General features: G+C 71.1%; 54 protein-coding genes and 1 riboswitch (1 of these 55 only partly in view). Of the genes, 20 read left to right on the top strand and 34 right to left on the bottom strand.

Going from position 1 to position 57,117, the window contains the following annotated elements:
• Together ACTWQI_RS09860 and ACTWQI_RS09855 are read left to right on the top strand one after the other, a co-directional pair.
• Positions 1-686, top strand: the final stretch of a protein-coding gene (locus tag ACTWQI_RS09860; protein WP_443269399.1) for an alkaline phosphatase D family protein. The gene continues 961 nt to the left of window position 1, outside the view; 686 of the gene's 1,647 nt are visible here — the last part of the coding sequence; the start codon falls outside the window, past its left edge; its stop codon occupies positions 684-686.
• A 97-nt stretch (positions 687-783) separates the two neighbouring features.
• Positions 784-2,376, top strand: coding sequence for a serine/threonine-protein kinase (locus tag ACTWQI_RS09855; RefSeq protein WP_443269398.1), 1,593 nt, complete (start codon positions 784-786; stop codon positions 2,374-2,376).
• A gap of 38 nt (positions 2,377-2,414) precedes the next feature.
• Here ACTWQI_RS09855 and ACTWQI_RS09850 read toward each other — a convergent pair whose 3' ends face one another.
• Positions 2,415-3,035 carry a dienelactone hydrolase family protein gene (locus ACTWQI_RS09850; protein ID WP_443269397.1) on the bottom strand — a complete coding sequence of 207 codons (621 nt, stop codon included), beginning with the start codon at positions 3,033-3,035 and terminating at the stop codon, positions 2,415-2,417.
• A gap of 62 nt (positions 3,036-3,097) precedes the next feature.
• On the opposite strand from ACTWQI_RS09850, the gene ACTWQI_RS09845 reads away from it, so the two are divergent.
• A complete protein-coding gene (locus ACTWQI_RS09845) occupies positions 3,098-4,264 on the top strand; it encodes a mechanosensitive ion channel family protein (protein WP_443269630.1) in 1,167 nt (388 codons plus the stop codon).
• Here the strand turns inward: ACTWQI_RS09845 and ACTWQI_RS09840 are convergent.
• From ACTWQI_RS09840 to ACTWQI_RS09820, 5 genes are all read right to left on the bottom strand, one after another.
• Positions 4,236-4,982, bottom strand: a complete 747-nt coding sequence (locus ACTWQI_RS09840) for an SDR family NAD(P)-dependent oxidoreductase (RefSeq protein WP_443269396.1) — start codon at positions 4,980-4,982, stop codon at positions 4,236-4,238. The two genes, ACTWQI_RS09845 and ACTWQI_RS09840, sit on opposite strands and share 29 nt — an antisense overlap.
• A gap of 80 nt (positions 4,983-5,062) precedes the next feature.
• The gene (locus ACTWQI_RS09835) at positions 5,063-5,566 is read right to left on the bottom strand and encodes a GNAT family N-acetyltransferase (RefSeq protein ID WP_443269395.1); all 504 of its coding nucleotides are present in this window, start codon (positions 5,564-5,566) and stop codon (positions 5,063-5,065) included.
• Positions 5,563-6,504 carry an RluA family pseudouridine synthase gene (locus tag ACTWQI_RS09830; RefSeq protein ID WP_443269394.1) on the bottom strand — a complete coding sequence of 314 codons (942 nt, stop codon included), beginning with the start codon at positions 6,502-6,504 and terminating at the stop codon, positions 5,563-5,565. Before ACTWQI_RS09830 ends, ACTWQI_RS09835 begins: the two co-directional genes overlap by 4 nt.
• A 101-nt stretch (positions 6,505-6,605) precedes the next feature.
• The gene (locus ACTWQI_RS09825; RefSeq protein ID WP_443269393.1) at positions 6,606-7,184 is read right to left on the bottom strand and encodes a signal peptidase II; all 579 of its coding nucleotides are present in this window, start codon (positions 7,182-7,184) and stop codon (positions 6,606-6,608) included.
• Positions 7,185-7,288: 104 nt separating this feature from the next.
• The gene (locus ACTWQI_RS09820; protein ID WP_443269392.1) at positions 7,289-8,065 is read right to left on the bottom strand and encodes a TraR/DksA family transcriptional regulator; all 777 of its coding nucleotides are present in this window, start codon (positions 8,063-8,065) and stop codon (positions 7,289-7,291) included.
• Between ACTWQI_RS09820 and ACTWQI_RS09815 the strand changes: the two genes are divergently transcribed.
• Together ACTWQI_RS09815 and ileS are read left to right on the top strand one after the other, a co-directional pair.
• Entirely contained in the window at positions 8,049-8,477 is a 429-nt protein-coding gene (locus ACTWQI_RS09815) for a hypothetical protein (RefSeq protein WP_443269391.1), read from the top strand. The genes ACTWQI_RS09820 and ACTWQI_RS09815 overlap by 17 nt on opposite strands.
• Before the next feature lie 488 nt (positions 8,478-8,965).
• Positions 8,966-12,106, top strand: coding sequence for an isoleucine--tRNA ligase (gene ileS / locus ACTWQI_RS09810; protein WP_443269390.1), 3,141 nt, complete (start codon positions 8,966-8,968; stop codon positions 12,104-12,106).
• An 81-nt stretch (positions 12,107-12,187) separates the two neighbouring features.
• Here ileS and ACTWQI_RS09805 read toward each other — a convergent pair whose 3' ends face one another.
• From ACTWQI_RS09805 to rsmH, 16 genes are all read right to left on the bottom strand, one after another.
• Entirely contained in the window at positions 12,188-13,252 is a 1,065-nt protein-coding gene (locus ACTWQI_RS09805; RefSeq protein ID WP_443269389.1) for a DivIVA domain-containing protein, read from the bottom strand.
• 47 nt (positions 13,253-13,299) lie between these two features.
• Positions 13,300-13,584 (bottom strand): YggT family protein, encoded by a 285-nt coding sequence (locus tag ACTWQI_RS09800; protein WP_443269388.1) that lies wholly within the window; start codon positions 13,582-13,584, stop codon positions 13,300-13,302.
• Between the two features lie 64 nt (positions 13,585-13,648).
• Entirely contained in the window at positions 13,649-14,269 is a 621-nt protein-coding gene (locus ACTWQI_RS09795) for a cell division protein SepF (protein WP_443269387.1), read from the bottom strand.
• Positions 14,270-14,393: 124 nt separating this feature from the next.
• A complete protein-coding gene (locus ACTWQI_RS09790) occupies positions 14,394-15,113 on the bottom strand; it encodes a YggS family pyridoxal phosphate-dependent enzyme (protein ID WP_443269386.1) in 720 nt (239 codons plus the stop codon).
• Entirely contained in the window at positions 15,106-15,867 is a 762-nt protein-coding gene (pgeF, locus tag ACTWQI_RS09785; RefSeq protein WP_443269385.1) for a peptidoglycan editing factor PgeF, read from the bottom strand. Before pgeF ends, ACTWQI_RS09790 begins: the two co-directional genes overlap by 8 nt.
• A gap of 10 nt (positions 15,868-15,877) precedes the next feature.
• A complete protein-coding gene (gene ftsZ / locus ACTWQI_RS09780; protein WP_443269384.1) occupies positions 15,878-17,098 on the bottom strand; it encodes a cell division protein FtsZ in 1,221 nt (406 codons plus the stop codon).
• Between the two features lie 270 nt (positions 17,099-17,368).
• Complete coding sequence (locus tag ACTWQI_RS09775) at positions 17,369-18,235, bottom strand: cell division protein FtsQ/DivIB (protein WP_443269383.1); 867 nt, start codon at positions 18,233-18,235, stop codon at positions 17,369-17,371.
• A gap of 118 nt (positions 18,236-18,353) precedes the next feature.
• Entirely contained in the window at positions 18,354-19,448 is a 1,095-nt protein-coding gene (gene murG / locus ACTWQI_RS09770; protein WP_443269382.1) for an undecaprenyldiphospho-muramoylpentapeptide beta-N-acetylglucosaminyltransferase, read from the bottom strand.
• Positions 19,449-19,454: 6 nt separating this feature from the next.
• On the bottom strand, positions 19,455-20,795 hold the full coding sequence (gene ftsW, locus ACTWQI_RS09765; protein WP_443269381.1) for a putative lipid II flippase FtsW: 1,341 nt from the start codon (positions 20,793-20,795) through the stop codon (positions 19,455-19,457).
• 56 nt (positions 20,796-20,851) lie between these two features.
• Positions 20,852-22,270 carry a UDP-N-acetylmuramoyl-L-alanine--D-glutamate ligase gene (gene murD, locus ACTWQI_RS09760; RefSeq protein WP_443269380.1) on the bottom strand — a complete coding sequence of 473 codons (1,419 nt, stop codon included), beginning with the start codon at positions 22,268-22,270 and terminating at the stop codon, positions 20,852-20,854.
• Positions 22,267-23,337: a phospho-N-acetylmuramoyl-pentapeptide-transferase gene (gene mraY / locus ACTWQI_RS09755; protein WP_443269379.1), complete on the bottom strand. Its 1,071-nt coding sequence runs from the start codon at positions 23,335-23,337 to the stop codon at positions 22,267-22,269. Before mraY ends, murD begins: the two co-directional genes overlap by 4 nt.
• Positions 23,334-24,764: a UDP-N-acetylmuramoyl-tripeptide--D-alanyl-D-alanine ligase gene (locus ACTWQI_RS09750; protein ID WP_443269378.1), complete on the bottom strand. Its 1,431-nt coding sequence runs from the start codon at positions 24,762-24,764 to the stop codon at positions 23,334-23,336. Before ACTWQI_RS09750 ends, mraY begins: the two co-directional genes overlap by 4 nt.
• 62 nt (positions 24,765-24,826) lie before the next feature.
• A complete protein-coding gene (locus ACTWQI_RS09745; protein ID WP_443269377.1) occupies positions 24,827-26,677 on the bottom strand; it encodes a UDP-N-acetylmuramoyl-L-alanyl-D-glutamate--2,6-diaminopimelate ligase in 1,851 nt (616 codons plus the stop codon).
• 12 nt (positions 26,678-26,689) lie between these two features.
• Positions 26,690-28,624, bottom strand: coding sequence for a peptidoglycan D,D-transpeptidase FtsI family protein (locus tag ACTWQI_RS09740; RefSeq protein WP_443269376.1), 1,935 nt, complete (start codon positions 28,622-28,624; stop codon positions 26,690-26,692).
• 67 nt (positions 28,625-28,691) lie between these two features.
• On the bottom strand, positions 28,692-29,063 hold the full coding sequence (locus tag ACTWQI_RS09735) for a septum formation initiator family protein (RefSeq protein WP_443269375.1): 372 nt from the start codon (positions 29,061-29,063) through the stop codon (positions 28,692-28,694).
• Entirely contained in the window at positions 29,060-30,013 is a 954-nt protein-coding gene (gene rsmH / locus ACTWQI_RS09730; RefSeq protein ID WP_443269374.1) for a 16S rRNA (cytosine(1402)-N(4))-methyltransferase RsmH, read from the bottom strand. The genes ACTWQI_RS09735 and rsmH overlap by 4 nt, the downstream gene beginning before the upstream one ends.
• A gap of 378 nt (positions 30,014-30,391) precedes the next feature.
• Between rsmH and ACTWQI_RS09725 the strand changes: the two genes are divergently transcribed.
• From ACTWQI_RS09725 to ACTWQI_RS09710, 4 genes are all read left to right on the top strand, one after another.
• Positions 30,392-30,937, top strand: a complete 546-nt coding sequence (locus ACTWQI_RS09725) for a beta-class carbonic anhydrase (protein WP_443269373.1) — start codon at positions 30,392-30,394, stop codon at positions 30,935-30,937.
• Positions 30,938-31,130: 193 nt separating this feature from the next.
• Positions 31,131-32,168, top strand: a complete 1,038-nt coding sequence (locus tag ACTWQI_RS09720) for an AAA family ATPase (RefSeq protein ID WP_443269372.1) — start codon at positions 31,131-31,133, stop codon at positions 32,166-32,168.
• On the top strand, positions 32,168-33,526 hold the full coding sequence (locus ACTWQI_RS09715; protein WP_443269371.1) for a DUF58 domain-containing protein: 1,359 nt from the start codon (positions 32,168-32,170) through the stop codon (positions 33,524-33,526). Before ACTWQI_RS09720 ends, ACTWQI_RS09715 begins: the two co-directional genes overlap by 1 nt.
• Positions 33,523-36,036, top strand: a complete 2,514-nt coding sequence (locus ACTWQI_RS09710; protein ID WP_443269370.1) for a transglutaminase TgpA family protein — start codon at positions 33,523-33,525, stop codon at positions 36,034-36,036. The genes ACTWQI_RS09715 and ACTWQI_RS09710 overlap by 4 nt, the downstream gene beginning before the upstream one ends.
• A 124-nt stretch (positions 36,037-36,160) precedes the next feature.
• Here the strand turns inward: ACTWQI_RS09710 and ACTWQI_RS09705 are convergent, their stop codons facing one another.
• From ACTWQI_RS09705 to ACTWQI_RS09695, 3 genes are all read right to left on the bottom strand, one after another.
• Entirely contained in the window at positions 36,161-36,565 is a 405-nt protein-coding gene (locus ACTWQI_RS09705; RefSeq protein ID WP_443269369.1) for a DUF3040 domain-containing protein, read from the bottom strand.
• Positions 36,566-36,904: 339 nt separating this feature from the next.
• Positions 36,905-37,666: a methyltransferase gene (locus ACTWQI_RS09700; protein WP_443269368.1), complete on the bottom strand. Its 762-nt coding sequence runs from the start codon at positions 37,664-37,666 to the stop codon at positions 36,905-36,907.
• Positions 37,667-37,751: 85 nt separating this feature from the next.
• Positions 37,752-38,357, bottom strand: coding sequence for an SAV_6107 family HEPN domain-containing protein (locus tag ACTWQI_RS09695; RefSeq protein WP_443269367.1), 606 nt, complete (start codon positions 38,355-38,357; stop codon positions 37,752-37,754).
• A gap of 229 nt (positions 38,358-38,586) precedes the next feature.
• Between ACTWQI_RS09695 and ACTWQI_RS09690 the strand changes: the two genes are divergently transcribed.
• The 4 genes from ACTWQI_RS09690 (at position 38,587) to ACTWQI_RS09675 (ending at position 44,073) form a co-directional block, all read left to right on the top strand.
• Positions 38,587-39,402, top strand: a complete 816-nt coding sequence (locus ACTWQI_RS09690; RefSeq protein ID WP_443269366.1) for an ATP-binding cassette domain-containing protein — start codon at positions 38,587-38,589, stop codon at positions 39,400-39,402.
• Positions 39,374-41,461, top strand: a complete 2,088-nt coding sequence (locus ACTWQI_RS09685) for a YhgE/Pip family protein (protein ID WP_443269365.1) — start codon at positions 39,374-39,376, stop codon at positions 41,459-41,461. Before ACTWQI_RS09690 ends, ACTWQI_RS09685 begins: the two co-directional genes overlap by 29 nt.
• Positions 41,462-41,496: 35 nt before the next feature.
• On the top strand, positions 41,497-42,105 hold the full coding sequence (locus ACTWQI_RS09680) for a TetR/AcrR family transcriptional regulator (RefSeq protein ID WP_443269364.1): 609 nt from the start codon (positions 41,497-41,499) through the stop codon (positions 42,103-42,105).
• 387 nt (positions 42,106-42,492) lie between these two features.
• Positions 42,493-44,073 carry a phytoene desaturase family protein gene (locus ACTWQI_RS09675; RefSeq protein WP_443269363.1) on the top strand — a complete coding sequence of 527 codons (1,581 nt, stop codon included), beginning with the start codon at positions 42,493-42,495 and terminating at the stop codon, positions 44,071-44,073.
• 63 nt (positions 44,074-44,136) lie between these two features.
• Here the strand turns inward: ACTWQI_RS09675 and ACTWQI_RS09670 are convergent, their stop codons facing one another.
• The 6 genes from ACTWQI_RS09670 to ACTWQI_RS09645 all read right to left on the bottom strand — a co-directional run bounded on the left by ACTWQI_RS09670 (position 44,137) and on the right by ACTWQI_RS09645 (position 48,962).
• Positions 44,137-45,003 (bottom strand): hypothetical protein, encoded by an 867-nt coding sequence (locus ACTWQI_RS09670; protein WP_443269362.1) that lies wholly within the window; start codon positions 45,001-45,003, stop codon positions 44,137-44,139.
• Between the two features lie 35 nt (positions 45,004-45,038).
• A complete protein-coding gene (metF, locus tag ACTWQI_RS09665; RefSeq protein WP_443269361.1) occupies positions 45,039-45,956 on the bottom strand; it encodes a methylenetetrahydrofolate reductase [NAD(P)H] in 918 nt (305 codons plus the stop codon).
• A gap of 98 nt (positions 45,957-46,054) precedes the next feature.
• Positions 46,055-46,741, bottom strand: a complete 687-nt coding sequence (gene thiE / locus ACTWQI_RS09660; RefSeq protein ID WP_443269360.1) for a thiamine phosphate synthase — start codon at positions 46,739-46,741, stop codon at positions 46,055-46,057.
• A gap of 76 nt (positions 46,742-46,817) precedes the next feature.
• A complete protein-coding gene (locus ACTWQI_RS09655) occupies positions 46,818-47,183 on the bottom strand; it encodes an Rv2175c family DNA-binding protein (protein ID WP_443269359.1) in 366 nt (121 codons plus the stop codon).
• Positions 47,184-47,261: 78 nt separating this feature from the next.
• Positions 47,262-48,488: an NAD(P)/FAD-dependent oxidoreductase gene (locus ACTWQI_RS09650; protein ID WP_443269358.1), complete on the bottom strand. Its 1,227-nt coding sequence runs from the start codon at positions 48,486-48,488 to the stop codon at positions 47,262-47,264.
• Positions 48,489-48,620: 132 nt separating this feature from the next.
• Entirely contained in the window at positions 48,621-48,962 is a 342-nt protein-coding gene (locus ACTWQI_RS09645) for a hypothetical protein (RefSeq protein WP_443269357.1), read from the bottom strand.
• 49 nt (positions 48,963-49,011) lie between these two features.
• A riboswitch (TPP riboswitch) is annotated at positions 49,012-49,124 on the top strand.
• On the opposite strand from ACTWQI_RS09645, the gene thiO reads away from it, so the two are divergent.
• From thiO to ACTWQI_RS09615, 6 genes are all read left to right on the top strand, one after another.
• Complete coding sequence (gene thiO, locus ACTWQI_RS09640) at positions 49,122-50,312, top strand: glycine oxidase ThiO (RefSeq protein ID WP_443269629.1); 1,191 nt, start codon at positions 49,122-49,124, stop codon at positions 50,310-50,312. (Overlaps the previous riboswitch by 3 nt.)
• A complete protein-coding gene (gene thiS, locus ACTWQI_RS09635; protein ID WP_443269356.1) occupies positions 50,309-50,524 on the top strand; it encodes a sulfur carrier protein ThiS in 216 nt (71 codons plus the stop codon). The genes thiO and thiS overlap by 4 nt, the downstream gene beginning before the upstream one ends.
• Before the next feature lie 5 nt (positions 50,525-50,529).
• Positions 50,530-51,327, top strand: a complete 798-nt coding sequence (locus tag ACTWQI_RS09630; protein WP_443269355.1) for a thiazole synthase — start codon at positions 50,530-50,532, stop codon at positions 51,325-51,327.
• An 86-nt stretch (positions 51,328-51,413) separates the two neighbouring features.
• Complete coding sequence (locus ACTWQI_RS09625; RefSeq protein WP_443269354.1) at positions 51,414-51,908, top strand: SRPBCC domain-containing protein; 495 nt, start codon at positions 51,414-51,416, stop codon at positions 51,906-51,908.
• A 164-nt stretch (positions 51,909-52,072) separates the two neighbouring features.
• A complete protein-coding gene (gene pknB / locus ACTWQI_RS09620; protein ID WP_443269353.1) occupies positions 52,073-54,010 on the top strand; it encodes a Stk1 family PASTA domain-containing Ser/Thr kinase in 1,938 nt (645 codons plus the stop codon).
• Positions 54,011-54,060: 50 nt separating this feature from the next.
• On the top strand, positions 54,061-54,954 hold the full coding sequence (locus ACTWQI_RS09615; RefSeq protein ID WP_443269352.1) for a deoxyribonuclease IV: 894 nt from the start codon (positions 54,061-54,063) through the stop codon (positions 54,952-54,954).
• A 22-nt stretch (positions 54,955-54,976) separates the two neighbouring features.
• Here ACTWQI_RS09615 and ACTWQI_RS09610 read toward each other — a convergent pair whose 3' ends face one another.
• The gene (locus tag ACTWQI_RS09610; protein ID WP_443269351.1) at positions 54,977-55,600 is read right to left on the bottom strand and encodes a sulfite oxidase-like oxidoreductase; all 624 of its coding nucleotides are present in this window, start codon (positions 55,598-55,600) and stop codon (positions 54,977-54,979) included.
• A 151-nt stretch (positions 55,601-55,751) separates the two neighbouring features.
• Between ACTWQI_RS09610 and bfr the strand changes: the two genes are divergently transcribed.
• The gene (gene bfr, locus ACTWQI_RS09605) at positions 55,752-56,249 is read left to right on the top strand and encodes a bacterioferritin (protein ID WP_443269350.1); all 498 of its coding nucleotides are present in this window, start codon (positions 55,752-55,754) and stop codon (positions 56,247-56,249) included.
• A gap of 20 nt (positions 56,250-56,269) precedes the next feature.
• Here the strand turns inward: bfr and ACTWQI_RS09600 are convergent, their stop codons facing one another.
• A complete protein-coding gene (locus ACTWQI_RS09600) occupies positions 56,270-56,518 on the bottom strand; it encodes a (2Fe-2S)-binding protein (protein WP_443269349.1) in 249 nt (82 codons plus the stop codon).
• A 144-nt stretch (positions 56,519-56,662) separates the two neighbouring features.
• Positions 56,663-57,117, bottom strand: a 455-nt coding sequence (locus tag ACTWQI_RS09595) for a 3-deoxy-7-phosphoheptulonate synthase (RefSeq protein ID WP_443269348.1), incomplete at its 5' end; no start/stop codon positions are given.

Below are 57,117 nucleotides of genomic sequence, written 5' to 3'. Positions count from 1 at the left end.
CGACCGTCGGCAACGGTGACGTCGACGACCCTGACCGTACGGTCGCCGGGCGCGCCCAACTGGACTGGCTGAAGGCCGGGCTGGCCTCCTCCGACGCGTCCTGGAAGCTGGTCGGGACCTCGGTGATGATCTCGCCCGTGGCCTTCGGCTCCCTGCCGGCGCATCTGCTGGCCCCGCTGGCGGAGTTGCTCGGACTGCCCAAGGAAGGGCTGGCCATCAACGTCGACCAGTGGGACGGCTACACCGACGACCGGCGTGAACTCCTCGCTCATCTCAAGGACCAGGGGATCTCGAACACGGTCTTCCTCACCGGCGACATCCATATGGCGTGGGCCAACGACGTGCCAGTGAAGGCCGCCACGTACCCGTTCTCGGGCTCCGCGGCGACCGAGTTCGTGGTGACGTCGGTGACGTCCGACAACGTCGACGACTTCCTCCACGTGGCGCCGCAGACGGTCTCGCTGGTCGGGGTAGGCGCCATCAAGGCGGCCAACCGCCATGTGAAGTGGCTGGACATGGACTCCCACGGCTACGGAGTCCTGGACGTCACGGCCGAGCGCACGCAGATGGACTACTACGTGATCTCCGACAAGACGGACCGGAACGCCTCCACGCAGTGGACGCGCTCGTACCGGACCCGGTCCGGCAGCCAGAAGATCGAGCGGGCGGACGCGCCCGTCCGCTAGCGGACAGTCGCGCGATTCGAATGCCCCCTCCCCCTCTGGATACCCTGCTGCGCGCAGCGTGTACGGCAGGCGTCATCAGCCAGAGGGGGACCGGGCGTTGAGCGGGACTGCGGGCGAAATCATTGACGGCCGCTTCGAGTTACTGGAGCGGCTCGGCAGCGGCGGCATGGGCACGGTGTGGCGGGCCCGTGACCTCGCCCTGCAACGGGAGGTCGCGCTCAAGGAGGTCCGCCCCCTCGACCCGGCCATGGCCGCCGCCGACCCCGAAGCCGCGCGCGTGCTCCACGAACGCGTCCTGCGCGAGGCCCGGGCGCTGGCCCGCCTCAGCCACCCCAACGTGGTGACGGTCCATCACATCGTCGACGAAGACCCGCTCCCCTGGATCGTGATGGAGCTGCTGCCCGGCCCCTCCCTCGACGAGCGGCTGGAGAGCGGCCCGCTGCCGCCCGCCGAGGCGGCCCGGATCGGCCGTGGCATCCTCGCCGCGCTGCGCGCCGCGCACGCCGTCGGCATCCACCACCGCGACGTCAAGCCCGCCAACGTCTTGCTGCGCGCCGACGGTACGGCCGTCCTCACCGACTTCGGGATCGCCGCCCTGCACGGCTCGACCACCCTCACCCAGACCGGCAACCTCCTCGGCTCGCCCGAGTACATGGCCCCCGAGCGTATCCGCGGCACCGATGACGACCCGGCCTCCGACCTCTGGTCGCTGGGCATGCTGCTGTACGTGTCCGTGGAGGGCGTGAGCCCGCTGCGGCGCGCGAGCACCCTCGCGACGCTCGCCGCCGTCCTCGACGACCCCGTGCCTCCGCCGTTGAAGTCAGGACTCCTCACGCCCGTTCTCACCACTCTCCTGGTCAGGGATCCGGCCGCCCGCCCCACGGCGGAGCGGCTCGACGCGATGCTCGCGGACGCGGCAGCGGGCCGCATTCCCGCTCCGCTGATCCCGCCGCCGCCCCCGATACCGACCCAACTGGACGCCGGTCAGCCGGCTGCCCCTGCGCAGCCCCACACCCTGCCGACCCAGGCCACCACGGTCCCTTCCTCGGCTCGTACGGGCAGCCGCGCAGCCCTGATCGCCGCGGTCGCAGTGCTGGCCACCGCCCTGGTCGCCCTCGGCGTGTACGCCGCCGGGAAGCCGTCCGACGGGAACCTGGAGGCCCGCGGCCCCAAGAGCCCGGTGCCGAGCCGGACCACGAGCCCTGCCACCAGCCCCACCGCAAGCCCGAGTACGGTCGCCACACGCTCGACGAAGAGCCCGAAGCCGACGGAGAGGCCGTCCCCGCCCCCTACGACGCCCCAGGCGCCCACGCCTACGCCCTCCGCGCCCGCGCCCCCGCCCGTGCCCCCCGCGGGCACCTGGATGGCACAGCTCTACTCCGTCCCCGTGTCGGGGACGGACCAGGCGGAGCGGAACAAGCTGCTCGCGAATGTGCGCCGCCAGGTGCCGAAGGCCCAGATCATGCGCAGCGACCGCTTCGCATCGCTGAAGCCCGGCTACTGGGTCATCTACGCCACCGGCCCGTTCGCCAACGGCCACGAGGCCCTCGACTTCTGCGCCAAGCGCGGCCGGGACACCGCCAACCAGTGCGTGGGCCGCTATCTGAGCCACTCCGTCGACGACCGGTACTACATCTGCCGCCCGGCCGAGGACGGCAAGGCCAGGACGGGCAACTGCTACCACTCCTAGGTGGGCCCTGCAGCCGGTCCCATGGTGGCCGCGGCAGCTCACAGGCTCTTCAGGAATTCCAGCGCCACCAACCAGGTGTCCTCGGCGGCTTCCGCGTCGTAGTCCGGCAGCTCCGGGTCGGTGTAGAGATGCCCGGCGCCCGGGTAGCGGTAGACCTCCACGTCCGCCCCCGCTCGCCGCATCTGCAGGTACCAGGCGTTCAGCCAGTCGTGCGGCTCGAACGGATCCGGGTCGGCGACGTGCAACTGCACCGGCAGCTCGTCGGTCGTCGCGCCCTCCGCGACATCCGACGTGCCGTGCAGGAGCAGCAGCCCGCGCGCCCTCTCGTCCGCGAGCGCGAGGTTCTGCGCGATCGAGCCACCGAGGGAGAAGCCCGCATACACGACCCCCCGGTCCGAGAGCGGCGCGACCGCGGCCACGGCCCGGCGCAGCAACTCGTCCTTGCCGATCTCGTCCTTGATCGCCATGCCGGCTTCGACGGTCTGTGCCGTCCGCCCGTCGTAGAGGTCCGGGACATGGACCTCGTGACCGGCCGCCCGCAGCCGGCTCGCAGCGGCCCGCACCGCCGGACGCAGCCCGTAGGCGGAGTGGAACAGGACAATCGTGCTGGTCGGGGCCACGGTGTCACATTTCTCTCGGTGTTTCGCTCTCCTCCACATCGTGCCAGCTACGGTCGTGGGTACGCGCACATCCACCGGCACAGAGAGGAGCTGAGGTGTCCATGGAGGACGTACTGCGCCCGCTGATCGTGATCGGCGGCTCGGTCGTGGTGACCCTCGTCGCCGGCTGGGCCGCCGACCGGGCGCTGCGCCGGGCCGACGCCCGGCACCCCGAGACGCCGCTGTGGGGCCTGCTCCGCCGCTGCCGCCTCCCCTTCCAGCTCGTGCTGTGCGCGGCGCTGCTGCGCGGCAGTTACGACCAGGCACACCTGGCCCGTGATCACACCAAGGCGATCGGGCAGGTGCTGACCCTGGTGCTGATCGGGACGACGGCGTGGCTGGTCGTACGGATCGCGGCGGTGGTCGTGGAGTCCTCGTACTCCCGCTACGCGACGGCGACGCGCGATCCCGCTCGGGTGCGCCGGGTGCGGACCCAAGTGACCCTGATCCAGCGGGTGGTGACCACGATCGTGGGCGTCGTGGCGGCTGCTGCGATGCTGCTGACCTTCCCGGCGATGCGCACGGTCGGCACCTCGGTGCTCGCCTCCGCAGGACTTCTCGGCATCGTCGCCGGTATCGCCGCGCAATCCACCCTGGGCAATCTCTTCGCCGGACTGCAGATCGCCTTCGGCGACATGGTCCGGATCGGCGACACGGTCGTGGTGGACGGCGAGTGGGGCACCGTCGACGAGATCACGCTCACCTATCTGACCGTACGGACCTGGGACGAGCGCCGGATCACCATGCCGGTGTCGTACTTCACCAGCAAGCCCTTCGAGAACTGGTCACGCGGTGGTCCGCAGATGACCGGCACGGTCTTCTTCCAGCTCGATCACGCGGCGCCGGTGGCGGTGATGCGCGAGAAGCTGCGGGAGATCGTCGGGGAGTGCGAGGCGTGGGACGGCCGGGACTGGGGGCTCGCGGTCACCGACACGACGCCGACCACGATCGAAGTCCGGGCGCTGGTCACGGCGCGGGACGCAGACGCGGTGTGGACGGTGCGGTGCGAGGTACGGGAGCGGATGATCGCCTGGCTGCGCGACGAGCACCCGTACGCCCTGCCGCGCATCGCCACGGCATATGCGCCCGTACCGGCGTCGCCACAGGACCAGGGACAGGACCAAGGCCAGGACGAGGGCCAGGACCAGGACCAGGCGGCGGCCGGAGCGGCCGCGGACGGGCAGGCCGACGCAGGATCCGCTAACGGCCGCGTTCCGCCCCGCCGTTGACCTGAATCACCTGCGCGGTGATGTGGTCGGCAGCCGGCGAGGAGAGCCAGTGCACGGTCTCGGCGACATCGCCGGGGTGGCCGGGCCTGCCGTTCAGGGTCTCCGCGACCAGCGCCTCCCGCCGCTCGTCGGGCAGGGCGCCGCCGAAGATCTCGGTTTCCTCGGTGTAGCCCGGCGCGACGACGTTCACCGTGACACCACGGTGCCCCAGGTCCCGCGCGAGGGCGAAGGCGTACGGGTGCAAGGCCGCCTTGGCCGAGGCGTACGCGTGGGGCCCCGAGCCCCGGAGGGCGGCGATGGAGCTGAGGAAGAGCACCCGGCCCCCGGGCGAGGCCAGATGGTCGCGCAGCGCCTCGGTGAGCAGCACCGCGGTGAGCACATTGAGCCGGAAGTTGAGCGTCCAGTCGTGGGCCACGGAGGCCAGCGGGAATTCGGCCGCCACCGGGGGCTCCAAGCGGCCGTTGCCACCCGCGTTGTTGACCAGCACATCGACCGCGCCGAACTCCTCGCACACGAAGTGCGCGGCACGGCGCACCTGCTGCGGGTCGGTCAGATCGGCGGGGCAGGCGACCGCGCCCGCCATCTCGGCGACCGCCTTGTCGAGAACGTCGGCGCGCCGCCCGATCAACACCACCTGGTCGCCGTCGCGCACGAACCTCCGCGCCGTGGCGAGCCCGATCCCCGTACCGCCACCGCTGACGACGACTGTGCGTGACATGCGCGATCTCCTCGCTCGGGTTGCCCGGCAGCGATCGTACGACGGTCCCGGCGGACTCGCCCGGTGCCGCCCAGCGCGCGTCAGAGCCGCTTCGTCATGGCGCGGTGGGGGATGCCGCCGCCCGCGTCGAACTCCGGTCCGTGTGCGGCATAGCCGAGCTTCTCGTAGAAGGCCAGCGCATGGGTCTGTGCCTCGAGGTAGACCTGGGAGAGTCCGCGCCGCCGCGCCTCCGCCTCCACGGCCCGTACGAGCGCCGCTCCGAGCCCCGTGCCGCGTGCGGAGCCCCGGACCGCGAGCCGCCCGAGCACGGCGGTGGTGGCGCCGTCGACGCCCTGCGCACGGTACTTCCGGCTCGCCACCGAGCCGTACAGGAAGCGGACGGTGCCCAGCGGGCCGTCTGGGCCCTCGGCGAGGAGGTGGACGGCGTGCGCGTCGTAGGCGTCCATCTCCAGCTGCTCCGGCACGCCCTGCTCGACGACGAAGACGTCACGGCGTACGACGCGGCAGCCCCCGAGGCGCTCCTCGCCCTCGTCCCCGTCCACGACGCGGATCCCGTCCGGCGCCGCCGCATCGACCGCGGTCATGCGCTCTCTGCCCGCACGATGTCCAGCGCGCGCTGCAGATCGTCCGGGTAGGCGCTCCGGAACTCCACCCAGCTGCCGTCCGCGGGGTGCTCGAAGCCGAGCTGGACCGCGTGCAGCCACTGCCGGGTCAGCCTCAGCCGACGGGCCAGCGTGGGGTCCGCGCCGTAGGTGAGGTCGCCGACACAGGGGTGGCGGTGAGCGGCCATGTGGACCCGGATCTGATGGGTACGGCCGGTCTCGAGCCTGATGTCGAGCAGGCTGGCCGCGCGGAACGCCTCGATGAGGTCGTAGTGCGTGACGCTCGGCTTGCCGTCGGCGGTCACGGCCCACTTGTAGTCGTGCTGGGGATGGCGGCCGATGGGGGCCTCGATGGTGCCGCTCAGCGGGTCGGGGTGCCCCTGGACGAGGGCGTGGTAGCGCTTGTCGACCACGCGCTCGCGGAACTGGTGCTTGAGGACGCTGTACGCGCGCTCGGACTTCGCCACCACCATCAGGCCGGAGGTGCCCACGTCGAGCCGGTGCACGATGCCCTGCCGCTCGGCGGCACCCGAGGTCGAGATGCGGTAGCCGGCCGCGGCGAGACCGCCGATGACTGTCGTGCCGGACCAGCCGGGGCTCGGGTGGGCGGCGACGCCCACCGGCTTCATGATCACGACGATGTCGTCGTCGTCGTGCACGATCTCCATGCCCTCGACGGGCTCGGCGACGACCTGCACGGGCGGCGCGGCCTGCGGCATCTCCACCTCGAGCCAGGCGCCGCCGGTCACCCGGTCGGACTTGCCCGCGACACTGCCGTCGACCTGGACCTTCCCGGCCGTGGCCAGCTCGGCGGCCTTGGTCCGGGAGAAGCCGAACATCCGGGCGATCGCGGCGTCGACGCGCTCGCCCTCCAGGCCGTCGGGTACGGGCAAGGTGCGGATCTCGGGAATCGTGCTCACCCGTTGAGTATGCCGGACCGCGGACGCAGACTCGTACGTCAGTCCTCTTTCCACCCCGGCCCGTTCCTTCGGCTCCGCAGCACGCGGCCCGCCCCCGGCCGTCAGTCCTTGTGCACCGTGCCGTCCGGGTCTAGGCCGCGGAAAGACAGGATCACGATCAGGATCCCGCCGCAGACGATCGCCGAGTCGGCCAGATTGAAGACCGCGAAGCCCTTCGGGGCGATGAAGTCGACCACCGCGCCCTGGAAGAGACCGGGCGAGCGGAAGATCCGGTCGGTGAGGTTGCCGAACGCTCCGCCGAGCAGCAGGCCGAGGGCGATGGCCCAGGGCACGCTGTAGAGCTTGCGGGCGATCCTCGCGATCACCACGATCACCGTCGCCGCGATGAACGTGAAGACGATGGTCAGCGCCTCCCCGATACCGAACGCGGCGCCCGCGTTCCGCACCGCCTCGAATCTCAGCCACTCACCGAGGATCTCGACCGGAGCCTGATGCTCGAGCCGCGCCACGACGATCATCTTGCTGATCAGGTCCAGGGCATAGGCGAACGCGGCGACGGCGATCAGCACCGCGATCCGTCGCTTGCCCTGGGCCGCGGGCTCCTCGGCCTGCTCCGGCCCCGGCTCCGCCTGCGCCTGATCGAAACCTGGAGTACCGATGGTCCGCTCCGCCTCTGCCACGTGAGTCCCTCAGCATCTGTCCGCGGGCCGGGCCCGCCTGACTGAACTGAGGACGAGCGTACGGCACACGGGTGCGGGCAGGAGGGGGGCCGGAGCCCACTCCGTCAGAAGTGGCGCTCCTGCCGCTGCTTGCAGTCGACGCAGAGCGTGGCCCGCGGAAAGGCCTGCATCCGCGCCTTGCCGATCGGCCTGCTGCAGGACTCACAGAGCCCGTACGTGCCGGCATCGATCCGCCCCAGCGCCCGCTCGGTCTGCGCGAGCATCTCTCGGGCGTTCGCGGCGAGCGCCAGTTCGTGCTCGCGGGTGATGTTCTTGGCGCCGGTGTCCGCCTGGTCGTCACCCGCTCCGTCACCCGACTCGCGCATCAGACCGGTGATCGCCACTTCGGCGGAGTCGATCTCGGTACGCAGCCGCAGGGCGTCCTGCTGCAGCTCGGCCCGGGCGGCGCCGATCTCTTCAGCGGACCAGGGCTCCTCACCAGGGCGTACGGCGAGCTCACCCGGCTCGGCGACCCCGGCGCTGACCGTCGGTACGGTGGCGGCGGCGGGGATCTGCTCAGCCGCGGGCGCCTCGCGCGGGGTCTTCTTCGCCACCACAGTGCCGGCTCGCGTCTTCCGCGCGGCCCTGCCGGGAGCGGACGGTGCCGCCTTGGCCGCCTTCTTCGCGGGTGCGGCCTTCGGCGCCGCAGCCTTCTTCGCCGGGGCCTGGGCTGCCTTGGTCTTCGCGGCCGCGGTCGTGCGAGCGGGGGCCTTCGCCCCCGAGGCCTTCGTCACCGACGGCTTCTCGGCCGGGGCCTTCTTGGGCGGAGCCTTCTTCGCAGCGGACTTCTTGGCCGGCGCCTTCTGCGCGGCCGACTTCTTGGGGGTGGCCTTCTCGGCCACAGCCTTCTTCGCCGACACCTTTTTGACCTGGGCTTTCTTTGCCGGAGCCGTGGGGACCGCCGCCTTCTTGGCGACGCTCTTCTTCGCCGGCGCCTTCGCCGGTGCTTTCTTCGCCGGTGCTCGCTTCGCAGGTGCTTTCTTCGCCGCCTTGGCCGTCTTCGCGACCGCCTTCGTCGACGTTTTCTTCTTCGCTGTCTTGGCCTTCGCCGGTGGTTTCGTGGTCGCTGCGCCTGAGGACCTGGCTGATGCCGTCCTCTTCACGGCGGTCTTCTTCGCCACCATGGCCGCGGCCCCTTCACATATGGTGACCTTGCACGCGCATCGTGCCTGGGACGATAAATCGACACGAAGCGCACGGCAACGGGGCGAACCCCTCGGAGGCCCCGGGGATCGCTCCACAGAGCCATCGTGACCGTCCTGCCGCGGTGGCAGGGCAGGTCTGCCTGCGTTGTGCCCCGCCTCCCGCTCGGTAATCCGCCGACGGGGCCCGGACCGGCCATTTGGGTCATGTCCACGTCGCCGGCCGTTACCGCAACCCGGTCCCGTCCCCCGGGCACCGCGAAACCGGTCGGCCCCGGCCCTCGAAGCCCCGTACACTGGGCCCAGCGAAAGGCATGGAAGGGGATGAGTAGCGCCGTACGCAGCCATGGACCGTCCGACACCGGACGGCCGAGCGATCCGGGGACGGTGCGAGCCCGGAGGCGAGCGCGACGTGAAGATCACCCCGGAGCCGCCGGAAGAAAGCTCCTGTGAGCCAGTAGACCCGGCATCGCGACCCCAATGAGGGGGCGGTGAGGTCACTCATCGCCAAGGAGGGTGGTACCGCGGGAGCGCTTGAGCTCTCGTCCCTCCGACGGACTGCATGTCTCACAACGTAGGTGTCCGCCGGAGGAAGATCCGATGACGCAGTACCGCCAGGTGCCCGCCCAGGTCGACCTGCCCGCCCTCGAGCACGCCGTGCTCGACTTCTGGCGCGAGAGCAAGGTCTTCACCCGCAGCCTCGCCCAGTCCGAGGGGCGGCCCGAGTGGGTCTTCTACGAGGGCCCGCCGACCGCCAACGGCATGCCGGGCGCCCACCACATCGAGGCGCGCGTCTTCAAGGACGTGTTCCCGCGCTTCAGGACCATGCAGGGCTACCACGTCGGCCGCAAGGCCGGCTGGGACTGCCACGGCCTGCCGGTCGAGCTCGCCGTGGAGAAGGAGCTCGGCTTCTCCGGCAAGCAGGACATCGAGGCGTACGGCATCGCCGCCTTCAACGCCAAGTGCCGCGAGTCGGTGACCCGGCACACCGACGCCTTCGCCGAGCTGACCACGCGCATGGGCTACTGGGTCGACCTGGACGACGCCTACTGGACCATGGACCCGGAGTACATCGAATCGGTGTGGTGGTCCCTGAAGGAGATCTTCACCAAGGGCCTGCTGGTGCAGGACCACCGCGTCGCCCCCTGGTGCCCGCGCTGCGGCACCGGCCTGTCCGACCACGAGCTGGCGCAGGGCTACGAGACGGTCGTCGATCCGTCCGTCTTCGTCCGCTTCCCGCTGACCTCCGGCCCACTGGCCGGCGAGGCCGCGCTCCTGGTGTGGACGACGACCCCGTGGACGCTGGTCTCCAATACCGCGGTCGCCGCCCACCCCGACGTGACGTATGTGGTCGCGACAAACGGCGAGGAGAAGCTGGTCGTCGCCGAGCCGCTGCTGGAGAAGGCGCTCGGCGAGGACTGGACCCGTACCGGACAGACCTTCAGCGGCGCGGAGATGGAGCGCTGGACGTACGACCGCCCCTTCTCCCTCGTCGAGATCGAGGGCGCCCACTTCGTCGTCACCGCAGAGTATGTGACCACCGACGACGGTACGGGTCTGGTCCACCAGTCCCCCGCCTTCGGTGAGGACGACCTGAAGGTCTGCCGCGCGTACGGTCTCCCGGTGGTGAACCCGGTCCGCCCGGACGGCACCTTCGAGGAGGACGTGCCGCTCGTCGGCGGGAAGTTCTTCAAGAAGGCCGACGAGGCGCTGGTGAAGGACCTCGGCAAGCGCGGCCTGCTCTTCCGGCACGTGCCGTACGAGCACAGCTATCCGCACTGCTGGCGCTGCCACACCGCGCTGCTCTACTACGCGCAGCCGTCCTGGTACATCCGCACCACCGCGATCAAGGACGCGCTGCTGCGCGAGAACGAGCGCACCAACTGGTACCCGGAGGCGGTCAAGACCGGCCGCTACGGCGACTGGCTCAACAACAACATCGACTGGGCGCTGTCCCGGAACCGCTACTGGGGCACCCCGCTGCCGATCTGGCGCTGCGAGGAGGGCCACCTCACCTGTGTCGGCTCCCTCACCGAGCTGTCCGACCTCACCGGCACCGATCAGACGGGCCTCGACCCGCACCGCCCGTTCATCGACGAGATCACCTTCGACTGCACCGCCGAGGGCTGCTCGCTGGAGGCGACCCGCGTGCCGGAGGTCATCGACGCCTGGTACGACTCGGGTTCGATGCCCTTCGCGCAGTGGGGCTACCCGTACCGCAACAAGGACCTCTTCGAGAAGCGCTACCCGGCGCAGTTCATCTGCGAGGCCATCGACCAGACCCGCGGCTGGTTCTACACGCTGATGGCGGTCGGCACCCTGGTCTTCGACCAGTCCAGCTACGAGAACGTGGTCTGCCTCGGGCACATCCTGGCCGAGGACGGCCGGAAGATGTCCAAGCACCTGGGCAACATCCTCCAGCCGATCCCGCTCATGGACCAGCACGGCGCCGACGCGGTCCGCTGGTTCATGGCCGCCGGCGGCTCGCCCTGGTCGGCGCGGCGCGTGGGACACGGCACCATCCAGGAGGTCGTCCGCAAGACGCTCCTGACGTACTGGAACACCGTGGCCTTCCAGGCCCTGTACGCCCGGACGTCCGGCTGGGCACCGAGCGCGTCCGACCCGGCCCCGGCCGAGCGGCCGCTGCTCGACCGCTGGCTGCTCAGCGAGCTGAACGCGATGACCGATCAGGTCACCCAGGCCATGGAGGGGTACGACACCCAGCGGGCCGGCAAGCTGCTGTCGTCCTTCGTGGACGACCTGTCCAATTGGTACGTGCGCCGCTCGCGCCGCCGCTTCTGGCAGGGCGACGCGGCCGCACTCCGCACCCTGCACGAGTCGATCGAGACGGTGACGCGGCTGATGGCGCCGATTGTGCCGTTCATCACGGAGCGGGTGTGGCAGGACCTGGTCGTCCCGGTCACCCCGGACGCCCCGGAGTCGATCCATCTCGCCACGTGGCCGGTGCCGGACACCGCGCTCATCGACCCGGCGCTCTCCCCGCAGATGGTGCTGGTGCGGCGATTGGTGGAACTGGGGCGGGCGACGCGTGCCGAGTCGGGTGTGAAGACCCGCCAGCCGCTGTCCCGCGCGCTGGTCGCGGCGGCCGGATTTGAGTCCCTGGACGAGGAGTTGCGCGGTCAGATCGCCGAGGAGCTGAACGTCAGCGAGCTGGCGTCCCTCTCCGAGGTCGGCGGCTCCCTGGTCGACACCACGGCGAAGGCCAACTTCCGCGCCCTGGGCAAGCGCTTCGGCAAGGGCACTCAGCCGGTCGCCAAGGCGATCGCCAAGGCGGATGCCGCTGCCTTGTCGGTGGCCCTTCGCGAGGGCACGGCGTCGGTGGAGGTGAGCGGTGAGACGGTCTCCCTCTCCCCGGAGGAGGTCATCATCACCGAAACCCCGCGCGAGGGCTGGTCGGTGGCCTCGGATGCGGGCGCGACCGTGGCCCTCGACCTGGAGATCACTCCGGAGCTGCGCCGCGCCGGTCTGGCCCGCGATGCGATCCGGCTGATCCAGGAGGCCCGCAAGAACAGCGGCCTGGACGTGGCCGACCGGATCGCCCTGCGCTGGCAGTCGACGGACGAGGAGGTCCGTACGGCTCTCACCGACCACGCCGCCCTGATCGCCGACGAGGTCCTGGCGACGGACTTCGTATCCGGTGAGGCGGACGCCTCGTACGGCGACCCCTTCGACGACGAGGGCCTCTCCCTCACCTTCCGCCTCCGCAAGACCGAGGCATGATCAAGGGCCGGTCCCCGGAACGTGTTCCGGGGACCGGCCCTTGATCTGCCGACGACTACGCGCGCAGGGCGCGTGCGGCCGTCAGTTGTCGTCCTCGTCGATCAGGAAGCCCCGCATCGGGGACGGAGCCTGCTGCATCGGCGGACCCTGCGGCCGCACCGGCGCCATCGGCTGCGTCATCGCGGGCGACATCTGCTGCTGGCCGCCGTACGACGGGCCACCGCCACCCGGGCCGTGACCACCGTGACCCCCATGGCCGCCCATGGTCTGGTTGCCGCCCATCGTGTGGCCCATCGGACCCGCTCCCGCGCCCGCCATAGACGGGGACGGCGGCAGGGACGGGGCCGCCGGCGTACGCGACGGGGCCAGCGAGTCGTCGGCCTGGTTCTCCAGCTGGCGCAGCTGACTCTCCAGGTACGACTTCAGACGCGTCCGGTACTCGCGCTCGAAGCCGCGCAGGTCCTCGACCTTGCGCTCCAGCGTGGCGCGGGCGGACTCGAGCGAGCCCATCGCGACGCGGTGCTTCTCTTGAGCGTCCCGCTCCAGCGCATCGGCCTTGGAGCGGGCGTCCCGCTCCAGGCCCTCGGCGCGGCTGCGGGCCTCCCCGACGATCTTGTTGGCCTCCGAGCGGGCCTCCGCGATCGCCTGGTCGGCGGTCTGCTGCGCGAGCGAGAGCACGCGGGCGGCGCTGTCGCCACCCGGGCCCTGGCCCGGCATCTGAGGTCCGCCGGGGCCCATCGGGCCGCCCATCGGACCACCCATGGGGCCGCCCTGCCCCATGTGACCGGGACCGTGCGGACCGTGACCACCGGGACCGGCAGGCAGCTGGGGTGCGCCACCGGGCAGCTGGGGCGGGCCCATCTGCTGCTGGGGCGGCACCGGCTGCGGTCCGGATATGGCAGCGGGCACAGGCCCGGGCCGGTCCTGCTGCTCCGGCGGCTTGCGCATACCCTGCTGCTGGTTCTGCGCGGCGGCACGGGTCGCTGCGGCCAGCTTGGCGCGCAGGTCCTCGTTCTCCCGCAGCAGACGGGTCAGTTCGGCTTCGACCTCATCGAGGAAGGCATCGACCTCGTCCTCGTCATAGCCTTCTCGGAGGCGGACGGTCGTGAACTGCTTGTTCCGAACGTCCTCGGGGGTCAACGGCATCTCTTCACCTCAACGTAGTCGTCGGCATATCGGCAAGACCGTATCGTTCACACCGACCTCACGACGGTGATCAGGATCCAGACGATGATCATCAATACGAAGAAGGACAGGTCGAGCGCCACGCCCCCGAGACGCAGCGGCGGAATGAACCGCCGCAGAAGCTTGAGCGGCGGATCAGTGACAGTGTAGGTGCCCTCCAGGAGGACCACCATCGCCTTGCCGGGTTGCCACGAGCGGGCGAACTGGAAGACGTAGTCCATGATCAGCCGGAAGATGAGCACGATCAGGAAGCAGTACAGCGCGATGTAGATCACCTGGCGTGCGATGTCCATCTCGCGGTTGCCTCTCCCCTACTCGTGTCAGGCCTGGCGGCCACAGTGTGACCAGTGTTGCGTCTCAGCTTTGGTTAAAGAACCCGCCCTCTGCGATGCGGGCCTTGTCCTCCGCCGTTACATCGACGTTAGCAGGAGACAAGAGGAACACCTTCTGCGTCACTCGTTCAATGCTTCCGTGCAGACCGAAGACCAAACCGGCGGCGAAGTCGACAAGTCGCTTCGCGTCCGTGTCGTCCATCTCCGTCAGATTCATGATCACCGGAGTGCCCTCACGGAAGTGTTCCCCGATGGTACGGGCTTCGTTGTAGGTCCGAGGGTGCAGCGTCGTGATGCGGTACGGCTCCCGCTCGGACACGACTTTGGGCATGATCACCGGCGCGTTCTTCTCCAGATTCTGACGTTCAGGTGTGATGGATGCCACGGGGGCGATTCGGGCAGGTCGCCCATTTTCAGCACCCAGAGCGGCGGGCTCGCGCGAGATAGGGGACTGAACCACTCGAACCGGTTCATCCACTGGGTCACGATCCGACTGGTGTGACTGATGTGACTGGTGCGGCCGCCGGGCCCGTTCGGGCTCGGGCTCCGGCTCGAACTCGTCGTCGGGGTCGAAGCCCCGGCCGTCGTACCCATCGTCCTCCACGAGGCCGAGGTAGACCGCCATCTTGCGCATCGCGCCGGCCATTCTCTGCGTCCTCCGCTCTGTGGTGGATCGGCTCCGTCATCGGTCGCCCTGAATCCACTCGGCCTGCCCGCCTTTCGGCGGAAATGACCATATTTTCTGCTGTGGTCCGACTTGCTTCGCGACGTTACCGGAGCCGGGGTCTGACTCCGAGTACCGCAGTGCCGACGCGCACATGTGTCGCTCCCGCCGCCACCGCGTCCTCGAGGTCCGAGCTCATCCCTGCCGACACCATGTTCGCAGCAGGATGGTCCGCGCGCAGGCTTGATGAGATTTCCATCAAACGCTCGAATGCGGCCCGTTGGCGCCCTGCGTACGGGCCGGCGAGCGGTGCGACGGTCATCAGCCCGCGCAACCGCAGCCCTTCGGCCCCGGTGATCGCATCCGCGAGGGCCGGGACCCCGTCCGGTGCCACCCCGCCACGGCCCGAGACCTCTCCCGTCTCGGCGTCCAGCGCGACTTGGATGAGACAGTCCACCTCCCGGCCGGAGCGCACGGCCGCGGACGAGAGCGCCGCGACGAGCCTGGACCGATCGACGGACTGCACTATATCCGCGTAACTCACCACAGATCGGGCCTTATTCGTCTGGAGCTGTCCGACGAAGTGCCAGCTGAGCGGGAGACCGGCGCACTCGGCGGCCTTGGGTGCGGCGTCCTGGTCGCGGTTCTCGGCGACATGCCGCACTCCGAGCTCGGCGAGCAGCCGGCTGTCACTGGCCGGATAGGTCTTGGTGACCACGATCAGGGTCACCTCCTCCCGCTTCCGGCCCGCGGCGGCGCAGGCGTCGGAGATACGTTCCTCCACGCCCGCCAGATTCTCCGCCAGTTGAGCCCTGCGGTCAGCCACGGTCCGGCCTCCCGCCGACCCGCGGGGCCTCGAGCCAGACGTATCCGGCGAGGCGGCCGGTCGACCGGTCGCGGCGGTATGAAAAGTGATCCGCCGATTCCCGGGTGCAGATGTGAGACTTCTCGCACATATGCACTCCACATCGGGCAAGTTCGGCATGCACTCCGGCAGTGACGTCCACCGCCGGGGTGTTCCAGCGCGTGGTCGACCACGCCTCCGGGACCGCACGCGCCACCTCCGCCCGCATCTCCTCCGGCACCTCGTAACAGCTGCCGCAGACCGCGGGTCCGGTGACGGCGGTGATCCGCGACGCCTCGGCGCCGAGCGCCAGCATCGTTTCGACGGCGGCCGGTACGACTCCGGCGACCAGCCCCGGACGTCCGGCATGCACGGCGGCGGCGACACCCGCGGCCGGGTCGGCCAGCAGGACCGGCGTGCAGTCGGCGGTGAGGACGGCGAGGGCGAGACCCCGCCGGGTCGTGACCACCGCGTCCACGGACGGAATGTGGTCCGCCCTCCACGGGCCGTCGACCACGGCCACGTCCCGGCCGTGCACCTGGTTCATCCAGACGACCTGGGCCGGATCGAGTCCCAGCGACTTCGCGGCGAGTTCCCGGTTGGTCCGCACGGCGCCGGGGTCGTCGCCGACCGCACCGCCAAGGTTGAGCTCTTCGTACGGAGCGGCGCTCACCCCGCCCCACCGGTCGGTGAAAGCGAAGTGCGCGCCGCTCGCTTCGTGCTGCTGCCCTATCACGTCGGGCCGGTTACTTCAGGAAGTCGGGGACGTCCAGCTCCTCGGCCTGGCTGTCCTGGTACGGACGGGCCGAGGGCACCTGGGGCGGGGAGACCGGGGAGACGTCGCCGACCGGGGCCGCCTCCGGGCGCTCCAGGTCTTCCTCCCGCTCGGAGGCCGGGGCGACGGTGCCCAGTCCGCCGAAGGAGGGGCGGCCGGTCTCGGCTGCGGAAGGGGTGCGGCCGTAGGGCTCGTCACGGGCGCCGGACGAACCGAGCACCTTGTCGCGGTTCTTCGACGGCGGCTGTCCGCCGTCGAAACCGGCCGCGATGACGGTGACCCGCACCTCGTCGCCGAGCGCGTCGTCGATCACCGCACCGAAGATGATGTTCGCCTCGGGGTGTGCGGCCTCGCTCACCAACTGGGCGGCCTCATTGATCTCGAAGAGACCGAGGTCCGAGCCGCCGGAGATGGAGAGGAGCACGCCCCGGGCACCGTCGATGGACGCCTCGAGCAGCGGCGAGGAGATGGCCATCTCGGCCGCCGCGACCGCGCGGTCGTCGCCACGCGCCGAGCCGATGCCCATGAGCGCCGATCCGGCTTCGGACATCACGGACTTGACGTCGGCGAAGTCGAGGTTGATCAGGCCCGGGGTGGTGATGAGGTCGGTGATGCCCTGGACACCGGACAGCAGCACCTGGTCCGCCGACTTGAACGCATCGAGCACGCTCACCTGCCGGTCGGAGATGGACAGCAGCCGGTCGTTGGGGATCACGATGAGGGTGTCGACCTCGTCGCGCAGCGCGGCGATCCCGTCCTCGGCCTGGTTCGCACGGCGCCGGCCCTCGAAGGTGAACGGCCGGGTGACCACGCCGATCGTGAGTGCGCCCAGCGAGCGCGCGATGTTGGCCACCACCGGTGCGCCACCGGTGCCGGTTCCGCCCCCTTCGCCCGCGGTGACGAAGACCATGTCCGCACCCTTGAGGACCTCTTCGATCTCCTCGCGGTGGTCCTCGGCGGCCTTCCGGCCGACGTCGGGGTTGGCGCCGGCGCCCAGACCGCGGGTGAGCTCCCGGCCGACGTCGAGCTTGACGTCGGCGTCGCTCATCAGCAGGGCTTGTGCATCGGTGTTGATTGCGATGAACTCGACGCCCTTGAGACCGACCTCGATCATCCGGTTGATGGCGTTGACGCCACCGCCGCCGATACCGACGACCTTGATGACTGCGAGGTAGTTCTGCGGTGCTGCCACGTCGAAGGCCTCTCGCCTCGAGTTACGTGTCCGCATACCAGGTGTGCGGTACGCGGACTGATGCCGATTGGGACGGTCACGCCGACCCGAACCCTAAAGGTGAAGTTTAGGGTTACCAGTGTTGTCTGCCCTATGGAGTCTTCGAACGAGACACTAAGTCGACAAGTGCTGCGCGTTCAACGAACACGCCGAACCCTCCCGTTTTTCTTTTCACCCTATGTGATCACACATTCCCCGGCCAACCAGGGTGCTGGCCTGGCGCGTCGTGCGTCAACTCCCCGTCAACGCAGGGGCGCTGGGAGCACTCACATCGAAGTGGTCGGCGTCCCGCTCGGTTTTCATCAGTGCGAGGAGTGTCCGCGCCTTCGCGCCGCCCCGCTCACTGCTCCCCCACATCACCGTCCGACCACCTGTCAGGTCGAGCGTGATGGAGTCGTACGAACGCACCCGGACGACCAGGGTGTCCTGGCGAATCACCGAAGGGAGGCCCGCGGAGACGCGTACTCCCTCCCGCTCCAGCCGGGCCGCTCCGAATCGCCGCATGCTCGGCGACTGGTCGGCGTCCAATTCCAGGATCGGAACGCCCCGGTGGGCCCTGTCCAGCGTCGCGAACCGCACTCCGTGCGCGTCCACTTCGATGAACTTTCCGCCCTTTTTGAGCAGCACTTCCGGTTTTCTCTCGGTCACTTTCAGACCGATCTCGTTCGGCCAGACCCGTACCACTTCCGCGGTGGCGACCCTCGGCAGTTTCTCTCGGACCCGGGCGGCGACGACCTCCGTGTCGACGGAAATGAGCGGGGCATTCCGCGGCACCCCCGCCGCTTCGACGACCTGGCGGGGCGTGAGAACCCGGGTGCCACTCGCGTGCACCTTTTCCACCCGCGCCCATGCCGATCCATAGAGGACATAGACGCCGGCCGCACCCAGCAACGCGACGGCCAGCAGTACGAAGATCACAGTGCGACGGCTTGGGCGCCTGAGCCGAGGAGGGCTGAACCGCACCGAACGGAGCCGACGGAGAAAGCCGCGCCCGCGCCGGACGGGCCGGGGCCGACCGGAGTCGGGCTCACCCTGCCGATAAGGGGAGCCGGGGGACAGCTTCTCCGCACCGCGCCGAGCGGTCGTGGGTTCGGCCACGCTCCCTACTCTCCTTCCGGCCGGGTCCGGCCCTCCGCGGTGGGGGCCCGGCCACCCCCATCCGGCGACCGCACGGGGAGAGGCCGGGGGCACCCCGGGCCCCCCGGCCGGCTCAGCCCTACGCCTGGTGGCGCGCGGCGATCGCCTCGTACACCATGCCGACCAGCAGTTCGTCGGCGTCCCGGCGCCCGAACTCCGCGGCGGCGCGGGACATCTCGTACAGCCGGTGCGGATCGGCGAGCACCGGAAGCACATGGCCCCGCACCCACTCGGGGGTCAAGTCGGCGTCGTCGACCAGCAGGCCACCGCCCGCCTTGACCACCGGTTGGGCGTTGAGCCGCTGCTCGCCGTTACCGATCGGCAGCGGAACGTACGCGGCCGGGAGGCCGACCGCGGACAGCTCGGCGACGGTCATCGCGCCCGCACGGCAGAGCATCATGTCGGCCGCGGCGTACGCGAGGTCCATCCGATCCACGTACGGTACCGGGATATACGGGGGCATGCCCGGCATGTTGTCCACTTCGGGCAATTCATTCTTGGGGCCGACCACGTGGAGGACCTGCACGCCGGAGCGCTGCAACAGGGGGGCGACGGCCTGGACGACCTCGTTCAGCCGGCGGGCGCCCTGCGAGCCGCCGGAGACCAGCAGGGTCGGGAGGTTGGGGTCGAGCCCGAAGGCGGCGCGGGCCTCCTGGCGGACCGCGGCCCGGTCGAGGGTCGCGATGGAGCGGCGCAGCGGGATGCCGACGTAGCGGGCGTTGCGGAGCTTGCTGTCCGGGGTGCTCACGGCCACGTACTTGGCGTAACGGGAACCGATCTTGTTGGCGAGGCCGGGGCGGGCGTTGGCCTCATGGACGATGATCGGCACACCGAGCCGCTTGGCAGCCAGATAGGCGGGCAGCGCGACATAGCCTCCGAAGCCGACCACGCAGTCGGCCTTGGTGCGCTCCAGGATCTGCTCCGTGGCCTTGATGGTGCCGCGCAGCCGGCCGGGGACAGTGATCAGCTCCGGTGTGGGCTTGCGCGGCAGCGGTACGGCCGGGATCAGCCCCAGTTCGTAGCCCCGCTCGGGTACGAGCCGGGTCTCGAGGCCACGCTCCGTCCCGAGGGCCGTGATCCCCACGGTCGGGTCCTGCCTGCGCAGGGCGTCCGCGAGGGCGAGCGCGGGCTCGATGTGGCCGGCGGTCCCCCCACCGGCGAGTACGACATGCACCGAAATTCACCGCTCTCCGGACGGCCGCCTCCCAGCGAGCCGTCGCATCGTCTTCCTTCTCACCCCAGCCAGCTTCTTCCACAAAGCAGGCTGCCGCATGGCCAGGGCCGCCCGGGCAGCGGGCTCGGCTCGCGCGAAGGCGATCAGCAGCCCGATGGCGAACATGGTCGGCAGCAGGGCGGAGCCTCCGTAGGAGAACAGCGGGAGGGGGACGCCGGCGATCGGCAGCAGACCGAGCACCGCACCGATGTTGATCACGGCCTGGGCCGTGATCCACGTGGTCACACCTCCCGCTGCGTACCTCACGAAGGGGTCCTCCGTGCGTCCGGACACGCGGATACCCGCATAGCCTAGAGCCGCGAAGAGGGCGAGGACCGACAGCGTCCCCGCGAGGCCGAGTTCCTCCCCGGTCACGGCGAAGATGAAGTCGGTATGCGGTTCCGGCAGTTCACCCCATTTTTCCACGCTCGCTCCGAGCCCCGAGCCGAACCATCCGCCGTTGGCAAGGGCATAGATCCCGTGCACCGCCTGCCAGCACTGGTCGTCCGGCCCCGGTTCGGTGGCACCGAGGCAGCCGAGCCTGGCCATCCGGGTGGGGCTGATCCTGATCAGCAACAGACCGAGCAGGGCGGCGAAGCCCAGCACACCCGCGAAGAGCCGGGTGGGGGCGCCGGCCAGCCAGAGCAGCCCGAAGAGGATCGCCGTGAGGATGATCGCGGTGCCCATGTCGCCGCCGAGCATGATCAGCCCGAGCAGTATGAAGGCCGCCGGCACCAGCGGGACGAGCAGATGTTTCCACTGGGTCAGGAGTCGCTTGTCCTGCTTGCGCGCCAGCAGGTCGGCGCCCCACAGGACGAGCGCGAGCTTGCCGAACTCGCTGGGCTGGAGCTGGAACGGGCCGCCGAGCTGGAGCCAGTTGGTGTTCCCGTTGACCGTGTGCCCTATCCCGGGCACCTGCACGAGGGCCATCAGAAAGACGGAGACAGCGAGCAGCGGGTAGGCGAGCATCCGGTGGGCCCGGATGGACAGCCGGGAGGCGAGCAGCAGCAGGCCCGTGCCGAGGACCGCCGCGACGAGCTGCTTGCGGAAGTAGTACGTGGGAGCCAGGCCCGACTGGAGAGCCTGGATCATCGACGCCGAGTACACCATCACCAGACCGAGCACGGTGAGCAGCAGGCTGCCGCCGAGGATCAGGTAGTACGCGGTCAGCGGCCGGTCCCAGGCGCGCCGGGCGCGGGTGTGCAGCCGGCTCAGGGCGTTCGCCGGGCTCCGGCGCTGAGGTTGCTGGCCGGGGGCACCGCGGCCCTTGGGGCGCAGCGCCGCCGGTCTCGCCGTCCGGGCCGTCATGTCCCTCCTGTGGTGTGGTGCGGCCGGATCGCTGCATCGCCACGGGGACGGTCCGGCTACTGCTCCTGTCCCCCGGCGGCCTCGAGGTCTCGTACGGCTTCCGCGAAAGCGTCGCCGCGCTTGCCGTAGTTGACGAACATGTCCATCGAGGCGCAGGCCGGGGCCAGCAGGACGGTGTCTCCCGGCTGCGCGAGCCGCGTCGCCTCCCGCACCGCCGCGGCCATCGCCTCAGTGTCGGTCCGGTCGAGGTCCACGACCGGGACATCCGGGGCGTGTCGCGCGAGCGCTTCGCGGATCAGGGCCCGGTCGGCTCCGATGAGCACGGCGCCGCGGAGCCGCTCGGCCGACTTCTGGACGAGGTCGTCGAAGGTGGCGCCCTTGGCGAGGCCGCCGGCGATCCACACGATGTGCTCGTAGGAGGCGAGGGAGGCTTCGGTGGCGTGGGTGTTGGTGGCCTTGGAGTCGTCGACGTAGCTGATCCCGTCGACGTCCGCGACATGCGCGATGCGGTGTGCGTCGGGGCGGAAGGCGCGCAGCCCGTCGCGTACCGCCTTCGGCTCGACGCCGAAGGCGCGGGCGAGGGCCGCCGCGGCGAGGGCGTTGGCGATGTTGTGCGGCGCCGGAGGGTTCACGTCGGAGACCTCGGCGAGCTCCTGGGCGTTCTGATACCGGTTATGGACGAACGCCCGGTCGACGAGGATGCCCTCGACGACGCCGAGTTGGGAGGGGCCGGGGGTGCCGAGGGTGAAGCCGATGGCCCGGCAGCCCTCCTCGACGTCGGCCGCGCGCACCAGTTCCTCGGTGGCGGGGTCGGCGACGTTGTAGACGCAGGCGACCTGGTTGCCGTGGTAGATCCGGCCCTTGTCCGCGGCGTACGCCTGCATCGAGCCGTGCCAGTCGAGGTGGTCGGGCGCGAGGTTGAGGACGGCGGCGGAGTGGGCTCGTACCGAGGGCGCCCAGTGCAGCTGGTAGCTGGAGAGCTCGACGGCGAGGACGTCGTACGGCTGCTCCGACAGCACGACGTCCAGCAGCGAGACGCCGATGTTGCCGACGGCGGCGGTCCGCAGTCCCGCGGCCTCCAGGATGGTGGCCAGCATCTGGACGGTGGTGGTCTTGCCGTTGGTGCCGGTGACCGCGAGCCAGGGGGCGGCCTCGGGGCCGCGCAGCTGCCAGGCCAGCTCGACGTCGCCCCAGACCGGAACGCCTGCCTCGGCAGCCGCCGCGAAGAGTGGCTTGTCGGGCTTCCACCCCGGCGTGGTGACGATCAGCTCGGTGCCCTTGGGCAGTGTCGCCCCGTCGCCGAGGCGCACCGTGATTCCCCGGGCCTCCAGCTCGGCCGCCTGCAGGCGTGCGCGCTCGTCGTCGCCGTCGTTGACGACGGTCACCTCGGCGCCGAGGTCCCGCAGCACCCGTGCGGCGGGGACCCCCGAGACGCCGAGGCCGGCGACGGTGACCCGCTTCCCTGTCCAGATCACTTGTCAGCTGCCCAGCCTGCGTAGAAGAGACCGAGACCCACGATCACACACATGCCCTGAATGATCCAGAATCTGACCACGACCAGCACTTCTGTCCAGCCTTTGAGCTCGAAGTGGTGCTGCAGGGGCGCCATCCGGAAGACCCGCTTCCCGGTGAGCCGGAAGGAGCCGACCTGGATCACCACGGACATGGTGATCAGGACGAAGAGGCCGCCGAGGAGCGCGAGCAGCAGCTCCGTACGGGAGCAGATCGCCAGGCCCGCGAGTGCGCCGCCGAGGGCCAGCGAACCGGTGTCGCCCATGAAGATCTTGGCGGGTGAGGTGTTCCACCACAGGAAGCCGAAGCAGGCGCCCATCAGACCGGAGGCGACGACGGCGAGGTCGAGCGGATCCCGGAGCTCGAAGCACGCCCCGGGGTTGGTCAGGGTCTGGGCGTTGGCGCAGGACTCCTGGTGCTGCCACACGCCGATGAAGGTGTACGCGCCGAAGACCATCACGGAGGCGCCGGTGGCGAGACCGTCGAGGCCGTCGGTGAGGTTCACCCCGTTCGACATCGCAAGGATCATGAACAGCGCCCAGATCGTGAAGACCACCGGGCCGAGGTACCAGCCGAAGTCCTGGGTGAAGGACAGCCTGTCGGAGGCCGGGGTCTGGCCGCGCGCGTCGGCGAAGTTGAGCGACAGGATCGCGAAGGCGGTGCCGACGATGAGCTGGCCGGCCATCTTCGCCTTGGCGCGCAGGCCCAGGCTCCGCTGCTTGACGATCTTGATGTAGTCGTCGAGGAAGCCGACCAGTCCCATCCCCGCCATCAGGAACAGCACCAGCACACCGGAGAAGGTCGGGTCCGAGCTGGTGATGACCTTCGTCAGAACGTACGCGATCAGCGTGGCGAGGATGAAGGCGATACCACCCATGGTCGGGGTGCCGCGCTTGCTGTGGTGGTCCCGCGGGCCGTCGTCGCGGATGTACTGCCCGTATCCCTTGCGCGCCAGCAGGCGGATCAGCAGCGGGGTGCCGACCAGGGTCAGGAAGAGCCCGATGACTCCGGAGAAGAGGATCTGCCTCATCGACCGGCGACCTCACCCTCGCCCGCGCCGTCCTGCAGCGCCTGCGCGACCCGCTCCAGGCCCACGGCCCTGGATGCCTTCACCAGCACGACGTCGCCCGGGCGCAGCTCGCTGCGCAATAGGTCGATCGCCGCCTCCGCGTCGGACACGTGCACCGACTCCTCACCCCACGAACCCTCGTTCTTGGCGCCCATGTCCAGCCAGGCCGCCTCCCGGCCACCGACCGCCACGAGCTTGCTGACGTTGAGCCGGACGGCGAGCCGTCCGACGGCGTCGTGCTCGGCGAGCGACTCGTCGCCGAGCTCGGCCATCAGGCCGAGGACCGCCCACGTACGACCCCCTTGTGCCCGCGTGGCTCGTCCCATCGCGACCAGTGCGCGCAGCGCGGCTCGCATGGAGTCGGGGTTCGCGTTGTAGGCGTCGTTGACGACCGTCACGCCGTCCGAGCGCTCGGTGACCTCCATCCGCCAGCGGGAGAGCTGACCCGCCTCGGAGAGCGCCTGGGCGATCTCGTGGGTGGGCATGCCCAACTCATGAGCGACGGCGGCCGCGGCGAGCGCGTTCGACACGTGGTGCTCACCGTACAGGCGCATGGTCACCGCGCTGCACCCGGAGGGCGTTCGAAGCGTGAAAGACGGCTGTCCGGCTTCGGTGAGATGAACGTCCTCGGCGCGGATGTCGGCGTCCTCGGCCTCGCCGAAGAGGACGGTGCGGGCCTTCGTACGGCCGGCCATGGCGCGTACGAGCGGGTCGTCGGCGTTGAGCACGGCCACGCCGCCCTCGTCCGCGGCGGGCAGCACCTCGGCCAACTCCCCCTTGGTCTCGGCGATCTGCTCGCGGCCGCCGAACTCGCCGATGTGCGCGGTGCCGACGTTGAGCACGACGCCGATCCGGGGCGGGGTGAGCCCGGCGAGGTAGCGGATGTGGCCGAGGCCGCGGGCGCCCATCTCCAGGACGAGGTGCCGGGTGCCGGCGTCGGCGCGCAGCGCGGTGAGCGGGAGGCCGATCTCGTTGTTCAGGGAGCCGGGCGGCCAGACGGTGGGCCCGATCCGCTCCAGCAGCTGGGCGATGAGGTCCTTGGTGCTGGTCTTGCCGGACGAGCCGGTGAGGGCGACGACGGTGCTGCCGAGGCGCTCCACGACGGCCCGGGCGAGGGCGCCGAGGGCGGCTTCGACATCGTCCACCACGATGGCGGGAACGCCGACGGGGCGGGCGGCCAGTACCGCTGCCGCACCCGCCTCGACGGCGCGCCGGGCGAAGTCATGGCCATCGACCCGCTCTCCGCGGAACGCGGCGAAGAGGCTGCCGGGCCGTACCTCGCGGGAGTCGATCACGACGGGTCCGGTGACCCGGAGGGCGGGGTCCGGTATGTCGTGCGGCTGCCCCGAGACGATGTCGGCGATCTCGGCGAGGGAGAGGGCGATCACCGGTCACCCCCGGCGGGGCGGCAGAGGTGCCTGGTGGAGGCGTATGCGCGCATGGCGGTCCGTCATTCCTGGTCGTTCCGGCGGTTCGCGGCCGGCGGGTGCTCTTCGCTGGTCTCCGGGTCCCCACTGGACTGATCAGCGGCTGACTCAGCGGCTCCGGCGCGATGGGCGCGTCGGCGTTCGATGGCCTCGCGCAACACCTGGCGGTCGTCGAAGGGTCGTACCACCCCGGCGATGTCCTGTCCCTGTTCATGGCCTTTGCCCGCAATGAGGACGGTATCGCCGGGCTCGGCGCGGGCGACGGCCGCGGCGATCGCGGCGGCCCGGTCCTCCTCGATGAGCACGGTGCCGCGCTCGTGCGTGGGCACCTCGGCGGCGCCGGCGAGCATCGCGGCGAGGATCGCGAGCGGGTCCTCGGAGCGGGGATTGTCGGAGGTCAGCACGGCGGTGTCGGTGAGGCGGGCGAGCGCGGCGCCCATCGGGCCGCGCTTGTGCGGGTCGCGGTCGCCACCGCAGCCGAGGACGGCGTGCAGCCTGCCCTCGGTGACCTTGCGCAAGGCGCGCAGCACGGACTCGACGGCGTCGGGCTTGTGGGCGTAGTCGACGACGGCGAGGTACGGCTGGCCCGCGTCCACCCGCTCCAGGCGGCCGGGCACGCCCGGGACGGCGGCGACGCCGTCGGCGGCGGTCTGCGGGTCGATCCCGGCGACGACCAGGGCGGTGATGGCGGCGAGGGCGTTGGCGACGTTGAACGGGCCGGGCAGCGGAGCCGCGGCGCGTACGGTCTCGCCGGCCGGGCCGACGGCGGTGAAGGTCGAGCCGAGCGGGCCGACCTCGACGTCCGCGGCACACCAGTCGGCGTCGGGGTGTCCCTCGGCGGAGAAGGTGGTGACGGGGACCTCGGACTCCTGGGCCAGGCGCTTGCCGTACTCGTCGTCGAGGTTGACGACCCCGGCGCGGCAGCGCAGCGAGGTGAACAGCTGCGACTTGGCCGCGAAGTAGTCCTCCATGTCCGGGTGGAAATCGAGGTGCTCGGGGCTGAGGTTGTTGAACACGGCGACGTCGAAGACCGTGCCGTCGACCCGGCCGAGGACCAGGGCGTGGCTGGAGACCTCCATGGCGACCGAGCGGACGCCGCGCTCACGCATCACCGCGAAGAGGGCCTGGAGGTCGGTGGCCTCTGGAGTGGTCCGCTCGCTCTTGATCCGTTCGTCGCCGATCCGCGACTCGACGGTGCCGATGAGGCCGGTGAGCGCCCTGGTTCTCCCCCGGGGCTCAGCGCCGCCGGGGCCCGGCTCCTCCGGCCCGGTGCCCTCCTCGACGGATGCCGCGCGCCGTTCCTCCGCTGCCCTGAGTCCTCCCTCGATGAGGTAGGCGGTGGTGGTCTTGCCCGAGGTGCCGGTGATGCCGATCTGCAGCAGGTCGCGGCCCGGGTCGCCGTAGATCGCGGCGGCCAGGGCTCCCATCCGGCCGCGCGGGTCGTCCACGACGAGGACCGGCAGGCCGGTGGCGGCGGCCCGGTCGGCGCCGGCGGGGTCGGTCAGGATCGCTGTGGCGCCGAGGTCGGCGGCCTGGGCGGCGAAGTCGGCGCCGTGGAAGCGGGCACCGGGCAGCGCCGCGTAGACATCGCCGGGGCGTACGGCGCGCGAGTCGTGGGTGATGCCGGTGACCGCGGCGTCCGCGGCCGCTTCCGGGGTCTTGATGCCGAGCTGATCCGCCAGCGCCGACAGGGGTGTCGGATGGACCCGGTCCGGTCGGGGCGCTCCCGGGTAGGTCACGGAGACATCCTGCGGGGTGCTTGGGGACTGATCAGCATGGGGCACGGCCGTGAGCGTACCCGGCTCACCGGGCACGCCGCGAAACAAGGGGGGAGCGGCGTTCCGGTTGCCGGGGGCGGGGGTGGTGGTCGTCACGGGTTCGCCTCACTAGAAGGTGACCGGAAGCCGGGCGGGCTTCTCGCCGGTCGGGGGTACCTGGAGGGTCTTCAGAGCGAACTCCATCACCTTCTTGTGCACCGGGCCGCAGACCTGGCCTCCGAAGTAGCTGCCTCGGGTCGGGTTCTGCACCGCGCAGTAGACGGTGATCCGCGGCTGGTCGGCGGGCGCGAAGCCGGCGAAGGAGGCAGTGTAGCCCTGGTAGCGGCCGGTGTCCGGATCCACCCGGTTGGAGGTGCCGGTCTTCCCCGCGACCCGGTAGCCGGGGATGCGGGCCTTCGTGCCCGTCCCCTCCTCGTCGTCGACGACCGACTCCAGCATGGCGGTGAGCGTCTTCGCGGTCCGCTCGCTGATGACGCGGGTCCTGGAGGGGGCGGGAGCCGGGACGAAGTGGCCGTCTGGTCCGCGAGTGCCGCGGACCAGTGTCGGCTCGACGCGCTCGCCGCCCGCCGCGATGGTCGAGTAGACGGAGGCCGCCTGGACGGCGTTGAGGGACAGGCCCTGGCCGAACGGGATCGTGTACTGCTGGGAGGCGCTCCACTCCGCGGACGGTGCCAGGATGCCCCGGGTCTCTCCGGGGAAGCCGAGGCCGGTCCGCTCCCCGATGCCGAACTTCCGCAGATAGGAGTGGAGGATCCGGTTGGTCTCCTGCTTGGTCTTCCCCAGCTGCTCGACGGCGAGGATCGTGCCGATGTTGCTGGACTTGGCGAGTACGCCGTTGAGGGTCAGTTGCAGGGTGGGGTGGTCGGCGTCGTCGGCGAAGAGCCGATCGGCGCGGTGCAGCCGGTTGGGGACGACGACATGGGTGCCGGGGGTTGCCACACCCTCCTCCAGTACGGCGGCCATGGACATCACCTTGCTGGTGCTGCCCGGCTCGTACGCGTCCTGGAGCGCGGCGTTGCCGAGCGTGGTGTCCGCCGCCGACGAGAGATCGCCCGGATCGAAGCCGGGGGCGTTGGCCATGGCCAGGATCTCGCCGGTTCGGGTGTCTTGCACGATGACGTAGCCGCGGTCGGCCGCGGACTCCTGCACCTGCTCGCTGATCGCCTTCTGGGCTGCCCACTGGATGTCGCGGTCGAGGGTGAGCTCGACGTCGGAGCCGGGCACCGCGGGATGCTCCTGCGTGCCGATGGTGGGCACCTGACGGCCGCCGGACTGGGCGTACGTGATCTTGCCGTCCTTGCCGGCGAGCCGCTTGTCGAGCTGGGCTTCGAGGCCTCCGCCGCCCTTGCCCGCGGCGTTGACGAAGCCGAGCACACCGGCGGCGAGGTCCTTGTTCGGGTAGACCCGTTTGCTGTGCGGCTCCTGGAAGACGCCGGCGAGGACGTTGGCGCCCCTGTCCTTCTCCGCCTTCTTGGCGAAGGCCCGCTTCAGATCGTTGATCTGGTTCCAGACCTGCGGGGACTGCTGGCGGGCCAGCTGCACGTAGCGGGTGTCCCGGCGGGAGAGCTTGTCGGCGAGCTCCGTCTCGCCCTTGCCCAGGATGGGCGCGAGAAGGGCGGCGGCCTGGCGGGGAGCGTCGGGCGTCTCGGTCTGCTGAGGGGTGAAGAGGAACGGGTCGGCGGTGATGTCGTACGCGTCCACGGTGGTGGCGAGGGCGATGCCGGACCGGTCGTTGATCGCGCCCCGCTCGGCCGCGAGCGTGTGGGTCACGTACCGGTGGAGGTCCCCCTTGGCCGCGTACGCGCTCGCGTCCACGGCCTGCACCTGAAGAAGCCGGACGACGAAGGCGATCAGCACCAGGGTGAGGCCGAGGCTGACGAGCCGGAGGCGCGGGCGGTGGGCGGCGAGGCGGATCTGGCCGGCGGCGCTGGGCGGGCGTCTGGGGCGCACCCCACCAGCTGCGCGCGAGCGCTGCGCGCCCGCGCGGGCCGTGGCAGGTCGAGGCACGCGCCCGTGGGGCGGCGGCTCCTGAGGCGGGGTCATGCGGCGGCCTCCGGGGAGGTGGGGCGGAGCGGCTCTGCGCGACGGCAGGGGCTATGCGGCGAGGGCCTCACGGCACCGACCCCGGCGATACGGGCGTCCCCCCGCGGACCGTACCGTGCGGGTCGAGGAACCTGGGGCTTCCGCCGGGCACCATCCCGAGCTCCCGAGCCCGCTGCTCCAGCGCGTCCGGTGCGGAGTACGCGTCGACTTCCTGCTGCAGCGTCTGCTGCTGGTCGGTCAGCTCGGTGGTCTGCTTCTTCAGCCTGCTCAGCTTGAACGACCCTTGGTTCAGCGCGGAGTTGAGCAGCAGCAGCGCGATGAGCCCACTGCCGAGAAGCAGCACGATCAGCAGCACGAAGGGGGTCCGCGCGGCTGTGGCCGACCGGGCCGGCACCAGCCGGGCCAGCCGGGCGGCCCTGCCGCGGACGGCCCGCCTCATGTGGCGTCCTCCCGGATGCGCTGCGCGCCGCGCAACCGGGCCGGGGCGGCGCGCCGGTTCTCGGCGATCTCTTCGTCCGTGGGCAACTCGGCGCCGCGGGTGAGCAGCTTCAACCGTGGCTGGTAGCGCTCCGGGACGACGGGCAGCCCGGGCGGCGCGGTGCTCGTCGCCCCTTCCGCGAAGATGTGCTTGACGAGCCGGTCCTCCAGCGAGTGGTAGGAGAGGACGACGATCCGCCCGCCGACGGCGAGCGCGGCGACGGCGGCGGGCACCGCCCGCTCCAGGACCGCCAGCTCCCCGTTGACTTCGATGCGCAGCGCCTGGAAGGTCCGTTTGGCGGGGTTGCCACCGGTGCGCTTGGCGGCCTGCGGGAGCGCCTCGCGGATCAGCTGGACCAGGCGGGCACTGGTGCTGAACGGTTCCTTCGCGCGCTCGCGGACGATCGCCTCCACGATCTTCTTGGCGAACTTCTCCTCGCCGTAAGTGCGCAGGATGCGCACGAGTTCACCAGGCGGGTACGTGTTGAGGACCTCGGCCGCGCTGACGCCGGTCGTCTGGTCCATCCGCATGTCCAGCGGGGCGTCCTGGGCGTACGCGAAACCGCGCTCGACCTCGTCCAGCTGCATCGACGAGACGCCGAGATCGAAGAGGACGCCCTGGACGCGCGGGACGCCCAGGCGCCCCAGGACGTCGGGCAGCTCGTCGTAGACGGCCTGGACCAGGGTCGCTCGATCGCCGTAGGGCGCCAGTCGCTCGGCCGCGTGCTTCAGCGCCATGGGGTCGCGGTCGAGTCCGATGAGGCGGGCGGCGGGGAAGGTGTTCAGGAGGGCTTCGCTGTGTCCGCCGAGGCCGAGCGTGCAGTCGACGACCACCGCACCGGGCTGGGCGAGAGCGGGGGCCAACAGGTCCAGGCACCGCTGGAGCATCACCGGGACGTGTCGCCCTTGCATCGGCGCCCTCTCAGGTCCGGCGCGCCGGACGCACGTACCACCTGGTCCCCGCCCGCTCTGAAGGGGAAGTGGCCTGCTGGCGCCGGGGAAGAGGCGTCAGCCGGCCGGGGAGCGGGAGGAGGCCGAAGCCGTACGTACGCGCCGCGCACGCGGGGGGATTCGGTTCCGAGGGGAGCATCACGCCTCCCACTTCGCGTCACTTTAGTCCACTAGTCCCCCTGGTCAATCAACCGGCCCTGCGCGCCGCGCATCCGCGTTCCACCCCCCGGGTTCGGCAGGTCGCCACCCGTGTGGGCTACCTCACATTCGGGTGCGTTGACCACCTTTGCCCGACCTCACAACCACGCCTGACCTGTGGTAACCGATTACGGTCGAATCATGTCGACATCTGCGCCCCTTCCCGCGGACCGGACCGCTCGCTCGGGCGGTACGGTCATCGACCGCCTCGTCGAGGCCAACCGGAAGTACGCCGCCGACTTCACCGACCCGGGCATGGATGCCCATCCCGTCCTCCAGGTGGCCGTGGTCGCCTGCATGGACGCCCGGCTCGACCTGCACGCCGCGCTCGGCCTGGAGCTCGGCGACTGCCACACCATCCGCAACGCGGGCGGAGTGGTCACCGACGACACCATACGGTCCCTCACCATCAGCCAGCGGGCGCTGGGCACCCGCAGCATCGTCCTCATCCACCACACCGGCTGTGGTCTGGAGACCCTGACCGAGGAATTCCGGCACGAACTGGAGATGGAGGTGGGTCAGCGCCCGGCGTGGGCGGTGGAGGCCTTCCGGGACGTCGAGCAGGACGTCCGTCAGTCGATGCAGCGCGTGCGCACCTCCCCGTTCCTGGTGCACACCGACGACGTCCGCGGCTTTGTGTTCGACGTCACCACAGGGCTGCTCCACGAGGTCGACCCTGCGTACTGACCGCCGCAAAGCCCACCAGTTCTGACATAACAACCCCGGTTATCCACAGCCGAGTGACGCGAAGCCGAATCGGCAGCAAGAATGCGTGGTGTGGCATCGCCCCCGGCTTCCGCAGGGGGCGGTGCACATGCATCGGGGTGGGCCGGGTCCGTCGAGCGGGCCTCGGCCCGGGGAACGGGCCGAGGAGGGCCGGGTGACGACCTATGACGATCGAGCGAGCCTCACGGATCTGACCACCACAGCGGAGCGGATCCGCAGGTCGGTGGAGAACGTGATCGAGGGCAAGCCGCAGGTCGTACGGCTCTCGCTGACCGTCCTTCTCGCGGAGGGGCATCTGCTCATCGAGGATGTGCCGGGCGTGGGCAAGACGATGCTCGCCAAGGCACTGGCGCGGTCGATCGATTGTTCGGTGCGGCGCATCCAGTTCACTCCCGACCTCCTGCCGTCGGACATCACCGGAGTGAGCGTCTTCGACCAGCAGCGGCGGGACTTCGAGTTCAAGCCCGGCGCGATCTTCTCGCAGATCGTGATCGGGGACGAGATCAACCGCGCCTCGCCCAAGACCCAGTCGGCGCTGCTGGAGTCACTGGAGGAGCGGCAGGTCACCGTGGACGGGCAGACCTACGAGCTGCCGAGCCCCTTCATGGTGGTGGCCACGCAGAACCCGGTGGAGATGGAAGGCACGTACCCACTCCCCGAAGCCCAGCGGGACCGCTTCATGGCCCGGGTGTCGATCGGCTATCCGAGCGCCGAGGCCGAGTTGGAGATGCTGGACGTGCACGGCGGGGTCTCCCCGCTGGACGACCTGCAACCGGTGGCGCACGCCCATGAGATCGTCAAGCTCGTCGAGGCGGTGCGGACCGTCCATGTCTCCGAGTCGGTGCGACGGTACGCGGTGGACCTGGTGGGGGCCACCCGCGACCACCCGGATCTGCGCTTGGGCGCATCGCCGCGCGCCACGCTGCACCTGGTGCGGGCGGCGAAGGCGGCGGCGGCGCTCGGCGGCCGCGACTACGCCCTGCCCGACGATCTGCAGGAGCTGGCCGTGGCGGTGCTGGCGCACCGGCTGCTGCCCACCGCCCAGGCCCAGTTGAACCGGCGCACGGCCGAGCAGGTCGTCGGCGAGATCCTGCAGCACACGCCGGTGCCCGCCCCGGAGTACCGCGGTGCGCCGCAGCGACCGGTTCCGCCGTCGTTCGGCCCGCAGCGGCCCGGCGCGCGGAGGCTGTGATGTCGTCCCCGGCAGCGGCGTCGACAGCGGACGAGGAGGACGACGGCCGCGGTTTCCGGGCCGCGCTCAGCGGGCTGACGACCCGTGGCCGGTCCTTCCTCGCCGCCGGCGTCGCGGCGGCGATCTGCGCGTACGTCCTGGGGCAGGCCGATCTTCTCCGGGTGGGTCTGCTGCTGGCCTCACTTCCGCTGGTGTGCGTGGCCACGCTGCTGCGCACCCGGTACCGGGTGGCGGGCGGCCGTCGGCTCTCTCCCGCGCGGGTGCCCGCCGCCTCGGAGTCGCGCGTCCACCTCAGAGTGGACAACGTCTCCCGGCTGCCCACCGGACTGCTGATGCTGCAGGATCGGGTGCCGTACGTGCTGGGGCCGCGGCCGCGATTCGTCCTGGACCGGGTGGAGCCCGGCGGGCGCCGCGAGGTGTCCTACCGGGTGCGCTCCGACCTGCGCGGTCGCTATCTGCTGGGGCCGCTGCAGCTGCGACTGACCGACCCGTTCAGGATGTGCGAGCTGACCAGGTCGTTCAGCGCGCACGACACGCTGACCGTGGTGCCGCGCACCGAGCCGCTGCCCGCGATCGGACTCTCGGGCGAGACGTCGGGGTACGGCGACGGCCGCCAGCGCTCGCTGGCGCTGGCCGGCGAGGACGATGTGATCCCGCGCGGCTACCGGCACGGCGACGATCTGCGCCGGGTCCACTGGCGGTCCACGGCGCGGTACGGAGAGCTGATGGTGCGCCGTGAGGAGCAGCCGCAGCGGGCCGGCTGCACCGTACTGCTCGACACCCGGCGATGCGCCCACCAGGGCTCCGGTCCGGACTCGGCCTTCGAATGGGCGGTGTCGGCAACGGCCTCGGTGTCGGCGCACTTGCTGGAGCGGGGCTTCTCGGTACGGCTGCTGACCGACACCGGCAGCTCCATACCCGGCCCCGACGGGGGAGGCGGCTTCGCCGGGGACTCTACGGACACGGCCGGACTGCTGCTGGACAGCCTCGCGGTGGTGGACCACTCCGGCGAGGCGAGCCTGTCCCGGGCGTACGACGTGCTGCGCGGTGGACGAGAGGGGCTGCTGGTCGCCTTCCTCGGCAGCCTGGACGAGGAGCAGACGGCGCTGGTGGCCCGGATGCGGCAGCGCAGCGGAGCCGGGCTGGCGTTTCTGTTGGACAGTGTGGCCTGGTCCCGTGAGAACCGGGGCGCCGAGCCGGGAGCCTTCGAGGAGCAGGTGCGCTTGCTGCGGGAGTCGGGCTGGACGGTGCTGCCGGTGGTGCCGGGCGACTCGCTGGCCGCCCTGTGGCGGCAGGCCGACCGACATCGCAGGAAGACGGGGGCTCCGGCGGGAGGCCTGGCGGGCGGCGGGCTATGAGCGGACGCGGACGGATCACGGTCTGCGCGGCGCTGGCCACGCTGATGACGGCAGGTTCGCTGCTGCCGCTGGTCGATCCTGCCGGGTGGATCCTGCAGGCGGCGCTGCTGCTGGCGATCGTGTCCGGGGCCGGCGCGGTGACCCGCAGAATTCCGCTGGCCAGGCCTTTGACGGTGACGGTGCAGACGCTGGTGGCGCTGCTGCTGCTGACGCTGCTCTTCGCCCGGGAGCAGGCGATGGGCGGCGTGCTGCCGGGGCCGGATGTGGTCCGCGAGTTCGGCCGGCTGCTGGCCGAGGGCGGCATGGACGTGGGCCGGTACGCGATTCCGGCACCGGTGACCGATGGCATACGGCTGCTGCTGGTCGGCGGGGTGCTGGTGATCGGCCTGACCGTGGACGCACTCGCGGTCACCTATCGCAGCGCCGCACCGGCCGGGCTGCCCCTGCTGGCGCTGTACTCCGTCGCAGCAGGGCTGTCCCAGGGCGGGGCGCGCTGGCTGTGGTTCCTCCTTGCGGCCGGCGGCTATCTGCTGCTGCTCCTCGCCGAGGGGCGGGACCGGCTGTCGCAGTGGGGGCGGGTCTTCGCGGGCTCGCCTCGCGGTCCCAGCAGGCTGGGGGCGGGGCTGGAGCCGGGTATCGGAGGCCCGGCGACGGCGCCGGTGCGGTCCGGGCGGCGCATCGGCGCGATGGCCCTGGGCATCGCGCTGCTCGTACCCGCCGTGCTGCCGTCGCTGAGCGGTGGGCTGCTCTACGCGCGAGGTCAGGGCACGGGTACGGGACCGGGAAGCGGCACGATCTCCGCGGTGAATCCCCTGGTGTCCCTGCAGAACAGCCTCAACCAGCCGGAGAACCGAGAGGTGCTCACCTACCGGACGACGGCGGAGAGCACTCAGGACCTGTATCTGCGGATCGTCGCGCTCGACCGGTTCGACGGCGCCTCCTGGAAGCCCTCGGAGCGGAGGGTCACCGATGTCCCGGCGACGCTCCCAACCCCCGTGGGGCTGGGCACGCGCGTACGGACGACGGCGATCGAGACCACCATCGCGGCGGCCGACTGGTATCGCCAGAACTGGCTGCCGCTGCCCTACCCGGCCACCCGGGTGGGGATCCAGGGGCGATGGCGGTTCGAGCCCGAGGGCCGCACGCTGGTCGGGGATCGCGGCCAGACGACGCGGGGGGCGCAGTATCGGGTGTCGAGCCTGCTGATGCAGCCCACCGCCGCGCAGCTGGCCACCGCTCCGCCACCGCCGACGGAGCTGCTGCGGGAGTACACGCAGGTCCCGGACTCCCTGCCCGATGTGGTCGGCCGGACGGCGCGCGAGGTGACCTCGGGGGCCTCCAACGCGTACGAGGAGGCGGCCAAGCTCGAGGACTGGTTCTCCTCCGAGGGAGGGTTCAGCTATGACACCAATGTGGAGACGGGCAGCGGGACGCAGGCCATCACCCGCTTTCTGAAAGCGAAGGAGGGCTTCTGCGTTCACTTCTCCTTCTCAATGGCCGCGATGGCGAGGACCTTGGGCATCCCGGCCCGAGTGGCGGTGGGCTTCACGCCCGGTTCCGCGCGGGCGGACGGTTTGATGTCGGTCGGTCTGAAGGATGCGCACGCCTGGCCGGAGCTCTACTTCGAAGGCGTGGGGTGGACCCGGTTCGAGCCCACCCCGGATCGTGGCACCCCTCCTGCGTACACGTTGGAGGAGACACCGTCCGGGGGCGGCATCGACCCGGTGGCGCCACGGCCCACTGACTCGGCGGCACCCTCGGCTCAGCCGTCGGCATCGGAGAGTTGCGGCCCCGAGCTGAAGAAGCTGGGTGAGTGCGGTACTGCGGCCCAGCAGGGGGGCGGCGAGCCGACGGACCGTGGACTGCCCTGGGGCAGCATCCTTGTCAGGACGGCGCTGGTGCTGCTGATCCTGGTGCTGCCGTTGTTGCCGTTGCTGGGGCGTTCGGGGGTCCGTCGGCGGCGGTTGGCGGGCGCGAGCAGGAGCGCGGAGATCTCGCCCGGCGGAACTCCGGCCGGTTCCGCAGAGCCCCTCGACGGCGAGCCTCCGGCGCCCGGTGACCAGCCGGACCGCACCCTGTCGGAAGGCGAGGCGGCCGACCGGATTCTGGCCGCGTGGCGCGAGCTCATCGACTCCTCGTGGGACTACGGGATCCTGCCCGACGACTCCCAGACGCCGCGCCAGGCCGCGGCCCGGATCGTCACCGTCGGTCGGCTGGACGATGCGGGGGCCGCGTCGGTGCACCGGGTCGCGGACGCGGTGGAACAGGTGCTGTACGCGCCGCGGCCGCGTCCCACAGCGGGGCTGGCGGCCGACGTACGGCGGGTCAGGGCGGGTCTGCGCGCCCAGGCCGGTCCTGGGGCTCAGCTGCGGGCCAGCTTGGCGCCGCGTTCCGCGGTGCGGGTGGTGTGGGCGTGCTCCCGATGGTGGTCGGGGGTGACCGCCCGGTGGAATGTGGAGCGCTGGCTGGCAGCGCTCTCCCGGTTCAGGCCCGGGCGACAGGAGAGCTGAGGGCGCGGAGCCGGGCAGCAACAGGCATGCGTGTGGGCGGCCACTCTCGGGTGGCCGCCCACACGCATGCCTGTTGCTGCCCGGTTGACGTGCTGCTGCCGCAGGCCGCACCACCTACGGCAGGTCAGTGACCCTGTTCGTCGCGGCGGCGCTGCCACCGCTGCTCGATGCGATCCATCATCGACCGACGCTGCCTGGGATGGTGGCGGCGCGGGTGACCTCCTTGGGCGGCCCCGTCCGTCTGCTGCTCACCCGGCTTGGGCGCCTTGCGCCATCCGGTGACCGCGAGCACTGCGCACCCCAGCATGACGAGGAAGCCCACCACGCTGATCCAGATCTCCTGTGCGACCATTCCGGCCATGAGGAGCGCGATACCCACCAGGAAGCCCGCGACCGCCTGGTAGACCCGTCGCCGGGTGTACGTGCGCAGCCCGCTTCCCTCAAGCGCTGTCGCGAACTTGGGATCTTCGGCGTACAGCGCTCGCTCCATCTGCTCGAGCATTCGCTGCTCGTGCTCCGAGAGCGGCACGGAGTCCTCCTACTCGTCGGTCGCGGGGGGCGACCGGGGTGCGACCCTTTCAGGATAGGCAGGGATTCGCCCCCGTGAAACCCGCCCCTCTGCGCCAATTCGCCATTCCGGACCGGCGCGGTGGAACAGGCTCTGGAACACTCATTCCCGAGCCTCCCGTCCGTCACGCCGGACCGTGTCCCCCGATCATACGGGCCTATGCGCCTGATCGGGTGGCCTGTGGCGTACTGCATGCACGCCCATCAGGGCCAGGTCCCGCACGTCACCGGCGGCGGCTGGAACACCGGCGCTCCGGCTCCGACCAGGCCCCTCCACGGTGGCGGCCGGAGGGATTCCGGTTCAGCCGGCCTCCCGCTCGGCGAGCACATGCAACGACGCGGCCACGGACTGGAAGGCCGGGTGCTCGGCCGCAGCCGCCTCGAGCTTGAGCAGGGCCTCCACCGCGCCGGGTTCGGTGTCGACCAGCCCACCCGGCACGAGGTCGGAGAAGATGCGAACACCGTGCACCGCACTGACCTCCAGGCCCGTCGCCGTGACCAGTCGGCTCAGCTGGTCGGCGGTGAACCGGCGAGGCACCGGGTCGCCCTCGCCCCACCGGCCGTCCGGGTCCGAGAGCGCCTGCCGTGCTTCCGTGAAGTGCCCGGCGAGCGCCCGGGCCAGGACGGCTCCCCCCAGTCCCGCCGCGAGCAGACTCAGCGTCCCGGACGGGCGGAGGGCGTCTACGGCGTTCCGCACGCCCTCGGCAGGGTCGTCCACGTACTCCAGCACGCCGTGGCAGAGCACCACGTCGTAACCTCCGCGCTCGACGACGTCGAACAGGCCATGGGCGTCACCCTGCACCCCGCGCACCCGATCGGCGACACCGTCCTCTGCGGCCCTGCGCTCCAGCGCGAACAGCGCGTTGGGGCTGGGGTCGACCACGGTCACCCGATGGCCGAGCCGGGCTGTCGGAACGGCGAACTTGCCCGTCCCGCCACCGGTGTCGAGCACATCGAGGGCCTCCCGGCCCGCCGCCTTCACCCGGCGGTTCAGGGCCTCCTGGAGCACATCCCAGACCACGGCGGTACGGAGGGCGGCACGGGGACGCATGGGGTCGGACACAGCGGGTGGCTCCTCGGCGCGGGACCGCCGCGGGCGGCGGGAAACGAACTGGTGCAGGCAGTTCCCACCCTATTGCCTCCGGAGGTCATCCGGCGTCGGACCGGGCCTCCGCCGAAGGTTGCGGCAGGGAGGGTTGCAGCATCAGCAGCCGCTCGACGATCCGCAGGAACAGCCCCGCGTCCCGGATCAGATCATCTGCGTCCCGGCGGCTCGCCGCGTTCCGTATCCCCGCCTCGGCACGGGCCCGGCGGCTCGCGCCGGATGCGAACAGCACGCTCCACTCGGCGAGTTCGGGTGCGACTTCGGGCAACACCTCCCAAGCGCTGCGGATCCGTCCCCTACGGCTTCGCCGTGGGGAGGCCCCTTGCCCGCGAGGCGGCACCGTCTCGGGCCGGCCACGGACGGCCAGGACGGCCGCGGCGGTGCGCAGCGCGGCGAGGTGTGCGGTGGCGTAGCGCTCGTTCGGAGTCTCCAACTCCGCTGCCTCGTCGAGCCCTTGACGGGCCTGAGCCAGCAGACCGAGGGCCTCGGGCGGCGCCGCGGCCCGGCGCACGACGGGGTGCACGTCCTGGGCCGGGCCGGCCGACGAAGGATCGGGACGGTTGCTGCGGCGTCGGTGCCCTGCGCTGAGAGAACGCGCAGCACTTGCATCAGGGGTGACGGTGTGACGACGGGCGGGCCTGGCAGCCATGACGAACCTCCTGTCCTCGCGGACGGCTCGATGCCGTATGACCACATCGTGGGGCACACCACTGACAATCGGCTCTGACCTGCGCTTTCCCACGATTTTCGGCTCCCCGAGCCAGGCAGTCTCCCCGAGCCGGGCGGCCTTGCGTGAGCCCGGCTTGAGCCGCGGGCCCACGATGGGCCATACTTTTGAACTGACCAGTCAGTGCAAAACCGGGGAGAGGAAGGGTCTCGTGGACAGCACCCCGCACGGGGCAGCGGTCAGGGCCGTGAACTTCGGGGTCCGAGGCCCTCGGGGCTGGGCGTTCCGGGGCATCGACATCGATGCGGAACCCGGCGCGCTCATCGCTATCGAGGGCCTGTCGGGCTCGGGCCGCACCTGTCTGCTGCTCGCACTCACCGGGCGTATGCGCGCAGCAGCGGGCCATGCGGAGATCGCCGGACTGGGGCTGCGCAAGAAGATGGCCGCTGTCCGCCGGATCACGGCCCTCGGCCCGGTCCAGGCCGTCGCCGAGCTGGATCCCGCGCTGACCGTCGGCGAGCACCTGCGCGAACGGGCGCTGCTGCAGCGCCGGTTCAACGGATCGCTGCGCGCCCTGCTGCGGCCGCGGCACGAACGCACGGCGGACGGCCGGCGCCGGATCGGCTGCGCACTCACCACCGCCGGACTGCAGGTGGAGTCCCTCCCCAAGGGTCCGCGTACGGCAGTGCGGGATCTGGGACGGCTCGAGTCGCTCCGGCTGTCGGTGGCGCTGGCACTCGTGGGGCGGCCACGGCTGCTTGCCGTCGACGACACCGATCTGGGGCTCGCGGCCCAAGAACGCAACCAGGCCTGGGCGATGCTCCGGAGCGTGGCGGAGGGCGGAACGACCGTCGTTGCGGTGTGCAGCGAGGCGCCGGATGGGGCGGTGGTGGTCTCGACTGCGCCTCGCGACCAGGACGACCGGGTCGGCCAGGTCGGCCAGGACGGCCAGGACGCCGAGAACGACGAAAGCGACGAGAACGAACAGGGGGCGGCGGATGCGCTCGCCGAGACTGGCCGCGCTTGAACTGAAGCGGTTCGGCAGGGGGAGGCTCCCACGGGCGGCACTCGCAGCCCTCCTGCTCCTGCCGCTGCTCTACGGTGCGCTCTACCTCTGGTCCTTCTGGGACCCGTACGGCCGGCTGGAGAAGATCCCGGTCGCCCTCGTCAACTCCGACCGGGGCGCCACCGTGAAGGGCGAGAAGGTCGCCGCCGGCGATGACATCGCCAGCGGCCTGAAGGACAGCAAGACCTTCGACTGGCACGAGGTGAGCCCCGCCGAAGCCCGCAGCGGCCTCGAGGAGGGCAGGTACTACCTCTCGCTCACCGTGCCGGACGACTTCAGCAGGCGCATCGCCTCCAGCTCCGGTGACAGCCCGGAGACCGGTGCCCTCCAGGTGCACACCAACGACGCCAACAACTACATCGTCGGCGAGATCTCCCGAACCGTGTTCTCCGAGGTGCGGTCCGCGGCGTCGTCGAAGACGTCCCGCGGCTTCCTCGACAAGATCTTCGTCTCCTTCTCCGACATCCACGGAGCGACGGAGAAGGCGGCCAAGGGAGCCGACGACCTGGGCGGAGGCATCGGCGAAGCCAGAAAGGGCGCGGGCGACCTCGCGGACGGCCTGACCGACGCCAAGGACGGCAGCGGGGATCTCCACGACGGCGTCACGAAGCTGCACACCGGAGCCCGCAAGCTCCGAGACGGCTCACAGCGCGTCGCCGACGGCACCCAGGCGCTCGCCGACCGGGCCAACCACATGGCTGACAAAGCCGGTCCGTTTCTGAAGGACCACGGCAAGGAGATCGGCGACAGCGCTCGGCTCGTCGCTCAGGCCAGCACACGGCTCAAGAACGACCTCGGCGACCTGCCCACCGACGCCGCGAACGCGGCCAGGGACACCCGTCTCGCCTCCGACAAGCTGGCCGCGCACTACGCCCGCCGCTGCGCGGGGAAGGTCGAGGTCGAGGTCGTCCTCGACTGCCCGGACCTGAAGAAGGCCGTGGACGCGGCCGATTCCGCGGCGGACGCGGCCGAGAGCTTCAACGAGCTCGTCCAAGACCACAAGAACCTCGACGAACTCGCATCCCACCTCGACGAGGTGCGCCGGATGGCGCTCGACCTGGCCGCGCGCGCCCCCACCCTGGGCAGCGACCTCGAATCCGCCGTGGCGCGGATCAACGCCCTGAACAAGGGAGCCCAGGCGGTCGCCAAGAGCGCGCGGACCCTGCACACAGGCCTGGGCGACGCCCAGCAGGGCGCGTTGGACCTCGACAGCGGCATCGGCCGCCTTTCGACCGGAGCGAACACCCTCAACGGCGGCATGTTCAAGCTCGTTGACGGCTCCAGCAGGCTGGCCGGCGGGCTGCACGACGGCGCCGAGAAGATCCCGGACTACGGCAAGAAGGAGCGGGACACCCGCACCGAGGTGATGGCCGACCCGGTGCGGCTCGCCGCGCAGTCCCTGCACAAGGCGCCCAACTACGGCACCGGCTTCGCGCCGTACTTCATCCCGCTGTCCCTCTGGGTGGGCGCGATGGTCTGCTACATGCTCATCCAGCCGCTCAACCGCCGTGCGCTCGCCGCCGGCGCCTCCTCCTGGCGCGTCGCGCTGGCCGGATGGCTGCCGGTCGCCGCACTCGGGGTGCTGCAGACGGCGGCGCTGATCTCCGTACTGCACTGGGCCCTGGGCCTGCAGATGGCGCGGGCGGCCGGGACGGTGGGCTTCCTCGTGCTGACCACCGCCTGCTTCGCGGCCGTCGTGCAATGGCTGGGCGCCCGGTTCGGACCCGCGGGCCGGATCCTGGTGCTGGCGTTGCTGATGCTCCAGTTGACCTCGGCGGGCGGCACGTATCCGGTGCAGACCAGTCCGGGCTTCTTCAACGCCGTTCACCCGTTCCTGCCGATGACCTACGTGGTGGAGGGCCTGCGCCGGCTCATCACGGGCGGCGGTCTGGAACCGGTGTGGCAGGGCTGCGCGGTGCTGACGGCGTACACCGTGGGCGCCCTAGCGCTCACCGCGTGGTCGGCCCGCCGCAAGCAGGTCTGGACACTCGACCGGCTGCATCCGGAGCTCAGCCTGTGACCGGGACCCGCCTGAAGGCAGGCAGAATCGTCCGTATGGACAGCAGCAGCACCCGCCGCAGAGCCACCCGCGCCAAGCTCTACGAGGCGGCCGTCACCCTCATCGCCGAAAAGGGCTTCTCGTCCACCACGGTCGACGAGATCGCCGAGCGGGCCGGGGTGGCGAAGGGCACGGTCTATTACAACTTCGCGAGCAAGACGGAGCTCTTCGAGGAGCTGCTGCGGCACGGCGTCGGGCTGCTCACCGCCTCGCTCCAGCAGGCCGCCGACGACACCATCGAGCGCGGCGGCAGCCGGGTGGACGCACTCGACGCGATGATCCGCGCGGGGCTCGTCTTCATCGACCGCTATCCGGCGTTCACCCAGCTCTACGTGGCGGAGCTGTGGCGGACCAACCGCGCCTGGCAGTCCACGCTGATGGTGGTGCGGCAACAGGCGGTTGCGGTGGTGGAGAAGGTGCTGCACGAAGCCGTGGAGCGCGGGGAGCTCAACGACGAGATCGATGTGCCGCTGACCGCCGCCGCGCTCGTCGGCATGGTGCTGGTGGCGGCGCTCGACTGGCAGGCGTTCCAGCCGGAGCGGTCACTCGACGATGTGCACGCGGCGCTGTCCCGGCTCCTTCAGGGCAGGGTCAGCGGTGGGTGACGCCGCGCGGACAGGGACCTGACGAAGCGGACCAGGGCCTGACGAAAAAGGTGCGCTGTCCCGGCACGGCTCGATCCCCCCGAGCCGCGTCAGGACAGCGCTTCCCCCGCATTCCCCCGTATCCCCGTTCCCCGTGCACCCCCGGAGTGGTACTCCCCCGTACCCCGGTGGTGCTCCCCCGTCCCGGACGGGGTGCCGCGCCGTACCGCCGCCCCGTGTCGGCGGTGTCGGCGCTGCGTCCCCCTCCGTGGCCTCCACTCTTCCGTCTGGGCAGGCCTGCGCCCATCCGCGCGGCTACTCATCTCGGCGGCTAGGTACGCATACTCAGACCTCCGTTCCCGACCCCACGCGCGCGTGGCGGGCGACTGCCGATCTAAGGTCTCGTCCATGGCACGGATTGCGGTGATCGGCGCCGGGATGGGCGCGCTGGCGGCTGCTGCCCGGCTGGCGGTGGCAGGCCATCGGGTGGCGGTGTACGAGCGCACCGAGACGTACGGCGGTGGGGTGCGGCGCTTCGAGCGGGACGGCTTCGGCTTCGACACCGGCCCCGGCCTCCTGCATCTGCCCGCCGTCTACCGGGACTTGTTCGTCAAGACCGGCCGGGAGCCACTGGAGCGGTGCGTCGAGCTCTCCCAGGTGGACCCGGCGAGCCGGCACGTCTTCCCGGACGGCACGGAGCTCGCGCTGCCGAACGCGTCGCGGGCGGGGGTCGTGGCCGCGCTGGACGCCGCGCTCGGTGCGGGCGCGGGCGAGCGGTGGAGCGATCTGATCAGCCGAGCGGGGGACGCGTGGCACGCGACCCGCAGACCGCTGCTGGAGGAACCGCTGCGGCAGGGCTCGGTACCCGAACGCGACCCCTACCCGGCCGTGGGCCGCAGGCGCCGACCGTTCCTGCGCCCCCCACGGGCGGGCACCCTCGCCGAGACGGCCCGGCGCGAGCTGAGCGACCCCCGGCTGACCGCCCTCCTGGAGAGTCACGCCCTGGCGTACGGCCTCGATCCGCGCGAGGTTCCCGCCGCCGCCACCGTCCTGCCCTACATGGAGCAGACGTTCGGCACCTGGTACATGGCAGGCGGGATGCGGGCCCTCGCCGACGCGCTGTTCGAGCGCTGCCGCGCCCGTGGAGTGGAGTTCCACTTCGGCGCGGAAGTGGCCGAGGTGGCTTTCGACGACAAGCGGGCCCTCGGGATCGAGCTGGTCGACGGCGCCCGGGTCGAGGCGGACACCGTGGTGTCGGGCATCGACGCGCGGCGGCTGTACAGCGAGCTCTGGTCACCGTCCAAGGCCGGGGCGGACTGGCCGGACGAGGGGCTGCTGGGATACGGCCGGTTCGCCGTCCTGCTGGCCCTGCGCGGGGCACGCCCGGCGGACGCGCCGCACCGGACGGTGATCCACGCAGCCGATCGGGCAGCCGAGCTCGCTGCTCTCGACGGGCGGTCGGGCGCTGCGTGCGTACGGCCGACGGTGACCGTGCTGCGCCCCGACGACGTGGCGCTGCGCCCGGATGACGGGCACGAGTCGGTGGTCCTCTCGGTGACCGTGCCGCGCCACCGCGCGGCCGACGGGGCCCGCCGGTCGGCCGGTGACGGCCACCGCGACTGGGAGCCGGATCGCGACGGCGCGCTCGACTGGACGGCCGACGGCCTGGCGGACCACTACGCCGACCAGGTCCTCGCCGCCGTCGATGCGGCGGGGCTGGACCTCGCGGAGCGGATGCTGTGGCGCGAGGTGCGGACGCCCGCCGACCTCGAGCGCGAGACGGGTGCTCCGGGCGGTTCCGTGCCCGGGCCGGCGCTGGCCGGTGACCGGGGGAGGTTTCTGCGCGCCGACAACCGCGCTCCCTTGGAGGGGCTGTATCTGACAGGCGGCTCGGCCCATCCCGGCGGGGGTCTCGCGCACACCGGGATGTCGGGCGCGCTGGTCGCCGGGCTGATCACCGAAGGGCCCGACTGGCGCGGCTCGCAGTGACCACCGACCGCGGGATGACCACCGCCCGCGGGGCCAGGAGGACCCGGCCCCGTAACCGGCCGGTCAGTAGCGGTACTGTTCGCCGTAGCCGGTGTTGTAGCCCTGCTGGTACGGATACGGCTGCTCGTCCCCGGTGGGCTGATAGCCGGCCTGCTGTTCGCCGTCACGCTGCTGCGGCACCCAGACGCCACCGGCCGGAGTGTCGCCGTACGGCTGCCCCGCGACCCCGTACGGGTCGGCCACGTACTGGCCGTTGGTGTAGTCGTACTGCTGCTGGTCGTAGGTCTGCGCGTACTGGTCGTACTGCTGCCCGCCACCGGTGCCGATGTACGGGTCGGAGTACGCGGCGTACTGCCCGTCCCCGTAGCTGTACTGGGTCGCGTAGGCGTTCTGGTCCACAAGCGGATCCTGACCGTAGTCGCCGTAGGTCGCGAAGTTCTGCTGGTCCGCTCCGTACGCGCTCTGCTGGTCCGATCCGTATGCCGAGTCGCTGTAGACCCCGTACTGCCCGGTGTCGTCCGGCATCGGCTGCGGTTGATAGACCTCCTGCCCGGATGGGCTGTACTGCCCGTCCGGGTCTCCCGCGGACATGGCCTCCAGGTCGGAGACCTCCAATGTCGGCTCGGACGACTCCAACAGCTCGTCGTCCTCGTCGCGCCAGCGGTTCACACCGGGGAAACTACGGACCGCCCAGCCCCGGGTGAAGCCTCGCCGGAAGGAGAGCGTCACGAAGGTCTGCCCGATGGCGAACGCGCTCGCGCCCACCCCGATGACCACCACCGACGGCATCAGTACGCCCAGGACCACGCCCAGGAAGCCGACGAAGGCCAGCAGTCGCCAGCGCAATCGCGCCTTGTACTGCAGCAGGACCTCGCCCAGCAGCCACAGGGCGACGATGCCGAATGCGATGTAGAGGACCGTCCAGCCCATGTACGCCCCTCTTCCGCCGGTTGTCGGCAAATCCGTCAGGACTGCTGATGCAGTCCCAGATTCTCGTAGATTTCCAGAGTCGCCGTGGAGTGGTTCAGGGTAATGAAGTGCAACCCGGGAATGTTCTCGGACATCAGACGCGCGCACAGCTCCGTTGCGTACTCGATCCCAATGGAGCGTACAGCGCCCGGGTCATCCTTGACCCGCAAGATGCGTTCTGCCAGCTCAGGCGGGAACGCGGCGTTGCTGAGCTGGGCGAACCGCTCGATCTGCCGGACGTTCGTGACGGGCATGATCTCCGGGATGATCGGAGTGGTGCAGCCGGCTGCCGCTACCCGGTCGCGCAGCCGCAGGTAGTCGTCCGCGTAGAAGAACATCTGCGTAATGGCGAAATCCGCACCCGCCCGACATTTGTCGACGAAGTGATGAATGTCCGTTTCCCAGTCCATCGAGCGCGGGTGCATCTCGGGAAAGGCGGCGACGCCCACACAGAAATCGCCCGACTCCTTGATCAGGCGGACGAGGTCGGCGGCGTACTGCACCCCCTCGGGATGCGGCACCCACTCGCCCATCGGATCCCCGGGCGGATCGCCGCGCAGCGCCAGCATGTTGCGGATGCCCGCGTCGGCGTAGCGGCCGATGATGTTGCGCAGCTCCGAGAGCGAGTGGTTGACGGCGGTGAGGTGGGCGACCGGAGTGAGGGTGGTGTCGGTCGCGATCCGCTCGGTGGCCCGCACGGTCCCGTCGCGGGAGGAGCCGCCGGCACCGTAGGTCACGGAGACGAAGGTCGGAGCGACCGCCTCGATCCGGCGAATGGCGTTCCAGAGCGTCCGCTCGCCCTTCTCGGTCTTCGGGGCGGCGAACTCGAACGAATAGGACCGCTTGCCCGAGGCAAGCAAGTCACGGACCGTACGCGCTCGATCCGTCCTGGTGGATGCAGTGCCGAGGGCCATGTGGGCAGGTTAACCAGCCACCCGGCGGAGCCCCAACCAAACCGTACGATATGCCCGGTAGGCCCGGGTCTTGTCCACCACTCGGACAACGCGCCCGGTCACGCGCTGCGCTCGCGCACCCGCTTCGCGAGGTCCGCCGCCGCCTCGCCCGGGTCGTCGGCCTCCGTGATCGCTCGCACCACCACGACGCGCCGGGCTCCCGCATCCAGCACCTCGTCGAGGTTGGACGCGTCGATTCCGCCGATCGCGAACCAGGGCCGTACGGGCTCCAGAGAGGCGGCGTACCGCACCAGCGGCAGTCCGGGGGCGGGACGGCCCGGCTTGGAGGGAGTGGGCCAGCAGGGGCCGGTGCAGAAGTAGTCGACGCCGGGCTCGGCGACCGCCGCGGCCACCTCCGCCTCGGCGTGCGTGGACCGTCCGATCACCACCGAGCCGCCGAGCAGAGCCCGCGCGGCCGGCACCGGCAGATCGCCCTGTCCCAGGTGCAGCACGTCGGCACCGGCCGCATGAGCGACATCGGCCCGGTCGTTCACCGCGAGCAGCTTGCCGTGGCGTCGGCAGGCGTCCGCGAACACCGCCAGGTGCTCCAGCTCCTCGCCCGCCTCCATGCCCTTGTCCCGGAGCTGCACGATGTCGACGCCGGAGCCGAGCACGGCGTCCAGGAACTCCACCAGGTCGCCCTGGCGCTTGCGCGCGTCGGTGCACAGGTAGAGCAGGGCGCCGGCGAGCTGCTCGCGCACCGTGGCGGCATATCCGGCGTCGGCACGTGCGGTGGCGGTGGCCATGAGTGGGTCCCCCCAAGGCTCGGCGGCGTACGGACCGGAGGGCACCCCGGCCCGTACGCCCTACGGTTTCAGTGGGTCAGACGGCGAGCGCCTGGGCGCGGCGCTTCACTTCCGTGCCGCGATTCTCGCGCAGCGCCTGCGCGGGGGTGCCGGGCAGGCTCGGATCCGGAGTGAAGAGCCACTCCAGCATCTCCTCGTCGGTGAAGCCGTCGTCCTTCAGGAGCGTGAGGGTCCCGGACAGGCCCTTGACCACCTTGCCGTCGCCGATGAAGGCCGCCGGCACCTGCAGCACTCGGTTCTCGCCCCGGCGCACCGCGATCAGCTGGCCTTCCTTGACCAGCTGCCGGACGCGGGTCACCTCCACACCGAGCCGCTCAGCGACGTCGGGGAGGGTGAGCCAGGCGGGAACGAGGGCATCGGTCTTCGTGTCAATCTCGGTCACGGACTCTAGCCTGCCATCCCGCACTGACAGCCGGTAGCGGAGCGCGGCCGGGCGGCCCACCGACCCGCCCTTCGGCGGCTACCGCAGCACCGCCGCCTTCAAGGGCACGGACGGGTCGGCAGCGCGCTCCGGGTCGATCCGCGCCCCGTGTTCGATGAGCTTGCGCCCCTGCGCCAGATCCCTCGGCCGGCCGACCGCGAGCAGGGCGATCAGCGCTCCTTCCCGCAGCCAGCACACCGACCATGACGCCCCGGCCGGATCGCCGCGCCACACGGTGGCGTCCGCCGCGGCGTGGTGCCCGGCGTACTGCACGAACCGGCCGAACTGCTCGGACCAGAAGTAGGGCACCGGGTCGTAGATCACGCCCTCGGCCTCTCCCCCGACGATGTTGGCGGCGACCGTGCGCGGTCCCTGCAGGGCGTTGTCCCAGTGATGGATGAGCAGCCGCTCGCGGTACCGGCCGGACGGGAAGGACGCGCAGTCGCCGACCGCGTACACGTCCGGCACCGAGGTGCGCAGCCGTTCGTCGACGCTCACGGAGCCGTCCGGGGACAGTTCCACGCCCGAGCCCTCCAGCCAGCCGGTCGAGGGCCTGGCGCCGATGCCCACGAGGACGGCGTCCGCGGTCAGCCGGGTCCCGTCCGCCAGCAGCACCGCGCCCTGCTCGACCTCGGCCACCCGCGCGCCGGTGATCAGCCGGGCGCCGCTGTCGGCGTACCACGCCGCCATGTGCTCGGCGACCTCCGCGGGCAGCGCCCCGGCGAGGGGGCGGTCGGCCGCCTCGACGACCGTGACCGGGCAGCCGGCCTCGCGCGCCGCCGTCGCGAACTCGGCGCCGATCCAGCCCGCGCCGATCACCACGACCTCCTGCCGCTGCGTGAGCACGGGGCGCAGCCGCTCGGCGTCGTCGACCGTGCGCAGCACATGCACGCCCGGTACGCCCTCGCTGCCGGGGAGCGTGATCGGCTCGGCGCCGGTGGCCAGCACGAGCCGGTCGTACGGCACCGGCCCGGCCGCCGTCTCCACGACGCGGTCGGCGGGGCGGAGCGCGGTGACATGGCGGCCGAGCAGCAGCTCGATGCCCAGGGCGGAGAAATCGACGTCCAGGGTGGAGCCGTCGGCCTTACCGAGCAGCACGGCCTTGGACAGCGGCGGGCGGTCGTAAGGCTGGTGCGGCTCGGCGCCCAGCAGCGTGATGGCGCCCTTCCAGCCCTGCTCCCGCAGGGCGACCGCGGTCTGCACCCCGGCCATACCCGCGCCCACGATCACGATGCGCTGCGCTGTCTGCTGCCTGTCCTCGCTCACACGATCACTCTAGGACGGCCGTACTGCCTGCCGCGTGGGGGCACCTCCCATGCCGAAGGCCATGGGAGCGCCGGTCGAGATCTCTGATGCGGCATCAAGTTCAGCGGAGCCGGTGGGACGCGACAAACAGGATCAGGGGATGATCTGCTCGACGGCGCTGGTGCCGCTGCCCTCCTGCGACTCCCACTCCCAGCGCTCCTCGAGCCGGATCCGGCCGTCGGGCAGCGGCACGACCGTACTCGCGCAGTGCCCCGAGGACGTGCCGCCGTCCTGCTTCAGCTGGACGTAACGGAAGTCCAGCCGATCGCCGTCCCGGGTGCCGACGAGGTACCCCCGGACGATGTCGCCGCCCACGTACTCGGCCCAGATCCGGCCGTCCGCCTCGTGGTAGTGGAAGCGAGTCCGGGTGCCCACTTGACCGGGCGCCTGGTCGGACACGGGGGCGAATATGAGACCGTCCAGGGACCGGACCATGGACTGCTCCCTTACTGCGCATTGGGGCCAGGCATTAAGGTGGCGAGCCTAGAGCACTCGCGGGAGCCCGGACGCACCGGGCTGAGAGGGAGGCTGGCCGGCCTCCGACCGTACGAACCTGATCCGGGTCATGCCGGCGAAGGGAGGGGCTGGATGCCCATGCACGTGCCCGACGGCAGCAGTTCATGCGGTCCGCGCACGCCGTACGACGTCCTCGTCATCGGGGGCGGCGTCATCGGCCTGGTGACAGCCTGGCGGGCCGCACAGCGCGGGCTGCGCATCGCCGTCGCCGACCCGTCACCGGGCGGGGGCGCCGCACAGGTCGCCGCCGGAATGCTGGCGGCCGTCACCGAGCTCCACTACGGCGAGGAGACGCTGCTGGGCCTCAACCTCGCCTCGGCAGAGCGCTATCCGGAGTTCACGGCCGAGCTGGAGGAGGCGAGCGGCCAGGACACCGGCTACCGCGCCTGCGGCACCATCGCCGTCGCACTGGACTCCGACGACCGCGCCCATCTGCGGGAGCTCCATACGTTCCAGCTGCGCACCGGCCTCGACTCGCAGTGGCTGACAGGGCGCGAATGCCGGAGCCTCGAGCCCATGCTCGCGCCTGGCGTGCGCGGGGGCGTGCTGGTGGCCGGCGACCACCAGACCGACCCCCGCAGGCTGGCCGCGGCACTGGTCACGGCCTGCCAGCGGGCCGGGGTGGTCCTGCACCGCTCCTCGGTCCGACGGCTCTCGGTCGTCCAGGGCCGAGCCACGGGAGCGGTCCTCGAGGACGGCACCGAGCTGGCCGCCGAGCAGGTCGTGCTCGCGGCGGGCAGCCGCAGCGGGCGGCTGGCCGGGGTCCCGGACGAGGTGCTGCCCCCGGTGCGCCCGGTCAAAGGCCAGCTGCTGCGGCTGCGCATCCCCGGACCGTACGCGCCGTTCCTCTCCCGGACCGTCCGGGCCGTCGTACGCGGCGGGCACCTGTATCTCGTGCCCCGCGAGAACGGGGAGTTGGTGGTCGGCGCGACCAGCGAGGAGCTGGGCTGGGACACCACCGTCACCGCGGGTGGTGTCTACGAACTCCTCCGTGACGCCCATGAGTTGGTACCGGGCATCACCGAACTCCCGCTCGTCGAGACCGGCGCCGGACTGCGCCCCGGCTCCCCCGACAACGCGCCGCTGCTGGGCCCGACCGCGCTGCCGGGTCTGCACCTCGCGACCGGCCACTACCGCAACGGGGTGCTGCTCACACCGATCACGGGCGAGGCGATGGCCGAGGTCCTCACCACCGGTGAACTCCCCGACGTGGCCCGGCCCTTCTCCCCCCGACGCTTCGCCCCCGCACTCCAGGAGCGCTCCGCATGACCGTGTCCGTGCTGACCGTGTCCCTGAACGGCGAGCCCCGCGACGTGCCCGACGGCACCACCCTCGACCGACTCGTCGCGACCCTGACCACGGCCTCCTCCGGCGTCGCCGCCGCCGTCAACGAGGCGGTCATCCCGCGCGGCGAGTGGCCCACCACGCGACTCGGCGACGGCGACCGCGTCGAGGTCCTGACCGCGGTTCAGGGAGGCTGAGTCCCGTGGCCGACGATCTCTTCCACCTCGGCGACGCCACGTTCGGCTCCCGGCTGATCATGGGTACGGGCGGCGCCCCAAGCCTCGAGGTGCTCGAGCGCGCGCTCGTGGCCTCCGGCACCGAGCTGACCACGGTGGCCATGCGCCGCCTCGACCCGACCGTGCAGGGTTCCGTGCTGTCCGTGCTCGACAAGCTCGGGATCCGGGTCCTGCCGAACACGGCCGGGTGCTTCACCGCGGGCGAGGCCGTGCTCACCGCCCGGCTCGCCCGGGAGGCCCTGGGCACCTCCTGGATCAAGCTGGAGGTCGTGGCGGACGAGCGCACCCTGCTGCCCGACCCCGTCGAGCTGCTGGACGCCGCCGAGACCCTGGTCGACGACGGCTTCACCGTCCTCCCGTACACCAACGACGACCCGGTGCTCGCCCGAAAGCTGGAGGACGTGGGCTGCGCCGCGATCATGCCGCTCGGCTCCCCCATCGGCTCCGGCCTCGGCATCCGCAACCCGCACAACTTCCAGCTGATCACCGAGCACGCGCGCGTGCCCGTGATCCTCGACGCCGGTGCGGGCACCGCCTCGGACGTAGCCCTGGCCATGGAGCTGGGCTGCGCGGCCGTGATGCTCGCCTCTGCCGTGACCCGCGCCCAGGAGCCGGTGCTCATGGCGGAGGCGATGCGGCACGCCGTCGAGGCCGGGCGGCTGGCCCACCGGGCGGGCCGCATCCCGCGCCGCCACTTCGCCGAGGCCTCCTCCCCGGCCGAGGGCCTGGCCGTACTCGACCCGGAGCGCCCCGCATTCCGGTAGTGGCCCGCCTCCCGGCGGCGACCCACATCCCGGCGGCGGGAGGAGCGCGGACCGAGCGGATAGCGTGGAGAGCGGAGGTGGTCCTCATGGTCCGCGACCGCACGGTCCCCGACCTCATCGACCGCGAGGTCTACGTCCCGGCGCCCACCGACCGCGTCTGGCGAGTGCTGACCGTCGCCGAGCACATCCGCGTCTGGTACGCCTTCGGGGGCGCCGAGGTGGATCTGCGGCCCGGCGGGGCGCTGCGCTTCCGCTGGGACGAGCGCGGCGAGTTCCACGGCCGGGTGGAGCTGGTCGAGCCGCCGTCCAGGCTCAGCTTCCGGATGGCCGCGAAGCCGGACGCCCAGCCCGGTGCCGACGACTCCACCCTGGTCGACTTCCGGCTGTCCCCGGAGGGCGAGGGCACGCGGGTCACGGTCGAGGAATCGGGCATTGCCGGGCTCGACGCCTCGGACGAGGAGAAGGACCGACACGCCGAGTACGCGCGCATGGCCTGGACCGCGGCGCTCGAGGAGCTCTGCGCCATCGCAGCCGCGACCCACGCAGATCCGCCGCCTCCGGGTGCCGCCTCGCACGTATGACGCCGATCCGTTCCCGTCCGTTCGCCGTGGACGGCGGGAACGCTTGCGTCACGGCGCCGGGTCGATCGCGCGGCAGCGTTCGCCGTCACCGTTCGGCTGCAGTCACGTTCCGCATCTGAGCGGGTGTCCTGGGGTGTCGCTGACGGCTCGTAGACTGCGTGATCGTGGATACGACCCTCCAGGACCCTTCCCCTGGCTTCAGTGGAGGAGACCCGATCGTCGGGCATCTGCTCGACGGCCGCTACCGAGTCGACGCGCGGATCGCCGTCGGTGGCATGGCCACGGTCTACCGGGCCGTGGACACCCGCCTCGACCGGGTGCTCGCCCTCAAGGTGATGCACCCCGGCCTCGCCTCCGACCGAGCGTTCGTCGAGCGCTTCATCCACGAGGCCAAGTCCGTCGCCCGGCTCGCCCACCCCAATGTCGTGGGCGTGTACGACCAGGGGATGGACGGGACGTACGTGTATCTGGCCATGGAGTACGTCGCGGGGTGCACCCTGCGGGACGTCCTGCGCGAGCGCGGCGCCCTGCAGCCGCGCGCCGCCCTGGACGTGCTGGAGCCGGTCCTCGCGGCCCTCGGCGCCGCGCACCGCGCCGGTCTTGTGCACCGCGACATGAAGCCGGAGAACGTCCTGATCGGGGACGACGGCCGGGTCAAGGTCGCCGACTTCGGTCTCGTCAGGGCCGTGGACACCCACACCTCCGCCTCCACCGGCTCGCTGCTCGGCACGGTCTCGTATCTCGCGCCCGAGCAGATCGAGCACGGCACCTCCGACACACGCGCGGACGTCTATGCCTGCGGTGTGGTGCTGTACGAGATGCTGACCGGCGCCAAGCCGCACGACGGCGGTACCCCGGCCCAGGTGCTGTACCAGCACCTCCACGAGGACGTCGCGCCGCCCTCTCTTGCCGTGCCGGGCCTGGCGCCCGAGCTGGACGGGCTGGTGGCCGCCGCCACCGCGCGGAACATGGAGCTGCGCCCCACCGACGCCGTCGCACTGCTGGCCGCGGCCCGCGACGCGCGGTCCGTACTCACCGACGAGCAGCTCGACGCCGTTCCGCCGCAGGCCGTGGCGCAGGAGCGGCTGGGGTCGGAGGACCGTACGAGCGTCCTCCCCCGGCTGGTAGCGAGCCCGACGGCCGACGACGGGCTGAACCGGACCAGCAGGCTCGAGATGCTTCCCTCGGCGCCGCCCGCGGCGCCGAGGGCGCACCGGAACCCGGGTGGCCCCCGGCGCGGGATCCCTGCGCTGATCACGGCTGTTCTGCTGGTGCTCGGCCTGGGCGTGGGCGTCTGGTACATCAACTCCGGCCAGTTCACCACCGTGCCCGCCGTCGGCGGACTGCCGCAGGTCGAGGCGGAGCGCAAGCTGCGCGGTGCCGGTCTGGACGTGGCCGTCAAGGAGGTGTTCCACGAGGTCGTGGACCGCGGGAAAGTCATCGAGACGAAGCCGGGGCCGGGCGGCCGGATCCGCGACACCGGCACGGTCACCCTCACCGTCTCCAAGGGCCCCGAGCGCGTGAAAGTCCCCGACGTGGAGGGCGTCCCGCTGGCGAAGGCCAAGGATGAGCTGAAGCAGCTCGGACTGGTCCCGGGGACGGTCCGGCGGGAGTTCAACGGCGACGTGGCGCAGGGCTCGGTCATCACGACCGTGCCGGGACCCGGCACACAGCGCAGGCCGGAGTCAGCGGTCGCGATCATCGTCAGCAAGGGCGAGCCCATCGAGGTGACGGACGTGATCGGCGACCCGGTGGGCGAGGCGGCGCAGGAGCTGCGCGAGGCCGGGCTGAAGGTCCGCGTGGCCCCCGCGCGGGTCTTCTCCGAGGAGGAGAAGGGCACCGTCGCCCGGCAGTCCCCCGCCGAAAGCTCATCCTTGGCCAAGGGTGACACGGTCACGCTGACCGTCTCCAAGGGCCCGCAGATGGTCGAGGTGCCGGAGGTCGAGGGCGAGTCGGAGGACGACGCCAGGCGCGAACTGGAGAAGGCGGGCTTCGAGGTGCAGGTGACCCGGTTCTTCTTCGGTGACGAGGTCTTCGACCAGTCGGTGGAGGGCGGCCAGAAGGCGCCCAAGGGCAGCACGGTCACGATCCGCGTGCGCTGAGATCCATGGGGCCCGTACGGGCCGTACGCCCCCATGGGACCCTGACTGGTGTGAGCAGCGCACCGGTTTCCTCCCGTAACCCTGTCGGCAGCCATGTGCCGGTGGCCGGCGGCCTCGCCTCCGTCGGACTGTCCTACGCCCGGGACATCGGCGCCGAGGCCGTCCAGGTCTTCGTCGCCAACCCGCGCGGCTGGGCCACACCACCGGGGAATCCGCGCCAGGACGAGGCGTTCCGCGCAGCCTGCGCCGACGAGTCGGTCCCGGCGTACGTCCACGCCCCGTATCTGATCAACTTCGGCTCCCACACCGAGGCGACGGCGGACCTGTCGGTTCAGTCGCTACGGCACTCGCTGCGCCGCGGCCGGGCCATCGGCGCCCTCGGCGTCGTGGTCCACACCGGCTCGGCGACCGGAGGGCGTACGCGGGAGGTGGCCCTCGCTCAGGTCCGGGAGCGCATGCTGCCGCTCCTGGAGGACCTGACCCACGACGACGACGATCCGTGGCTGCTGCTCGAGCCGACGGCCGGCCAGGGCACGTCACTGTGCTCACTCGTCGAGGATCTGGGACCGTACTTCGACGCGCTGGAGCGGCATCCGCGGCTCGGCGTCTGCCTGGACACCTGCCACGCCTTCGCCGCCGGACACGACATGGCGGCGCCGGGCGGGACGAAGGAGCTGCTCGACGAGCTGGTGGACACGGTCGGGGAGGGCCGTCTGAAGCTGATCCACGCGAACGACTCCAAGGACGTGGTGGGGGCTCACAAGGACCGGCACGAGAACATCGGCGCCGGTCACATCGGCACGGCCGCTTTCGGCGAACTGTTCGGCCACCCGGCGACCGAGGGAGTGCCGCTGGTGATCGAGACGCCTGGCCGCAAGGTGGGCCACACGACGGACGTGACGCGGCTGAAGGAGCTCCGCACCCCCTCCGTCGACCTGCCCTAGGTCCTGTCCGGTCGGTCAGGGCCTAGAGCTCCGGGCCGTCGCCCGGCTCCTCCTGGTAGGAGTACCGCTGCTCGTGCCACGGGTCGCCGATGTTGTGGTAGCCGCGTTCCTCCCAGAAGCCGCGGCGGTCGGCGGTCATGTACTCGACGCCGCGGACCCACTTCGGGCCCTTCCAGGCGTACAGGTGCGGTACGACCAGCCGTACCGGGAAGCCATGCTCGGCGGTGAGCAGCTCACCGTCCTTGTGGGTGGCGAAGATCGTCCGGTCCGCGGCGAAGTCGGAGATCCGGAGGTTGGAACTGAAGCCGTACTCGGCCCAGACCATCACATGGGTGACCTCGGGCGCCGGCGGCGCGATTTCCAGCACCGTACGGGCGGCCACCCCGCCCCATTCGGCCCCGAGCATGCTGAACTTCGTCACGCAGTGCAGGTCGGCGACCACCGTGGTGTACGGCAGGGCCGTGAACTCCTCGTGCGTCCAGCAGTGCTTGTCCCCGTCGGCGGTGGCGCCGAACACCCTGAACTCCCAGCGCTCGGGCTTGAACTTGGGAACCGGTCCGTAGTGCATGACCGGCCAGCCGCGCTGGAGCCGCTGCCCCGGAGGGAGCTCGACCTGCTCCGCTTCACGGCTTCCCGGCTGACCCATGCATCCATGGTGACAGACCGGGAAGGGTGCTCGTGACCAGGGGAATGCGGATTGGGGCAACTCGTACTAAGCCTGCACTTACTGGACCGCACTCGCGGGCGGTGCGAGGATGCGCGCATCCTGCCGTTCATGTCTGGAAGGAGCCGCTGCGATGCAGGGCGACCCCGAGGTCATCGAGTTTCTCAACGAGCAGCTGACCGCTGAGCTGACTGCGATCAACCAGTACTTCCTGCATTCCAAAATGCAGGAGAACTTCGGCTGGTGGAAGCTCGCGGAGCACACCCGGGCCGAGTCGTTCGACGAGATGCGGCACGCGGAGCTCCTGACCGACCGCATCCTCTTCCTGGAGGGGCTGCCCAACTACCAGCGGCTGTTCCACGTCCGGGTGGGCCAGACGGTCGGCGAGATGTTCCAGGCGGACCGGCAGGTCGAGGTGGAGGCCATCGACCGACTGCGGCGCGGGATCAACGTCATGCGGGCCAAGGACGACATCACTTCGGCCAACATCTTCGAGGGCATCCTCGCCGACGAGGAGCAGCACATCGACTACCTCGACACCCAGCTGGACCTTCTGGAGAAGCTCGGCGAGCCTCTTTACATCGCCCAGCTCGTCGAGCAGCGTGACGGGCCCTCGGTGAAGAGCAAGTAGGCCGACGGCTCCGGCTTCGCTCAGGCGGCCTCGGCGGTGAGCGCAGCGTCAGCGACGAGCGCGGTTGGGTCACCCTGGTCGACGAGCTCGCGCCGGGGGCACGCCCCACGGCCGAGCAGCATCTGGATCCTCCGGACGCACGATCCGCAGTCGGTGCCGGCCTTGCACGCGCCGGCTATCTGGCGGGGGGTGCAGGCACCGGAATCGGCGTGCTCGCGCACCTGCTTCTCCGTGATGCCGAAGCATGAGCAGACGTACACGCGATTCACCCCCGTCACTGGGATCCGACGGCCGACCTCACCATGATCGGTGAGGTTAACCTTACCTTACCCAGTCCGGCCGGGGCTCACAATGCCGGTGGGGCGCGGAATCCATGTGATCCGCGCCCCACCGGCCTGTCCACGGTGTGATCGCTACTGGTCCCGGTACATCTCCGCGACCAGGAAGGCCAGATCCAGGGACTGGCTGCGGTTGAGCCGGGGGTCGCAGGCCGTCTCGTAGCGCTGGTGCAGGTCGTCGACGAAGATCTCGTCACCGCCGCCCACGCACTCGGTCACATCGTCGCCGGTCAGTTCCACATGGATGCCGCCCGGGTGGGTGCCCAGGCCCTTGTGCACCTCGAAGAAGCCCTTGACCTCGTCGAGCACATCGTCGAAGCGCCGGGTCTTGTGGCCCGAGGCGGCCTCGAAGGTGTTCCCGTGCATCGGGTCGCACACCCACGCCACCCGCGCACCAGAGGCGGTGACCTTCTCCACCAGCTCCGGCAACCGGTCGCGGATCTTGTCCGCGCCCATCCGCGTGATGAAGGTCAGCCGACCCGGCTCCCGGTCCGGATCGAGCCGCTCAATCAACGTCAGCGCGTCCTCCG

The sequence above is a fragment of the Streptomyces sp. KR80 genome (assembly GCF_052245555.1).
Lineage (GTDB): Bacteria > Actinomycetota > Actinomycetes > Streptomycetales > Streptomycetaceae > Streptomyces.
This window is presented reverse-complemented; position numbering and strand designations above follow the sequence as displayed.

Excerpts from the sequence above, each read along its gene's own strand:
- mraY (WP_443269379.1), bottom strand. The coding sequence starts at position 23,337 with ATGAGGCAGATCCTCTTCTCCGGAGTCATCGGGCTCTTCCTGACCCTG.
- ACTWQI_RS09840 (WP_443269396.1), bottom strand. The coding sequence starts at position 4,982 with ATGTCACGCACAGTCGTCGTCAGCGGTGGCGGTACGGGGATCGGGCTC.
- rsmH (WP_443269374.1), bottom strand. The coding sequence starts at position 30,013 with ATGCAAGGGCGACACGTCCCGGTGATGCTCCAGCGGTGCCTGGACCTG.
- ACTWQI_RS09710 (WP_443269370.1), top strand. The coding sequence starts at position 33,523 with ATGAGCGGACGCGGACGGATCACGGTCTGCGCGGCGCTGGCCACGCTG.
- ACTWQI_RS09715 (WP_443269371.1), top strand. The coding sequence starts at position 32,168 with ATGTCGTCCCCGGCAGCGGCGTCGACAGCGGACGAGGAGGACGACGGC.
- ACTWQI_RS09675 (WP_443269363.1), top strand. The coding sequence starts at position 42,493 with ATGGCACGGATTGCGGTGATCGGCGCCGGGATGGGCGCGCTGGCGGCT.
- ACTWQI_RS09645 (WP_443269357.1), bottom strand. The coding sequence starts at position 48,962 with ATGGTCCGGTCCCTGGACGGTCTCATATTCGCCCCCGTGTCCGACCAG.
- ftsW (WP_443269381.1), bottom strand. The coding sequence starts at position 20,795 with ATGACGGCCCGGACGGCGAGACCGGCGGCGCTGCGCCCCAAGGGCCGC.
- ACTWQI_RS09835 (WP_443269395.1), bottom strand. The coding sequence starts at position 5,566 with ATGACCGCGGTCGATGCGGCGGCGCCGGACGGGATCCGCGTCGTGGAC.
- ACTWQI_RS09735 (WP_443269375.1), bottom strand. The coding sequence starts at position 29,063 with ATGAGGCGGGCCGTCCGCGGCAGGGCCGCCCGGCTGGCCCGGCTGGTG.
- ACTWQI_RS09695 (WP_443269367.1), bottom strand. The coding sequence starts at position 38,357 with ATGGCTGCCAGGCCCGCCCGTCGTCACACCGTCACCCCTGATGCAAGT.
- thiO (WP_443269629.1), top strand. The coding sequence starts at position 49,122 with ATGCACGTGCCCGACGGCAGCAGTTCATGCGGTCCGCGCACGCCGTAC.
- ACTWQI_RS09670 (WP_443269362.1), bottom strand. The coding sequence starts at position 45,003 with ATGGGCTGGACGGTCCTCTACATCGCATTCGGCATCGTCGCCCTGTGG.
- ACTWQI_RS09795 (WP_443269387.1), bottom strand. The coding sequence starts at position 14,269 with ATGGCCGGCGCGATGCGCAAGATGGCGGTCTACCTCGGCCTCGTGGAG.
- ACTWQI_RS09805 (WP_443269389.1), bottom strand. The coding sequence starts at position 13,252 with ATGCCGTTGACCCCCGAGGACGTTCGGAACAAGCAGTTCACGACCGTC.
- ACTWQI_RS09680 (WP_443269364.1), top strand. The coding sequence starts at position 41,497 with ATGGACAGCAGCAGCACCCGCCGCAGAGCCACCCGCGCCAAGCTCTAC.
- ACTWQI_RS09800 (WP_443269388.1), bottom strand. The coding sequence starts at position 13,584 with ATGGACATCGCACGCCAGGTGATCTACATCGCGCTGTACTGCTTCCTG.
- ACTWQI_RS09740 (WP_443269376.1), bottom strand. The coding sequence starts at position 28,624 with ATGACCCCGCCTCAGGAGCCGCCGCCCCACGGGCGCGTGCCTCGACCT.
- metF (WP_443269361.1), bottom strand. The coding sequence starts at position 45,956 with ATGGCCCTCGGCACTGCATCCACCAGGACGGATCGAGCGCGTACGGTC.
- ileS (WP_443269390.1), top strand. The coding sequence starts at position 8,966 with ATGACGCAGTACCGCCAGGTGCCCGCCCAGGTCGACCTGCCCGCCCTC.
- ACTWQI_RS09850 (WP_443269397.1), bottom strand. The coding sequence starts at position 3,035 with ATGTGGAGGAGAGCGAAACACCGAGAGAAATGTGACACCGTGGCCCCG.
- ACTWQI_RS09625 (WP_443269354.1), top strand. The coding sequence starts at position 51,414 with ATGGTCCGCGACCGCACGGTCCCCGACCTCATCGACCGCGAGGTCTAC.
- bfr (WP_443269350.1), top strand. The coding sequence starts at position 55,752 with ATGCAGGGCGACCCCGAGGTCATCGAGTTTCTCAACGAGCAGCTGACC.
- ACTWQI_RS09725 (WP_443269373.1), top strand. The coding sequence starts at position 30,392 with ATGTCGACATCTGCGCCCCTTCCCGCGGACCGGACCGCTCGCTCGGGC.
- ACTWQI_RS09685 (WP_443269365.1), top strand. The coding sequence starts at position 39,374 with ATGCGCTCGCCGAGACTGGCCGCGCTTGAACTGAAGCGGTTCGGCAGG.
- ACTWQI_RS09845 (WP_443269630.1), top strand. The coding sequence starts at position 3,098 with ATGGAGGACGTACTGCGCCCGCTGATCGTGATCGGCGGCTCGGTCGTG.
- ACTWQI_RS09610 (WP_443269351.1), bottom strand. The coding sequence starts at position 55,600 with ATGGGTCAGCCGGGAAGCCGTGAAGCGGAGCAGGTCGAGCTCCCTCCG.
- thiE (WP_443269360.1), bottom strand. The coding sequence starts at position 46,741 with ATGGCCACCGCCACCGCACGTGCCGACGCCGGATATGCCGCCACGGTG.
- thiS (WP_443269356.1), top strand. The coding sequence starts at position 50,309 with ATGACCGTGTCCGTGCTGACCGTGTCCCTGAACGGCGAGCCCCGCGAC.